Raw genomic sequence first — 57,671 nt, forward strand, 5'->3', positions numbered from 1 at the left:
GAGTTTTTTCAAGTTTATTTTCAGTAAAACTTTTTTATTACAAATTGTATTAGCTATTGTGGTTACAATAGCCCTAATTTTTGGTGCATTACAGTATCTAAATATCACTACAAATCATGGTGAATTTGTAACGGTGCCAGATCTTTCAAAAAAATCGTTACGAGAGGCTAAAGATCTTATTGATGAAGCTGCTTTGCGTATCGAAGTTTTGGATTCTACGGAATATGATCCAAAAATCCCACGTTTTGCCGTAGTTCAGCAAGAACCAAGAGCAGGTTCTGATGTGAAAGAAAATAGAAAAATCTATGTAAAAATAAATCCGTCAGGATATCGCAAAATAACAATCCCTCAAGTAGTTCAAAAAACTAAGCGAAATGCTGAAGCTATTCTAGAAGCGGTTGGGCTCAAAGTAGGAACTGTTGAATATGTAGACGATATAGGAAAAGATATGGTTTTGGGAGTTTTGCATAAAGGCGATACCTTACAATCTGGAGCGCAATTGCAAAAAACCTCAGTTGTTGATTTGATTTGCGGTAACGGAATCAACCCAGATGCTCCACGATACGATCAAGATATAGAAGTAATAAACGATAGCATTCCAACCAATGATGAAGGAGGAGAATAACGACGTAGAAATGAATGATGACGAACTGTATGAACATTACAGTTTTAAAGCCGATAAAGGACAGCAGCCATATAGAATTGATAAATTCTTAATGAATAGAATTGAGAATGCTACTCGAAATAAAATTCAGCAAGCTGCTAAAAATGGAAATATCTATGTGAATGGCGAAGTAGTAAAACAAAACTACAAAGTGAAAGCTTTTGATGAAATCAAAGTACTTTTTGAACATCCGCCACACGAGTATTTGTTAACTCCAGAAAACATTCCACTAGATATTGTTTATGAAGATGAAACGCTACTTGTGGTAAATAAACCAGCCGGAATGGTAGTGCATCCGGGTCATGGAAACTATTCTGGTACTTTGATCAATGCTTTGATTTATCATTTTGATAACTTACCGTTGAACAGTAATGAGCGTCCGGGCTTGGTACATCGTATAGATAAAGATACCAGTGGATTGTTGGTTATTGCAAAAACAGAGAATGCTTTAAATCACCTTTCAAAACAGTTTTTTGATAAAACGTCTGAGCGCGAGTATGTGGCTTTGGTTTGGGGAAATGTGGAGGAAGAAGAAGGAACGGTGGAAGGCCATATAGGAAGACATCCTAAAAACCGTTTGCAAATGGCTGTTTTCCCCGATGGAGATCAAGGAAAAGAAGCCGTAACGCATTACAAAGTTTTAGAACGTTTAGGTTATGTAACTTTAATTTCTTGTAAGTTGGAAACCGGTAGAACGCATCAAATACGTGTGCATATGAAACATATTGGACATACGTTATTTAATGATGAACGCTATGGTGGAGAACGAATCCTGAAAGGAACTACGTTTACTAAATACAAGCAATTTGTAGAAAATAGTTTTAAAGTTTTGCCAAGACAGGCTTTGCATGCAAAAACATTAGGTTTTGAGCATCCTGTTACAGGAGAGTTTCTGCGTTTCAATACCGAAATTCCCGAAGATATGCAGGAATGTATTGATAAGTGGAGAAACTATGCAAAACATGTTTCAGAATAAATTACATTGCTAAAATCAATAGTAGCATAAGTACAATCTAGTTGGCGAAGTTGTTAGAGTAGCGGGATAAACGTATTTTTACTGAAAATAAAATTCAAGATGAAAATAGTAGTTTCTCCTGCGAAATCGCTGGACTATGATAGCAAGTTGCCAACAGATAAATATACCGAACCATGTTTTTTGAAAGAAGCTGAACGCATCAATAAGCTTCTCAAAAAAGAATCACCAAAAAAGTTGTCTGACTTAATGAGTATTTCTGATAAGTTGGCCGATTTAAATTGGCAACGAAATCAAGATTTTGAAACTCCTTTTACTCCAAAAAATGCGCGCCCTGCCATGTACGCTTTTAATGGTGATGTATATACAGGTTTAGATGCTTACTCCATTCCGCAGGAAAAGTTAGATACGCTACAAAATACTTTACGTATTCTTTCTGGTTTGTATGGCGTTTTGAAACCGCTTGATTTAATACAACCCTATCGATTGGAAATGGGAACTAAGTTTCCTGTGGGAAAAAGTAGAGATTTGTACGAATTCTGGAAACAAAAAGTTACTAAAAAGTTGAATGAAGAATTGAACGATGACGAGCTTTTTGTAAACTTGGCGAGTAACGAATATTTTGGAGCCGTAGACAATAAAGCACTAAAAGTTCCAGTAATTACTCCTGTATTTAAAGATTGGAAGAACGATAAATTGAAAATCATAAGCTTCTATGCGAAAAAAGCAAGAGGTTCTATGGTGCGCTATATCATAGATAAGAATGCTACTTCTTTAGATGATTTGAAAGGATTTGATTACGACGGATACAAATTCAGTGAAGAACATTCTAAAAAGAAGAACGAATTGGTTTTTATACGCTAAACTTTTCTAAAATCTATTTTAGAACTTGTATATTTACGCCTGTGTTACAGCTATTTTATTACATAGGAATTGCGTTGCAGGCGTATTGTGTTTATCACGCTTACCGAAATCATAAAGAATATTATTGGTTTTTTATCATTGTATTTATCCCTACTTTAGGTGCTCTAATTTATTTATTTACGCAAGTTGTTGGAGTTAATTCTATGACTTCGACTGTAAATTCTGCTCAGCAAGAAGCTTTTAAAGTCTTGTATCCCAGCAAGCGAATCAATGATTTAGAAAAGCGATTAGAGTTTTCAGATACTTTTGAAAACAGAGTTTCGTTAGCCGATGCGTATCTTCAAAATGGTAGATTGGATGATGCTATTGAAATGTATCTTTCTGCTTTAAAAGGTCATTATGAAAATGATTACTATGCTATATCCAAACTAGTTTCTGCTTATTTTCAAACGGAACAATTTGAACTAGTGATCAGTTATACCGAGAAAATTCAGCATAAAGTAGAATTTAAACATTCCAGAACACAATTCTTGTACGCTGTTGCTTTGGAAAAAACAGGAAATTTAGAAGCTGCCGAAGCCGAATTTCATAAAATAGACGTTCCTTATAAGAATTATGATGAACGCTATTATTTTGCTAATTATTTGGTAGAGAAAGGTGAGAAAAATGCCGCTGAAGAAATTCTGAAAGATATGCTTCAAGAAGGGCAACACATGCAAAGACAAAATCGTAGACGTTACAGTTTTGCATTGCGCCAAGCTAGAGAATTGCTAGATTCTTTAGAGGCGTAGTATGTTTTTGCACAAGCATCCATATCCACCATTCATTCCCAAAGACGCGACTAAATTAATTGTTGGAACGTTACCACCACCAAGATTCTCTACTGGAATGCTAAAATCAGGAGACGTTGATTTTTGCTACGGAAGTATTGACGGACAATTATGGGTAATTCTTAATAGAATTTTTCAGCTTCATCTTGATTTCGAAACTACAGAAAAGGCAATTCAACAAAGAAAAGTATTTTTAGAGAAGCACAAAATAGGCATTTGCGACATGGTAGAAAGTGCCTATAGAGCCAAAATTGATGCGTCGGATATTGGTATGCAGCAAGTAACCTACCGAAATTTGATAGGGTATTTGAGAAAGTTTCCCACTGTAGATACTCTGTTGTTTACAGGAGGAAATAGTAAAAATGGTCCGGAATATTTCTTCAGAAAACATCTAAAGGAATACGGTATTTCATTAAAGCTGATAAGTACGGAAACTCCAAAAATTCACGAGTTTTCTTTAGATGGACGCACAATTCAAACTGTATCTTTAACTGCGCCGTCGGGTTCAGCAAACAGAGCTGTTGGTAGTAATCCACAGTACAAAGCTATGAAGCAAAAGAATCCAAACTATACAACTATCGATTTTCGAGTAGCGCAATACACTCCTTTTTTTATGGATAAAAAGTAAGTTTGTGTATTGAGTTAACATTTTCATTTTAAGAAATATCCTATATTTATCCAGATGAAACCTTCAGTCAAAATAATAGATAGGGGAGATAATATGAAGTGGATCAGTTTTTTTTCAGTTTTTTTAATTTCATTTTTGGCACACGCACAAGTGCCAGATAGTTTGCGTATTTCCGGAATGGTAGCTGATGAAAAATCAGAATTGTTAGAAGGAGTTTATGTGCGCAACATGAGTCAGGGAACATTTACAATCAGTACTCGAAAAGGGAAATTCACTTTAATGGTGCGTGAAGGAGATACACTTCGTTTCAATTTTTTAGGAATGAAAGATCTTGTTTATGCCATTGATAAGGAAGATATGCAACTGCAGCAATTGGCCATTATCATGGAAACCGATGTAGAGCAACTGGATGAGGTAGAAGTAGAGCAACAAACCATCACAGCACTTTCTTTGGGGATTATTCAGAAAGAAGTTAAACCGATGACTAAAAATGAACGTTTGTTGGCTGCAGCGGGCGATTTTAGATGGTACGATGTCATGTTAATTCCATTAGGCGGTATGCCTTTTGATCCACTTTTGAATGCTATTTCTGGAAGAACAAAAATGCTCAAGAAGCGTGTGCAAATGGATAAAGAAAATAAAAATGCCGATGCTTTGTATGAGCGTTTCTATACATTTTCTACAATGACCTTGGGGATCGAAAGTGATGACGTCATGCTTTTTATGTACTACCTAACTACTCAAGGAAAAGATGCCGAAATTTTAAAAGCAGAAGATAGCTTGGCCGAATTTTTTCTTACCGAAGCTTATCAAGAATATAAAGCTAGTTTAAACGAAGAGTAATGAAATTGAAGAATAGAATAATTGGGTTGATTTGTTTTCTTGTAGCAACCTGTATGTATGGGCAGAAAGGTGAAGTGACAATTACGGGTAAAGTAATTGATAGCGTTCAAATTCTTAATGATGTATACGTAGCTAACAAAGCCTCTGGTAAATTGACCATTACAGATCAATATGGTGATTTTTTCATTGCTGCTCAAGAGAAAGACACCTTGTTGTTTTCGCACGTGGGATATCAAGATCTATATTATATAATTACCAAAGAAGATAACGAAACTCGAAATATTACCGTAGTGCTTTCGGAGGCCATTGAAACATTGGATGAAGTAACCGTAGAGCGTAGTAACATTACCTCAGAATCTTTAGGACTTTCAATGGTAGATGAAAAGTATGTAAACATGACCCGCAGTGAAAAAAAATATGCGGCCAATAAAGAGTTTGATAAAGCTGGGGATATGATCATGCCCGGAGGTGGTATTAAAATGTCTTTAGCACCTATTGCAACTGCTTTGTTCGGAAACAAGAAATTAAAAAAGCAAATCGCCATAGAGAAAAACGAAAAAGCTATAAACGATTTTCAAGAACAGTATGCCGACTTTGCAAATGAAACACTACAAATACCCAATGATTATTTTATGTTGTTTGTGTATTATTTAATAGATAATAACAAGCATCAATCTATTCTAAATGCCGAAGGCGGTATGGGACAATTTTTGTTGGCAGACGAGTATCTGGCGTATAAGAAATATGTACAGGAGAAGTAGTCGTTAAAATGCTAATTTATTTCTTCTCATAAGGTAGTTTCGGAAGCGTCATGGAATATTCTTTTTTTTCTCCTTTCACTTTGCGCACTTTCAATCGTGCTTTTGCTCCGTATTTAAGTCCCCAATCTTCATTAAGATCAGTCCAGATTCTTATGAAGGTAATATTTTTATTGTCTTTAAGAGAGTTATAGATGTAATTCCAATCAGAGGTTAGTTCTCCTTTGGCTATATCAGTATTCATAAATATCAATATTTTATATTGATTGGTGTCTAAATCTTGTGAACCATCTAAGCTTATTTTACTGGTAATAGTAGTTAAATCACCAAGTAATTTTTGAATGGATGAATCCATGTTCGTTTGGTCACAAATTACATAACTATCTTCAATAGTTGAATTCTTGATGTTTTCTAATTGCACCATGCTACAATAGGTTTCCCCATTATAGCACATCAATGAATCATTTTTATCATAAATGTAGGTTCTATAGGAAACGGACATTAAAGCAAAGTTTTTAATTTCTGCTTCCGAAAGATCGGGGTTTAATTGAGCATCTATGATATTGTTGCCTTTTGGCAAGTTAGCTATATGTTGATTGATTTCAGCTTGAGAATACACATTTAAGTTGGGTACTCCAAGTATGGTTTTCATAATAGTTCCGCAAGAAGTGGTGGAAAGTAATAGGAATGTAGAAATAATGATTAGCGTTACATACTCTTTTGAGTTTTTCATGTAAAGGTATTTAATGGTAAGTGTTTTCTGTAGTTTTTCAAATGTATAAAAATACTGTAAATAAGATTCCTCTCAGTATATTTTTTTCTTTTACAATTGATTACATATTGCTACTTATCATCAAACTCCACCAATTTTAAAGTAGTTTGGTACACGTTAGTTTGTTCCATCTTGCTTTTGAGCCAAGCATAGAAACACATTACAAAAATATCTTCTTCTTGGTGTGATTGCCATTCGAATGAATTTTCCACAGTATCTAAAAAAGGTTTAGCATGAATCTCCTCCGGATGCTGAATGTAATGTTGTATGAGTTTTAAATAGGTTAATACGCGTTCTTGTCCAATGCTTTGCAAATACTTAGTATAGTTTTTTCGTAGTCGTTTCAAGCTGGTTTCTGCTAAGTCGATGTGTCCAAGATCTATGAACAATAACAATTCCATGACATTCTTTTTAATCACCATTTCTACGCCTACTTTGGTTTCGTACCAACTGTCGGTATGGTGTAATTGTATTAACAGTTGCTGTGCTTTCTTCAATTCACCTTGTTGAAAATAGATCATTACTGCTGTGAGTGTGGCATAGAAATGCACTTCGGTGGGGGATTTCTTTTTGTGTAACAAAGGAGCAAGTAACGCCAAAGCCTCTGCAGGATTCCCTAAAAAGTTACGGTTCAAACTTTCCAAGATGAGGTGTTTTGCAGCAAAAGCGGATTGGTACTTTCCTTTTTGTGCTTGTAGCAATTGTTTCATGTGTTGTAAGTAGTGCAAAGAACTCTCAAACTTCTTGTTTCTAAACAATACGTTGGCCAGCTGATACACTACTTCTATGTGGTAGTACAACATGGACGAGCGTTGTTTTTGCTGTTGCAGTAGGTTGTAATTCTTTAGAATGAAAGCTTCCGAATCGGTGTAATTATTGGTTGCAAAAGCCGAAAAACTGAATAAAGAGATAAACTGATAAAGCGATTTAAAACTCAACATTTCCGGTTGCAGGTTGAGGTTGTTTAGGGTGTTGGAAAACAATTCCTGAAAATTGATGGCCTTGCCTTGGTATTCCCATTTGTTTACGGCGGTTTTCAATTGCGCGTACGCTAAGTTGAGTTTGTCTTCTAGTAACAAGGCGTGGTGTGTAGCTTCGGACAGTTTTTGCAATTCGGGTAACAATTCCGGAGTATACTCGGGCGCGTATTGAATTTTCGTATGCAATATTTCGTTCAAAAAGGTGTACAAAGCGTAGGAGGTAGCCAATTGCTGTGCCTTGTCTAGCAACTGAAATGCCGTTTTGTATTCTTCTCTCAATAAAAAAGTGCGCGCCGATAAAATGTTTTTAATCAATTCCATTTCTATAGAATGATCTGTTTTCAAGTTGTGGTAGGTCATAAAATCAATCACCGAGGTACGTAAACGTTTCTTTAGGGCATGAAACGTATTGGGCGCCACAGCTTTTCCGTACAGTTTTACAATTAAGTCTTCTTGCGGCATGGCTTCTTCCATGTATAATTGAAAGAGCGCTACGTTCTTTACATCGCCTCGTTGGTTCTTGCTAGTTAGATAGTGCAAGCATTGTTGCTGCTCTTCTTTGGTGAGTGATTGAATTAATTGCTGTGTTTTGTCCAATTTGAATCGTCATTTTTATGGAGTATGAAGATACGTATTTATTGTGTTTTTGTAAGTGTATGCTAAATGCAATCATCATTATTTTGAAAAAGTGAGATTTTCTACTTCGGATAAAAAATAGACTTTTGAACCATCAACCTATCAAAATACAATTATGAAAAAACTAGGAATTCAATTAGCCGTTAGCTGTAGTTTGGGCTTCGCAGTTTGCCAGGGAAACACCATTCATAAAGTGTTGCAGCAACAACAAGCACAACTCATCACATTTATCAACGTACATAGATTAGGGTAGGGGGACATTATGAGACTAAAAGTTTTAAATAGTGCTTTTCTCATAATGCTGGGAGTCTCGGCCGTTATTTTCGTGTACCTTATTTTCCTGGGGTACGATGAAATACGAACCTTTAAGGACGTTATCAAGATTATAGCGGCCGTGATATTCCCAATGCCAATTCTGAGCTTTACCCGCTTTTTTGTCATTTCAAACTACATTCCAGAGCATGATGATGCGTACAAAGATGCCAACAAAAAGCCAGCGACCATACGGTTATTCTTGGGTTTCGTGCTTACGGTGGCTTTGTTGCAATTGCTGGAGCTGTTGCTACACAAACCGCTAGAAGAACTGCTCATTTTTGCGCACCTTATCAACTCTACCACCATTAGTTTGTATGTGTTCAACTTTATACTGTATAACAATTTAAAGGCCAACGGCGCGCTTAGCGGTGTGCTTTTAGGGTTGGCCATTCATGTATTCTTCTTATCCAATTAACCTTTAAAATTTAGTATTATGGAATTTCAAACTTCACAAAACAATAGTAAAAAAAGAGAATCTTTATTCACCTTGCAATCTATCATTGTTACCGGATTGCTGGCCTTTACCGCCATTGCATTTTTCTTTTACAACGGACTTCAAATAGAAAAAGGAATCAAGGTAATTTTTGCTCCTTTCTTGTCGGTAGTGCCTTTATTGTTTGTGCTTTCGGTATTAAAAGACCTGAAAAAAGGGTTTAAGAACGATGATTATTCACAACAAGAGATCATCAAATTTGCTGGTTTGGCAGCAGTGGTCAGTGCGGCTTTTGTAGCACTCACGTATGTGTTTGACCAGATCAATGCGCTCGAAATCTTATTGGCATGCGTTATGGCAGTGTTGAGTGTGGTATTCTTTCTAAAAAGTAAAATGAAAGATGTACTGGGTATGTCTATCATCACTGGTATTGCCGAAGGAGTGATTATTTATATGGTGTTTTTGTTTTAAATAGACAGTGATGAAATTATCAAAAATCAACTCCTACTTAGGTAAAGCCTTGTTTTGGGGAATAGTAATTACTCAACCTCTATTTACCATAGCCATGTTTAAACAGGGTGGAATGGCTGAGTTTTTGGCGCTCTTTTCAGCATTACTTTTTTTACCATTTTTCATCAGTTCATTGCCGTTTTCCTTTTGGAAACAAAATGATTCTTTAACTCTTGGGAGTATTGTTTTAAGTGCGGCGCTATTAGTGTTACTTCCTATTATCATGTTAGCATGGTTTGATACTTTTTATATACTATTAATCTGTTATGAAGTTATCATGGCAGTAGCCTTCTGGAAACTTTATGGAAAAAGAGCGTGGCAATTATTCTTTTTGAACAGTTTCGGAATGTTGGTGTTGTTGTGGTTTGTAGTGATGGTATTGTTTAGGGTGATATAGACTTTTATGCCTCAAAAAGAGGATTTTTCGAGCTATGTAGCCTTGTAAAATGATGCTTTAAATCGTCTTTTTTGTAGGAATAGTAGACATGTTTAGCCGTTTCGTAAACTGGTTTGACGATCAAGTAAACTGGTTTGACGGTCAAGTAAACAGGTTTGACGGTCAAGTAAACAGGTTTAACGGTCAAGTAAACAAGGTTTAACGGTCAAGTAAACAGGTTTGACGGTCAAGTAAACAGGTTTGACGGTCAAGTAAACTGGTTTGACGGTCAAGTAAACTGGTTTGACGGTCAAATAAATTAGTTTTGATGGTCAAGTAAACAGGTTTGACGGTCAAGTAAACAGGTTTGAAGGAAAAAGTTATAAGAAATTCCATGACTAAAACCACTTTAAAAGGTGTATGTATAGCTTTTTTTACAAACGTTTTTAGCGGTAAAACCCTTTAAATAACTGGTGTGAAGTAGCTAAAAATAACAAAGCCTGAACAACTATGTTAGCTGTTCAGGCTTTAGATAAGCAACCAAAAACTGTGATTCCTACACATTGTTATTCACTACTTCATGTTTCACAACTTTTGGCTTTACTTTAAATTTGCCTCTTTTGGGTCTTAACTTTCCAAAAGAACCAATACTAATTTTTCCTCGTTTGGTTTTTCTATCTCCTTTACCCATGATCATTAATTTTTTATTTTTTATTTTCTTGATCTTTAATAGTGGCTTCGTCAATATCAAACTTATTTGTATCAATATTTCGGTTACCCGTTGGGTTTGTTGGAGTAGTTTGTTCGGTTTTTCTTCTTAATTTTTTATCTTCAATAATTCCCATAACATGTATTTTTTTAATTCCTTTTCAAGGTACAGTTATAGAATTGGAATTTGTATTAACGTTATGGTAAACCTATGTTAACGAGGGTTAAGCGGTTAGTGAGCCGCATTACTCATATCTACTTTTCCTGCTCCTTTCTTTATCAGCATTACAAAAGGTACACACAATAGAAATAGAATTCCTAGGTAGAGAAATACATCCATATATGCCAGTACAGTAGCTTGTTTGGTCACGGAACCATTTAACAATGCATACGCTTTGTCTAAGGCTTCATTGGGTGCAAAACCTTTACTCATCCACATTTGTTTTAACCCTTGGATGCGCTGTTGTACTTTAAAATCTACCGCTGTAATATTTGGAATAAGATCTACCCTGTGCTGTACTGTGATTCTGGTAATAAAGGTGGTAATAATGGCAATACCAAAAGATCCTCCTAACTGACGCATCATTCCTGTAAAAGCAGCACCATCTCCAATGTCTTTTCCTTGTAAAGTAGAGAGTGATAATGTGGTAATAGGTACAAAGAGTAAACCTAAACCAATTCCCCTTACTACCAATGGCCAAAAGAAATGTTCGCTTCCAGTATCTGGTGTCATTACGGTAAACATCCACAAACTATAGAGGAAGAAGATGGTAAACCCACCAATGACTAAATATTTTTGTGGAACTCCATTTTGAAGTAGCCTACCTATGATTGGCATCATAATACCTGTAGTGATGGAACTAGGGATTAAAAGTAAACCTGCATCGGTTGCTGTCCATCCCAGAATAGACTGGGTATAGATAGGAATGATGAAGGTAGAACCATACAACCCAAAACCAAGTACAAAGGTCATGATAGTACCCATACGCAAGTTGGTATCTTTGAGTACCTTTAAGTTTACTACCGGATGTTCATATACCATTTCGCGCCATATAAAAGCAATCAATCCAAAGAAAGAAACAATACTAAGAATGATGATCAAATGATCTTCGAACCAATCATCTTGTTGCCCGTGTTCCAGGACAAATTGTAACGATCCAATGAAGGCTGCCAGAAAGGCAATACCCCACCAATCTACCTGATTTGCTTTTAGTTTTTCACCATATTTAGGACTTTTCACAAACATGATGGTTAAAATAGTAGCCGCAATACCTACCGGAATATTGATATAGAAAATATCTCTCCAGGAATAGTTGTCTACTAAATAACCTCCAAGTGGCGGACCCAAAGTAGGCCCTACAATTACTCCCATACCGTAAATGGCCTGTGCCATACCACGTTTTTCTATAGGGTAACTTTCTGTAATAATGGTTTGTGCAGTAACCAAAAGAGCACCACCACCCATTCCTTGAATAAAACGGAAGGCTACCAGCTCCCAAATATTGGTAGCATTACCGCACAAGAAAGAAGTAACTGTAAATATGATGATAGATGCAGCAAAGTAATTTCTTCGACCAAATTGCTTAGATAACCATCCCGTCATAGGAATAATGATTACGTTGGCAATGGCATAAGCAGTAATTACCCAGGCTACATCGGTCAGCGTAGCTCCTAAACTACCTCTAATGTCGTTTAGCGCAACGTTTACAATTGTGGTGTCAATGATTTCTAGTAGGGCACAGAGAATTGCTGTGATGGTAATAATAACCCTTCTAAAACCATATTCAACCAAACTGTTCTCGTCTGTAACTGTTGCTTGAGTATCGGCCATATCTTATTTTAAATATACATCTACTACTACGTTCATACCGGCACGTAGTTTTTTCATTTCTTCAGTATCGTTTCCTTTGGTGAATTCTATTTTCACTGGAAGACGTTGAATGGTTTTTACAAAGTTTCCTGTTGCATTATCAGGAGGTAACAAAGAGAATTTAGCTCCGGTTGCAGGAGAAAAAGCTGCAATTTCTGCTTCGAACTCCGTATCAGGATATGCATCTACTTTGATAATTACTTTTTGGCCCTTCTGTAGTTTGTCTAACTGAGTTTCTTTAAAGTTAGCCACTACCCATTTGTCTTGTGTGTTTACCAAGTAGAACAATGCTTGACCCGGTGATACAAATTGACCTGCTTGTAAATCTACATCTGATAGTTGACCATCAATTGGAGCAGTAACTACGGTATAACCAACGTTTAATTTAGCAGCATCCAAAGCGGCAATAGCACTTTGTACGTTAGCTTCTGCAACGCTTACTTTTTTCTCTGCAATTTCCTTTTGAGAAACAGCTACAGATCGTTGACTAGAAGATGCTTTTTGTTGGTTTTGAAGAATTTCTAGTTGCTTCTCAGCTTCTTCTTTCTTAGCCTGAGCTTGCTCAAACTGCTGCGCAGTAATAGAGTGGTTTTCATATAGATTTTGGTAACGTTCAAAATCATTGGTAGCTCTCCATAACTGGATTTTCGCGTTTTCAATGTTTCCTGAAGCAGAACCTACTTGTGCACTAGAGAAACGTACGTTTGCCTGTGAAGATCCTATGCTGGCTTGCGCTACTAATAACTGACTCTCGGCAGCAGCCAAACTTGCTTTTGCTTGTTGTAATTGTACTAGATAATCTTCATCCTGAATTACGAAAAGTGTATCTCCTTTTTTCACAGCTTGATTGTCATCTACATAAACTTTTTCAATATATCCACTTACTCTTGGGATAATTGGGTTCATGTTTGATTCTATTTGAGCATCATCGGTTTCTTCGTGCTCTAAAGAATGTAAAAATGTATACACTCCAAAAATAAGTCCAATGATTACCAATACTGAAAAGATGATAATGAACTTTTTATTTGTCTTTTTCTTTTGTTCCATGGTGTTGAAAATAAATTGTATTCTTTTTAGTTGTTTAAGTTGTTTGTTAACTGTCCTTCTGTATTCAATAATTCGTAGTAGGTTTTGGTAATATCTGCTTTAGCATTTGCCAAATCTATTTTAGATTGAAGTCTTTGAACATCTGCTTCCAACAAATCATTGGTGTCTACCAAACCATTATCATATTTATCTTTTACAATACGATAGTTCTCGTTGGCTTGCTCTTCAGATTTTGTATAGAGTTCTAGTTTTTTCAGTGCTAATTGATAGTTTCTTTTTGCATTTTCAACTGCTACTTTTACTTGATCATTGGCTAACTCAATAGAATATTGCAAGGTCTCTGCTTTGCTTTTAGCAGCTCTAATGTCACTCTTCGCTTTGAAAATATCTGATAGATTGTAAGAAACTCCAAGGCCTACGTTAAAAGCATTGCTAATGGTCAATGCATTTTTCACATTGGCACCTACATATCCACCAGAAAAGAAAAGCGTAGGGTAGTAAGCACTTTGCGCTACTTTAATTTGATTCATAGCTGCTTTTTGTTGTTGTGCCATGGCTTCAAGATCGTAACGAGTAATTTCTGTTGCAGGATTTTCTTCTGCAATACCAAAAGTACTATCGTTAATTTCTACAACAGTTCCAGCAGGAAGTTTCAATAAAGTAACCAATTGATAATTGATCATATATTGATTTTTCTTTGCTTCTTCTAGTGAAATTTGAATGTTAGATTCTTGCAATTCTGCTTTCAAACGATCGTTTCTAGCCAAAAGACCATTTTCTTCCATATTGGTAAAATCGGTAACGCGTTGTTTCGCACTTTTTAGATTCTCTTCAATCAATTCTACCATGCGGTTTGCTTTGTAGAGATTGATGTACCCTGTAATGGTTCTTAATGCAATAGCTTCTTTATCATTTTTAGCATTCAATACTTCAGCTTCATAATTGCTTTCGCCGGCTTTCACCATGTTGTGTAATTTGAAACCAGAGAAAAGCGGCATTTGAACAGTTCCCATTACAAATCCCATTTGATTTACATCTGGAAAAGCAGTGCCAGATTCTGTTCCTGCTTCTTCTTCTGATGTTCCTTGGCTAAATTTCAAGTTGATATTTGGCTCTGTTAAATACAAATACTGTCCGGAGATAGAAGCATCCGGATACTGATTGTTTTTGATAACACTTAACTCGCTGGCAGCAGTAGTTACTTTACTGTCCGCAATTTTTGCTTCGTCACTGTTTTCTAACGCGATGTTTACAGCTTCTTGGAGCGTTAATGGTTTTGTTTGTTGAGCCCTGATAAATTGACAACCAAATATCAAAACCAGTAACCATAAACTTCTAATTTTCATACGTTAATATTGCTTTAATGGTTTGTTGAACGTGCTTGTTTAGTGTAGTGAGAACAAATTCGTCTGCGCTGTTCTCATCTAAATTATACATGAGATGAAAAATTTTTTTGTTGTAATAGAAATAGAAATATGTTCCTAAAATTGTAGGTACAATGAGTGATATTTCTACATTTTTGGTAAAGGCGCCGGCTTTTTGACCACTTTTGATGAATTTTTCCAGAAGAATGTAATTCTCTTTTTTCCGATCAATAAATTTTTGAATGTCAAAGTTTCTGCAGTTGCTTGAATATTCATTATTGATAATTTTATGAACTCGGCGGTTTTTATGAATTCTTTGTACTAGTAAAGAAACCAACCGGTCTACTTTTTCAAACCAATCTAAATCTTCATTATGTACAATTTGATTGATTTCTAGTTTGAAGTCGGCCACTTTATGAGCGAAAAGTGTTTCGAGTAGCTTTTCTTTTGATCCAAAATAGTAGGAAATCATAGCCACATTTATATCTGCCTCTTTTGCAATATGGCGTACAGAAGTAGCATCAAACCCATTTTCGGCGAATAACTTCTCCGCAATGTCTAAAATTTGTAATTGTTTTTCATTTAAATCCATTGTCACATATAATTTGACACGACAAAATTAAACGTTTGTTTAAATTAAACGTTTGTTTAAAATGATAATTATCAATTTTTAACATTACAACGTTTTCTTTTTATGAAATCTCGGTCAGATTATTTAACAATGGAAAGTGCATCATCCAAACTTTTACATTTGGTGATGATAGTTTCTTTAAGGAAAAGTTTTTCAAACATCATATTCATAACACTACTGTCTTTATATGTAACAATGATGTAAGACTTTAAAACATATCGGTTTTGAAAGAAAGTTAACCAGTCCTGAGCTATAATGGAATAATCATAAATTCGATTGGAAATATAATGAGGCATACAACCTGTACCATAAAGTTTTTCGGCAAGTTTGATAACTACGGAAGCTTTTGACCAGTTGAATAATTCTTCTTCATGTATTTGACCAACTACAAAATCATCAAAGAAAAAGAAGTCCCCAAATTCAAGTTGATGAATTTCAAGGACTTCTTCTATAATATGGTGATCTTCTATTCGCAAAGTAGTATGAATGTTATTTTATCTAACGAAGGTAGCAAATTCAGAAGTTTTTTCGGTACCATTTTCCTTTAGAAATTTGATAAAAGCTGATCCAATAATCGCTCCTTTTGCATACTGAGTGGCCGCTTTAAAAGTTTCAGTATTGCTAATTCCAAAACCTACAATTTGTGGAGCGTTGAGGTTTAAATCTGCAATTCTTTTAAAATAGTCGGTTTGTGCACTTCCAAAAGAGTTTTTAGCTCCGGTAACGCCAGCCGAACTAACCATGTAGATAAATCCTTTGGAAATGGAATCAATGTATTTGATACGTTCATCACTGGTTTGTGGCGTTATTAAAAACGTATTGATGAGGTTGTATTGATTAAACAATGCTTCATATTCTTCGTGATATACATCTACAGGAAGATCAGGGATTATGAGTCCGTCAATGCCAATTTCTGCACATTTTTCACAAAATGCTTCCACGCCATATTGCAAAATCGGATTAAAATACCCCATGATAATCAAAGGAATCGAAACCGTTTTACGAATATCTTTTAATTGTTGAAACAAAATTTCGGTAGTCATTCCGTTTTTTAAAGCTTGTGTAGAACTCGCCTGAATGGTTGGTCCGTCTGCCAAAGGATCACTAAACGGTAATCCAATTTCAATCATATCAACTCCTGATTTTTCTAAGTTTTCAATAATGGTAACGGTATCGTTCAAATTAGGGTAACCTGCCGTAAAGTATATGGATAATAGCTTTTTATCTTCTTGTAATTTTTGCTGAATTCTGTTCATCTCTTATAAATTGAAATGTTTAATGTAGGTATCTAAATCTTTATCGCCACGCCCAGAAAGGTTGATGATCACAATATCTTCTGGTTGAAATTGTTTCTCTTTCAACACTGCAAATGCGTGCGAACTTTCAATAGCCGGAATAATGCCTTCTAACTTGGTTAGTTCCATGCCGGCAGTCATTGCTTGGTCATCCGTAATAGCAATAAATTCTGCTCTTCCGGTTTTAAACAAATGTGCGTGTAACGGACCAACTCCTGGATAATCCAATCCAGCAGAGATAGAATACGGTTCTGTGATTTGTCCGTCTTTCGTTTGCATCAACAAGGTTTTGCTTCCGTGAATAATGCCTTCTTTTCCTAAAATAGAGGTCGCAGCACTTTCGCCACTATCTACACCATGTCCGGCAGCTTCTACAGCAATAAGATTTACTTTTTCTTCATCCAAGAAATGATAGAAAGCTCCTGCAGCATTGCTTCCGCCACCTACGCAAGCAATTACATGATTCGGGAATTCAGTTCCTTCGTGTGTTAATAATTGCTTTTTAATTTCTTCGGAAACCACACTTTGAAAACGTGCTACCATATCAGGATACGGATGCGGCCCAACTACCGAACCAATAATGTAATGTGTGTCTACCGGATTGTTAATCCAATCACGAATAGCTTCGTTAGTAGCATCTTTCAGGGTTTTACTACCAGAAGTAGCAGCTACAACTTCTGCTCCCAACATTTTCATTCGAGCAACGTTTGGTGCTTGTCTGGCAATGTCAATTTCGCCCATATACACCACACATTGAATTCCCATTAACGCACAAACCGTAGCAGTAGCTACACCGTGTTGTCCGGCTCCAGTTTCTGCAATGATGCGAGTTTTACCCAAACGTTTTGCCATGAGAATTTGCCCAATGGTGTTGTTGACTTTGTGCGCTCCGGTATGATTTAAATCTTCTCTTTTGAGATAGATTTTAGTATTGTGTTTTTTAGATAAACGCGACGCAAAATATAGTGGAGAAGGGCGACCCACGTAATCTTTTAATAACTGATTGAATTCTTTTTGAAAATCTGGTTCTGCCATGATTTTCAAATAATTTTGACGTAGTTCTTCTACATTTGGGTATAACATTTCTGGAATGTAAGCTCCTCCAAACTCGCCGTAATATCCTTTTTCGTTAACGTGATAACTCATAATATCGTTCTGTTTAGTTGATGGTTGCCAATTGCAACTGCTCAATAAATAACTTTAACTCTTCTATATTTTTTAATCCAGGTTGTGTTTCAAATTTGCTGTTCACATCTATCGCAGCACATTTTTTGGCTTCTGGAATTTTTAAAAATTCTTGTAATTGCGGAATCGTTTCCAAACCAATGCCGCCACTTAAAAAATACGGTTTTTTAGCATTGTAATTTTGCAACACTTTCCAATCAAAAGTATACCCATTTCCGCCAGGTAATTTTCCTTTGGTATCAAACAGAAAATAATCTACAAAAGCTTCGTAAGGTTGTAATTGCTCAAAGTTAAAATTGTCTTTGATAGGAAATACTTTGATAATTTCTACTGAAGGGTTTTCAGTTTTCAACTTCTTGCAAAAATCAACTGATTCTTCTCCGTGCAATTGAATGGCTTTAAGACCAAATTCAACTATGTTTTCCTGAATTTCTTCCAAAGTAGCATTGACAAAAACCCCTGTTTTTTTAATGTTTGCTGAAATATCACCCATTTCACCATGAAAACAACGACTCGATTTTTCATAGAAAATAAACCCTAAGTAATCGGGTTGTAAAGCAGCGACTGCTTCCATATTTCCTTGATATTTCATGCCGCAAACTTTTAGCCTCACCCTAACCCTCTCCAAAGGAAAGGGGATTTTTTTATCTATGTTTGTTTTTTGATTCTTCATGTTTTATGTCATACAACTAGCAATCTTCTTTTAGAGAAGGTTTTGAATGAATTCGGTGGCGCTTGCTCCCGGATTATCGGTTTTCATAAAGTTTTCTCCAATTAAAAAACCTTTGTAACCAAATGGTTGTAACTCTTTTATTGCCGAAACATTGCTGATGCCACTTTCAGAAACCTTTACAAAATCATCTGGAATTTGAGTCGATAAACTTTTGCTGATGTCTAAACTTACCTCAAAGGTTTTTAAGTTTCGGTTGTTTACGCCTAACATATCTAAACTCGGCATGATCGATTTTTCTAATTCCTCTTGATTGTGAACTTCTAAAAGTACTTCCAGCCCTAAACTTTTAGCAAACTCAGAAAATTGCTTGATTTCTACTTGTGTCAGCACCGCTGCGATGAGTAGAATTACATCTGCTCCGTAAGCTTTAGCTTCTAACAATTGGTATTCATCTACAATGAACTCTTTGCGTAATAACGGTAAGTTTGAAGAAGCTCTGGCTAACAACAAATCGTCTAAGGAACCACCAAAATATTTACCATCGGTGAGCACAGACATTCCGCAAACTCCAGCCGTTTCATAGCCTTGCGCAACATCCTGAACATTCAATGCATGATTGATAATTTGTTTAGATGGCGATCTGCGTTTGTGTTCGGCAATAATGCCGCTGTTGCTGTTTTTTAAAGCTGTTGCTAATGAAAATGTTTCTCTACCAAAAAGTACAGAATTTTCTAATTGAGATGTTGGAATCAGCGATTTTCTCAAAGCGACTTCTTTGCGTTTATCGGCAACTATTTTATCTAAAATATTCATACTTAATTCTGACTTAATGTTTGCAATGTTTCGAAAGTTTTGAGTGCTTTTCCAGAAAGTAAGGTTTCTTTTGCCAGGTCAAAGCCTTCTTTTGAAGTGAAACCTTTTACAGTTGCAATGGCGGTTCCGGCATTGGCACATACCACATTGGTTTGTGCTTCGGTTCCTTTTCCGTTTAAAACATTCATAAAGATTTTCGCGGTTCCTTCAATAGTATCATCACCTTTGATGGCTGCTTGCGAATGTGCTTTTACACCAAAATCTTCCGCAGTTAGCATACGTTCTGCATTGTTGGTAATGGCTTTTGTTGTTCCGGTTAACGAAATTTCGTCATACCCATCTAACGCATGTAAAATGGTATAATTTTTATCTGTTTTTTGGTATAAATAACTGTACAAACGCGCCAATTCTAAACTAAAAACGCCTACCATTTGATGTTTTGGAAATGCCGGATTAATCATTGGTCCCAACATATTGAAAAATGTTTTAACACCCAATTCTTTACGGATTGGCCCAACGTTTTTCATTGCAGGGTGAAACAATTGTGCGTGCAAAAAACAAATGTTGGCTTCGTCTATGCTTCGCTTTAAAAAGTCGGCATCGCTGGTGAACTTAATCCCTAAATGTTCCATTACGTTGCTGGATCCACATTTAGATGAAACTCCGTAATTACCATGCTTTGCAACAGGAACTCCAGCTGCAGCAGTTACAAAAGAAGACAAAGTAGAAATGTTGAAGGTGTCTTTTCCGTCACCACCCGTTCCGCAAAGGTCAATAGTTTCTACACCATTTAAATCTACCGGAATACACAATTCTAACAAGGCATCGCGGAAACCTTCTAATTCATCGGTGGTAACGCTTCGCATCATATACACGGTTAAAAAAGCCGCAATTTGGCTGGTATTATATGCTCCGTTTGAAATATGAACCAACACATTTCTGGCTTCTTCTTTAGAAATGGTTTCGTGGTTAATTAATCGGTTTAATATCTCTTTCATTTTATTTTAGTTCAATATTAAAAGTTATCTGTTTACAATGATTCAATGATTAACTTTTAAGCCAATTCTCTAATATTTTCTTTCCGTCTGGCGTCAAAACAGATTCTGGGTGGTATTGCACACCGCAAACATCATACGCTAAATGTCGCATAGACATAATTTGTCCGTTTTCATCTACCGAAGTCACGCTTAGAACTTCCGGCAAATCTTCGTCTGCAACTACCCAGGAATGGTAACGGCCAACTTCAATTTCTTTCGGTAAATCTTTGAACAAAACATCATCTTTGGTAATGGTTACTTTGGTGGCCACACCGTGATACACTTTGTCTAAGTTGGTTAATTTACCTCCGAAAACTTCACCTATGGCTTGCAATCCTAGACATACTCCAAAAATGGATTTGGAAGGAGCATAGGTTTTTATAATATCTTTCAACAAACCAGCTTCATCTGGAATTCCAGGACCTGGAGACAATACAATTTTGTCAAATGGTTCAATTTCTTCTAAAGTAAGTTGATCGTTTCTTTTTACAACGACATCACAATCCAGATCTTCCAGATAATGAACCAAATTGTAGGTGAAACTGTCGTAATTATCTATCACTAATATTTTCATTATTTGATCTCTTTTGCTATTGCTACAGCTTTGGTTAAAGCTCCTAATTTGTTGTATACTTCTTGTAATTCGTTTTCTTCTTTTGATGCTGAAACAATTCCTGCTCCTGCTTGGTAATGCAATTCATGGTTTTTGCTTAAGAAAGTTCTAATCATAATGGCGTGATTGAAATTTCCGTGGAAATCCATAAAACCGATTGCTCCACCATAAAAATCACGATTGTTCTTCTCGTATTTTTCGATGAGTTGCATCGCCATGTGTTTTGGAGCACCACTTAACGTACCCGCAGGGAAGGTATCGGCAACTACTTGCATGGTTGGAATTTCTGGCTTTTTTTGCCCGGTAACTTTAGAAACCAAGTGAATTACATGTGAAAAATATTGTACTTCGCGGTAGGTGTCTACCGTTACGTTGGTTCCGTTTCGGCTTAAATCGTTTCTAGCTAAGTCTACCAACATTACGTGCTCGGCATTTTCTTTGTCATCTGCCGAAAGTTGTTTGGCCAATTCGGCATCTTTTTCATCGTTTCCGGTACGTTTAAAAGTTCCGGCAATAGGATGAATTTCTGCTTGATTGTCTTTTACAATAATTTGCGCTTCTGGCGAGCTTCCGAAGATTTTAAAATCTCCGTAATCAAAATAAAATAAATAAGGAGAAGGATTGATGCTTCGTAACGCACGATATACATTGAATTCGTCTCCTTTAAATTTTTGAGAAAAACGTCTGCTTAACACGAGCTGAAAAATATCACCTCGATGTGCGTGTTTTTTAGCTTCGCGAACATGAGCTTTGTACTCTTCATCGGTTAGAACCGAAGTAGGTTCGCCTTCCGGAGAAAAATTATAAGTAGCATAATTTCTACTTTGGATTAAGGTTTCTATGGAAGGAATATTGCTTTCGCTTTCAAAACAATGTGCAAAAACATAAGCATCGTTTTTGAAATGGTTGATGGCTATGATGTTTTGGTACACGGCATAATACACATCGGGAATATTGAGAGAAGTATCTTTTTTACTGATTTCTACATCTTCAAAATACTTTACCGAATCGTATGCCAAATACCCAAATAATCCATTATTGATGAACTTAAAATCGTTGTCTTCCGTTTTGAATTGTTTTCCAAAAGCATCAATTTCTTGAGGAATATTTACTGACTTATCAATTTGAATTTCTTCCGAAGTTCCATCAGGATAGGTTTTAGTCAATATTTCATTTTCAACTTTGATGGAAGCAATCGGGTTGAAACAAACGTAAGAGAAACTATTGTTGTTGGCGTGGTAATCACTACTTTCTAGCAAAATGCTATTGGGGTACTGATCTCTTATTTTAAGATAGATGCTTACCGGCGTAATAATATCGGCGAGCAAATGTTTGTAATGTGTTTGTAGTTGAAATGTTTTCATATCTTTTTCTTCAAATTTTTCCATAAAAAAAGGCTTGTCGTGATTGACAAGCCTTTTGTGTATTTAGATTAAACTATACTATAAGGTGTACTGCTCACGACGTTTGACGTAAGTTGTTCCACCACCAAGTATTGTTTAAAATTCTGTTCATATTCTATTTTGTTATTTCAAAAGTAGAAATCTTATTTGAGATACACAATATAAACGTTTCATAAAAAGTTAAATCCCGAAAAATTATTCGAGATTTAACACTTCTAATATATTTGGTTTGAGGGAAATATTTTTTTTAGAATTGAAGATCAACAACTAGGTCAAACTCATCATAGATAGTTTTATCACCTAAACCGTCGAAAAAGCTTCCAGAACCGTAACGAACGTCATATTTAGAACGGTCGATTTTTAACGTAGCAGTAGCTTTGCTTCCGTAAACAGACATGTCAAAAGTGATAGGCTCTGTAGTAGATTTGATAGTTAAATCACCAGTTACTTTGTAGCTGTTTTTACCTGTAGCTTTAACTTTAGTAATTTTTAAAGTTGCGTTAGGATATTTTTCAACTCCAAAGAAATCTTCAGATTTTAAGTGACCATCAAGTTTACCTTTGTACTCACCTTCTAGATCTGTAGAACCAATAGTAGTCATGTCTACTGTAAACTGTCCACCAGTTAATTTGTCACCGTCAAATTTCAAAGTTCCGCTTTTCAAGTCAACAGTTCCTTCGTGTGAACCAGTTACTTTATAACCTTTCCAAGTTACTGTGCTTTCTTCTGCTTTTACAGTTTTTGTTTGCGCGAATGCAGTTACTGAAACTACTAACGCCATTGCTAATGTTGCTAATCTTTTTTTCATTGTTTTTAAATTTTAGTTTTAAATATAATTATAGTGTAGTGAATAATTTCTCTGTTGATTTTCTAACCTTCACATATTCTTGCGTTTGGTCTTCTGTGCTTCTATAGCCGATTGTTGCAATTACAGCAGCGTGTAATCCTTTTTCTTCTAAACCTAGGATTTTATCAAAACCTGTAGCATCAAAGCCTTCCATAGGACAAGCATCAATTTTCATATTTGCAGCAGCTGATAGTAAATTTCCTAAAGCAATGTAACATTGTTTTTCAGCCCAAATAGCTTTTTCCTCTTTGGCTCTGCTTACAATAGCCCCGTTGATCATGTTACTAAAACCTTCCAATTGTTCAGTAGGAATTCCTCTGGTTTCCCCTACATTTTCCATGTATTCAGTCACGTCTTCTGCGGTAACATCTGCTTTTGCAGCAAAAACAACTACGTGAGAAGCTTCTGTTAATTGTGGTTGATTGTAAGCGGCTGTTCTTAATTCTTCTTTGATTTCTGGACTTTCAATAACAAAAATCTCGTAAGGTTGCATTCCGTAAGAAGAAGCAGAAAGTCTTACAGCTTCTTTTAAAGTATCAAGATCTTTTTTGCTAATCTTTTTAGATTCATCGAATCTTTTGGTGGCGTAGCGCCAGTTTAAATTATCAACGTAAGTACTCATGTTTAGTTTCTTATTTTTTCTAATAATTCGTTTAATTCTTCTAATTCTTTTTCGTTCAATTTATCTGTGAAAGAATCTTCGTGTGCTAACACAAGAGGATCTAAAATTTCTAAAAGTGCTAAACCTTTTTCAGTGATAAGCACTTCCATTTTTCTTCTGTTTTCTTCGCAGACTTGTCTTGTGGCTAATTCTTTTGAGATTAGTTTATCCACCAAGCGGGTAGTGTTGCTAGTTTTTGCAATCATACGTTCTTGTAACACGCACATGTTTGCAGGTTTTCCTTTTTGACCTCGTAAAATTCTTAAAACATTAAATTGTTCTGTAGAAATATCGTGTTCTTTTAAAATGGAATGAAGTGTTTCCGCAATTTTGGTTTGCGTAAGTAAAATGTTGAATATTACTTTTTTTGATAAAGTAATGTTTTGCGTTTTTACTATTTCTTCAATCTTCATTTGTTTTTACAATATTTGTATGTACAAATGTATGTTATTTGTATATACAAGTGCTTAATGAAATGTTAATTTTTTAAAGTTTATTTTAATTTGGTGATAAAGACTTTTAAAGTTATGATAAAGCTGTTTTAAGAGTGTTTGAAGAAAGTTAGCTTTATGTAAAACTTTTATATGAATACATTTTTACAAGATTGGAGCCAGGCAGCTTATACCAGTGTAGGTTTTTTTTGGATGGCAATTTGGGCTTTTGTTTTAGGTTACCTTATAAGTAGTATGATACAAGTTTTTGTAACAGAAAAGAAAATGCAAAAGGCCATGGGAGCACAAGAGGGTAAAGGTGTGCTGCTGGGAAGTATTTTTGGATTAATTAGTAGCTCTTGCAGTTTTGCAGCTTTGGCAACAACAAAATCTTTGTTTAAAAAAGGTGCAAGTTTTATAGCTTCTATCGCATTCCTGTTGGCGTCTACAAACTTAGTTATAGAATTAGGGATTATAATTTCTATATTTCTTGGTTGGCAATTTGTTGTGGGCGAATACATAGGAGGAGTTCTATTGATTTTGATATCATGGTTGTTGATTAAAATTTTCAATCCTAAAAAGTTAATAGAGAAGGCCAGAAAAAATTTAGGAAATGATGATGAAGATATGGATGATGATGGTTCTAAATCTTTTGTTCAAAAAATAAAATCTGAAGAAAACTGGGCCAAAGTTTCAAAGCAATATGGAATGGAGTGGAAAATGGTTTGGAAAGATGTTACTGTAGGTTTTACTATTGCAGGTATTGTTGCTGCTTTTGTTCCAGATTCGTTTTTTCAAACGCTCTTTATAAATTCAGGAAGTGGAAATACAGACTTTAGCTTTCTGGAGATATTAGAGCATATTATTGTTGGGCCGGTTGTGGCCTTTATTACGTTTATTGGTTCTATGGGGAATATTCCCTTGGCAGCTCTTTTATTTGGAAAAGGAGTGAGTTTTGCTGGAGTTATGGCATTTATTTTTAGCGATTTGGTCGTGTTTCCTGTGTTGAGGATCAATGCAAAATATTATGGCTGGAAGATGGCGCTCTTTATTCTTCTTTTATTATTCGTTTCTTTAATAGGTGCATCATTACTTTTACATTATGGATTTGATCTTTTTGGTGCTTTGCCAGATCCTTCTCAAGTACATATTCAAGATCAGAAATATTTTAAAATCAATTACACCTTTTTCCTTAATATTGGTTTTCTATTGATTTCAGGATATCTAATTTATTTGGGCTTCTTCAAAAAGAAAGATATGATGTATATGAAAGAAATGGCTCCCAAAAGTAAATTACTAGAGAAGATTTTAAAATATGCAGCCTTGGCTTGCTATGTTTGGTTAGCTGGTGGACTTATTATTAAATTCTTTCTATAATCTATATGAATACGCTAAAAATAAAATTGCACTCGCTTACCAGTTTTGTTATTTTTGAAAAAAAATTAAACTATGAATTTACCACAAGACGATTGGGCTACACAATATGAAAAGGATGATAATTCTTTTTTATTAGATGTAAGAACTGCTGAAGAATTTGACGAAGTGCATATTCCTGGAGCTACGAATATTGATATTATGAAAGGACAAGGATTTATCTACAGTGTAGAAGAATTAGATAAATCTAAAAACTATTACGTGTATTGCCGTTCTGGTGCTCGCAGTGCAAAAGCTTGTCAAATAATGAGTGAGCTTGGATTTGAAAACGCCTATAATCTTTTGGGTGGAATTATGGAATGGGAAGGTGAAACAGAATAGATTTTCTAAAAAATATATAGTATAAAAATCCTGCATTTGCAGGATTTTTTTTATTTTCAGAAAATGAAAGAAGATTTTTTACATTTTCTGTGGCGTTTTAAAAAGTTGTCATTGAACAACTTAAAAACTTCTCTTGGTGAAAGTGTAGAGATTCAAAAATTTGGAAGTTACAATACTTTGGCTGGGCCAGATTTCTTCAACGCAAGTTTGGTTATTGCAGGTCAACATTGGGTAGGCAATGTAGAAATGCATTTAAAATCTTCAGATTGGTTTGCGCATGGACATGAAAAAGACCCGAATTACAACAATGTGATTTTGCATGTGGTTTGGGAAGATGATGTAGAAATTTTTAATGCAAATAATCAACCTGTACCAACTCTTTTATTGAAGGATTATGTTTCTCATGATTTGCTGAATTCTTATCAAAAGTTCATTTACCATTCCTATAGTTTTATTAATTGTGAAAATGAAATTACTTCAGTAGACGATTTTATTTTGAGCAATTGGAAAGAACGTCTTTTTATTGAACGATTAGAGCAAAAATCGATTTTAATTAAAGAGCTATTGTCGAAGTCAAAGAACAATTGGGAGGCAGTTCTTTTTCAATTATTGATGAAGAATTTTGGTGGAAATATCAATGGCGAATCCTTTTTAAGTATTGCTCAAAGTTTTGAGTTTGCAACATTTCAAAAATCAACTCAAAGTTTAAAGCAATTAGAGAGTTTGCTATTTGGCCAAGCATTATTGCTCACTTCAGAAATTCCTTCTTCTTACGAGAAGAGTCTTCAAGATGAATATAAATTCCTGAAATCTAAATTTCAGCTATCAAATTTAGGAGTTTTGAGTCCGCAGTTTTTCAAATTGCGACCACCAAATTTTCCAACAATCCGTTTGTCTCAATTGGCTAATTTGTATGCAAGTCATTCACAAATATTTTCATTATTAATGACTACTACAAACAGATCAGATTTACAGCATGTTTTAAAGGTAAGCACTTCGGAATTTTGGAATACACATTATACCTTTTCAAAAGAATCAAAAAGAGTAAAGAAGACAGTTTCAGATGCGTTTATAAATTTGATCATCATCAATACGATTATTCCACTTCAGTTTTGTTATCAGCAATCTAAAGGGAAATTGGATACTGAAATTTTATTGAAGTTAGCAGAAGAAATTCCTTCCGAAAAAAATACCGTTATCAATAATTTTTCAAAGTTGAAAATCGCTTCAAATTCTGCTAAAGATTCACAATCCTTACTTCAATTGTACAAGCAATATTGCAGTAAAACACGCTGTTTACATTGCGCTGTGGGAACAAAATTGATGAAACCCTAAAAAGCTTGTGGTAAAGTGAGCGTAATTAGTATATTTACGGTATGAAATGGTTTCAGAAAACAAAATATTTTTTTGAGAAACACGGGTTCGAGGTTTCTTCTCGACTTGCAGATCGACTTGGAATGAAAGCAAAAAATGTACGTTTGTTTTTCATTTATGTTACGTTTGCCACTTTTGGTGTTTGGTTTGCCGTTTACCTTACGTTGGCTTTTTTGTTGCGTTTAAAAGACCTAATCTATACCAAAAGAACATCGGTATTCGATCTATAATTTATGTTTAAACTTTTTAGACCTCGCCTTTTTATAGCTATTATTTTACTTCTGGCAGTTTTTGCTAGTGGAATTGTTGGCTACAAAATTATTGCGGGTTACAGTTGGGTAGAAGCGGCGTATATGACCGTGATTACCATATCTACTGTTGGTTTTAGCGAAATAAGACCTACAGATGAGCCTACCAAAATATTTACCATCATACTTATTCTTTCAGGACTTTTTATTTTGGGTTTCGCAGTGTCTGTGGTTACCGAATATTTATTGGCAAGAAGTACTTTTCATAACGTTAAATACAGAAGAATGAAAAAGAAAATAGATACGCTTAAAGGTCATATCATTATTTGTGGTTATGGACGAAATGGAAAGCAAGCTGCTGAAAAACTTAAAGCTTACAAAAAGCCTTTTGTGATTATTGAAAAGGATGAAGAAGTAGCTAATTCTTTTGATGAAGAAACCTTATATATTTTAGGAAATGCAAATGAAGATGAAACGCTTTCCAAAGCAGGAATTGAACAAGCAGATTGTTTAATAACAGCTTTGCCAGAGGATGCCGACAATCTATTCATTGTACTTTCGGCAAGACAGTTAAATAAGAATTTAAAAATAATCAGTAGAGCTTCCGATGAAACGTCTTTAAAGAAACTGAAACTAGCCGGAGCTGATAAAACTGTAATGCCCGATAAAATTGGAGGAGACCACATGGCCTCCATGGTAGTTTTACCAGATTTGGTAGATTTTATGGATACGCTGGCGTTTGAAGGGCAATCAAAAATTAACTTAGAAGAAATTTCTATTGATGATATTTCGAAAGGTCAACAAATCAAATCCATTCTAGATTTAGATATTCGTAAAAGAACGGGGTGTAATGTAATAGGTTACAAAAAGCCGAATGGCGAATACATTATAAATCCTGAAAGTACTTTATTACTGGAACCCAATTCTAAAATTATAGTGTTGGGAAGGCCAGAACAGATTCATAAATTGAATGAACTTTTCCGTTTAGTGTAAAAGGTAAAAACGGCAGAATTAAGAATTTAAATTTGATTTTGAGTTAAATTTTTATGAAATTGCCGCGACTTTTTAGCTAAATTTTAACAACAAACTAATTTGATAAATATCTTTTATGAGGAATAAACTTCTTTCAATTTTAATGGCGATTTTTCCGATTTTCACATTCGCTCAAGAAAGCCAAAGTATAGGAGAGAAAATTAACGATGCATTTGCTGAGTATACAGCGCCTATTGTTAATACCATTTTCTATCCTATAACCATTTCTGGAAAGGAAATGCCTATAGTAATTATCATTCTTTTATTAGGAGCACTTTTCTTTACCATCTACTTTAAAGGAGTAAACTTCCGTTATATGACAGTATGTCTTAAGACAGCTTTCGGAAAATACGATCACCTTGATGCGCACGTTCCTGCTGATGAGGATATAGAGGTGAAAAATGGCGAGATTCAAGGAGCAGTAAAACTTGAAGGAGAAGTGCCTGGAGAGGTAACGCACTTTCAAGCATTAACAGCGTCCCTTTCTGCAACTGTAGGGTTAGGTAATATTGCCGGTGTAGCTGTAGCAATTGCACTTGGAGGTCCTGGAGCAACTATTTGGATGATTCTTGCAGGTATTCTTGGAATGGCATCAAAATTTGTAGAATGTACCCTTGGTGTAAAATATAGAGAGATTGATAGTGAAGGAAAAATTCACGGTGGACCAATGTATTACCTAACAACCGGTTTCAAGGAAATGGGAATGAAAGGTTTTGGTAAAGTGTTGGCCATATTTTTTGCTATCATGTGTATCGGTGGATCTTTTGGGGGTGGAAACATGTTCCAGTCAAACCAAGCCGCTTCACAGATGATTGATCTTTTTGGGTTTGAAAATCCAAACGCTGGACTTTTCTTAGGATTAGGAATGGCAATCATCGTAGGTCTTGTAATTATTGGTGGTATTAGCCGTATTGGTAAAGTAACTGAGAAAATTGTTCCAATTATGGCTTTGATTTATATTGGAGCAGGTTTAATCATTATTCTTATCAATTATGATATGGTTCCTTTTGCTTTTGGGCAAATTTGGGACGGAGCTATGAATCCAGATGCCGCTTTTGGTGGAATCATTGGAGTATTGATTGTAGGTTTTCAAAGAGCTGCTTTCTCTAACGAAGCTGGTGTAGGTTCTGCATCTATTGCACATGCCGCAGTAAAAACAAGATACCCTGCTAGTGAAGGTTTAACTGCTTTGTTGGGGCCATTCGTAGATACGGTAATTATTTGTACCATGTCTGCAATTGTAATTGTAATTACCAATGCGAAACACAATATTTTTGAGTACGGTCAAGTAGATGGTTCCAATGTAAAATTGAACGCTACTGGAGAATTACTTGGAGGTGTAGATCTTACTTCTATAGCTTTTGATTCTGCAATACCACACTTCTCAATTGTATTGGCAATCGCAGTAGTTTTATTTGCAATTTCAACTATGATCTCTTGGTCATATTATGGAATTCAAGCTTGGAAATATCTTTTTGGTAAGAGTAAAGCTTCCGATATTAGTTATAAAATTTTATTTTTAGTATTCTTAGTAATCGGATCTTCTGCAAGTTTAGATGCCGTTGTAGGATTTTCAGATGCAATGATCTTCGCTATGGTATTTCCAAATATCATTGGTTTAGTAGCACTTTCACCTAAGGTTAAGAAAGAAATGATCAAATACTTCAATGCTATTAAGATCGATAAGATGGATGCTGAAATTAATGAAGACGATGCTGTTGTGAAGCAAGTGAAATAATAGACAGTTTACATATGAAAAATATAAAATCCCATTTCAGTTTTGATAGAAAAGACCGAAATGGGATTTTTGTTTTATTGTGTGTCATTGTGATTATTCAGGTTTCCTATTTTTTCTATAAACAAAATATTTCGTCTAATAGTGAGACTTCTATTTATGATGAGGAATTAAGCATGGAATGGCAGGCTGCTATAGATAGTGCGAACACAGAGAGCAAAAAACCGAAACCCTATATTCCAAAACCTTATAACCCTAATTTTATTTCGGACTATAAAGGATCTCGATTGGGAATGTCTGTAGAAGAGATAGACCGTTTACATGAATTTCGAAAAAAAGATCAGTACGTAAATTCAGCTATCGAATTTCAGAATGTAACCAAAATATCAGATTCGTTATTGCATGCAATGACTCCCTATTTTAAATTTCCAGAGTGGACGCAACAAAAGAAAAACTACAATAATACATATACCAACTTTTCTAAAAAGGAAGAAGAGAAGATAGAAATAAAAGATATCAATACGGCCACTAAGGAAGATTTAATGGCAATTAAAGGAATTGGTGAAGCCTATTCTACTAGGATTTTAAAAAGGAAAAATGAAATCAATGGGTTTCTCGTGAATGATCAATTGTATGAAGTTTGGGGAATGGATTCTTTGGTTATAGAAAAAATATTAGAACGGTTTCAGGTTTTAAATCCACCGATTGTAGAAAAGCAGAATCTTAATACCATTTCACTAAAACAACTCCAAAAGAATCCCTACGTAAATTATTACGATGGAGTTGCCATATTAAAATATCGAAGTAAAGTAGGGAATATAACTTCGTTTCAAGAGTTGGAACAGCTTACCAATGTAAAACCTCTTACAATAAAAAGACTTCCTTTATATTTTTATTTAGAAAATGAATAGAAATAAGAATGGCAAAAAACTGTAGATTTGCTATTCTTCATTAAACAAATCAATAACGATTATGGAATTAGATGCTACTTTAGAAATGAATTTTGAATTTTCTGAAACACAACAAATGGTAGCTTCTGCAGCTAAGGATTTTGCAGAACAATACATTAAACCATTTGTTATGGAATGGGACGAAGCTCAAGTTTTTCCGGTAGATGTTTTTAAAAAGGCTGGAGAATTTGGTTTTATGGGAATTCTTGTTCCTGAAGTTTATGGTGGTTCTGGTTTAGGTTATCATGAATACATTGCTATTATTGAAGAAATTTCTAAAGTGGATCCATCCATTGGATTATCTGTAGCGGCACATAATTCGCTTTGTACAAATCATATTTTAAGTTTTGGTACAGAAGAACAAAAACAAAAGTGGATTCCAAAACTAGCTGCTGGAGAATGGATTGGAGCTTGGGGATTAACCGAGCACAATACGGGGTCAGATGCAGGAGGAATGAATACTACTGCTATAAAGGATGGTGACGAATGGGTGATTAACGGTGCGAAAAACTTCATTACCCATGCTGTGAGTGGTGATATTGCAGTAGTGATTGTGAGAACTGGAGAAAAAGGAGATAGTCATGGAATGACGGCCTTTGCAATAGAAAAAGGTACGCCAGGTTTTACAAGTGGCAAAAAGGAAAATAAATTAGGAATGCGAGCCAGTGAAACGGCCGAATTAATTTTTCAAGATTGTAGAATTCCAGATGCAAATAGATTGGGAGAAGTAGGAGAAGGATTTATTCAGTCTATGAAGATTTTAGATGGTGGAAGAATCTCTATCGGTGCACTTTCTTTAGGTATTGCAAAAGGTGCGTATGAAGCTGCTGCAAAATATGCCAAAGAACGCGTTCAATTTGGGAAACCGATTAGTGCTTTTCAGGGAATTTCTTTTAAACTAGTTGATATGGCTACAGAAATAGAAGCTTCGGAATTATTCTTGCATAAAGCGGCTTATTTGAAAAATGCTGGTAAACCCGTTACCAAGATAAGTGCTATGGCAAAAATGTATGCTTCTGAAGCGTGCGTGAAAATTGCTAATGAAGCAATTCAAATTCACGGAGGCTATGGTTATACAAAAGATTTTCCTGTGGAAAAATTTTATAGAGATGCAAAACTTTGTACTATTGGAGAAGGTACTACAGAAATACAAAAGGTTGTAATCGCAAGAAAGCTACTCAAATAGGAGTAGCTTTAAAAAGTTATCAACACTACAACGTTTAAGTTGAGTGTGATTTAGTTTAATTCTTTTTATACGGTTTAATATTGTTAAGTTTATAAAAATTAAACCGTAAAATTATGAATAAATCAATTATCGCTAAAATTGGCTTAATCGCACTAACTTTTGCTGCATGTCAGGAAGAATCCTTGACAGTAGAAGAAACTAACAATTCCGAACTCACGCTGGAAGTGAATTCAGATCTTAATGTCTCTGGTATGGGATCTGGAGTTATGATGCAAGCATTCTATTGGGATGTTCCTGCCGGTGGTATTTGGTGGGATACCTTAAGTACAAAAATCAATGACTGGTCAAATGCAGGAATCGATGCTATTTGGTTGCCACCAGTGAGTAAAGCTCAAAATGGACCTTTTTCAATGGGGTATGATCCTTTTGATTATTTCGATTTTGGAAGTTATAATCAAATGGGTAGTGTCGAAACTCGTTTCGGTTCAACTACAGAACTTCAAAACTTAATTTCTACAGCTCATAACGCAAACGTTTGAGTGATTGCGGATATTGTAATTAATCATAATAGTGGAGGACAATATGAGTACAATCCTTTTGTAAGTGACAGTACTTGGACTGATTTTCAGCCTGCATCTGGAAATTTTGTGCGCTCTTATTATGATTACCATCCAAATGATTACCATAACAATGATTATGGAGGATTTGGTGGTTTTCCAGATTTGTGTCACCATAAATCATATGTTCAAGATTGGTTATGGAACAATAGCAATTCTGTTGCAAAATATTATAAAGATGTAATGGGGTTTGATGGTTGGAGATTTGATTATGTGAAAGGATTTGAGCCGTGGGTAGTAAATTCATGGTTAAACTCTGTTGGAGGTTTCGCAGTAGGAGAGTATTGGGATAGTAATGTATCAACACTTGATTGGTGGACAACTGAGTCCAACGCAAGTGCATTTGATTTTGCTTGTTACTATGCAATGAGAGATGCCTTCAATGGGAGCGATCTAACAAAGTTGAATAATGATATGTTATGGAAAGTAAGTGGAACCAAGGCTGTAACTTTTGTGGCTAATCATGATACCGATGAAATTTATACTGATAAATTACTGGCGTATGCTTATATTTTAACTCATGAAGGATATCCAACTATGTTCTATAGAGATTATGAAGAATGGCTAGATAAATCAAAACTGAACAATTTAATTTGGATTCATAATAACTTGGCTTCGGGAAGTACAGAAATTTTGCATGTAGATAACGATGAATATATAGCCAAAAGAAATGGATATAATTCAAATGGACTTGTGGTTTACATCAATAATAGTGATTCTTGGTTAGAACGATGGATTCCTACAAACTGGAGTAATACTACTATAAAAGATTACACTGGAAACTCTAGTTGGGAACCTACCACACAATCTGGATCTTGGGTTAAAATACAAGCACCACCACACGGTTACACGGTGTGGTCTGTAAAATAATTAAAAAAAAGTTTGTCATATAAATAAAAGATGTAAATTTGCGGCCATCAAATGAAAGGAGGTGGTAAAGACATGTTAATAATTCCAATTAAAGAAGGAGAGAATATCGATAGAGCGCTTAAGCGTTACAAAAGAAAATTCGACAGAACTGGAACAATGCGTCAGTTAAGAGGTCGTCAGCAGTTTACAAAACCTTCTGTAGAAAAAAGATCGCAAATTCAAAAAGCACAATATGTTCAGCATTTGAGAGATCAAGACGCTGTATAATTGTAGCAAAATAATAGTAAAATCCCGCATTAGCGGGATTTTTTTGTTTACATTGTATTCAACTTATCGTAGGTATGGATTCTTTTGAGGCATTTATTCAATACTTAACTGCAGAGAAAAATTATTCTCCACACACTGTATTGGCATATAAAAAGGATTTAGAATCATTTCAGAGATTCTTAATTGAAAAATTTAATGATGATAATTTAGAAGCTGTACATTATTCTCAAATTAGAAGTTGGATTGTAGAATTGGTGACTCAAGGAATTAGTAACCGCAGTATTAATAGAAAAATTTCTTCATTAAGAGCTTATTATAAGTTTCTCTTAAAAATCAAAAGAATTAAGTCTACACCTTTAGCTAAACACTCAGCGCTAAAAGTTGCTCAAAAAACTGAGATACCATTTTCTCAAAAAGAAATAGATCAAGTACTTTCTATACTTCAGGAGGATTCTTCGTTCGTAGGAGTGCGAAACAAATTGATGGTGGAACTGTTTTATGCTACCGGTATAAGGCGAGCAGAATTGATTAATTTGAAACTTTCAGATATCAACTTTGAACAACAAACAATCAAAGTATTAGGTAAACGAAATAAAGAGCGAATAGTTCCTTTGCTTTCATTTGTATTGAAGACATTGCAGATATATGTTATTAAATATAACGATATCGTAAAAAAAGAAGATGAAAATTATTTATTTCTTTCTGAAGGCGGAAATAAAATTTCAGAATCGCTTGTTTATCGAGTAATAAATAATTACTTTAGTATAGCATCATCGAAGGAAAAAAAGAGTCCGCACGTATTAAGACACACGTTTGCAACTCATCTTTTGAATAATGGTGCCGATTTGAATTCTGTGAAAGAGCTGCTAGGGCACGCAAGTTTGGCTTCAACTCAAAATTATACACATACAAGTATAGCTGAGTTAAAAAAGAACTATGCTAAAGCCCATCCAAGGAACAAGGATTAGCCTTTTTGCAGAATTTTTTAATATAATGTTGAACTATTAAATGTAGAGATTATGAAAGTAAACATGCAATCTGTAAATTTTAATGTAGATGGAAAATTAGTTGATTTCATCCAGAAAAAATTAGACAAACTAGAACACTTTTATGACAAGGTTATTTGTGCCGATGTGTATTTGAAAGTACAGAATACTAGTCAAAAGGAAAATAAAATTATAGAAGTGAAGGTTGCTGTTCCTGGTGATGAGTTTATGGTTAAGAAGCAATGCAAAACATTTGAAGAAGGGATTGATGCTGCTGCTAGCTCTTTGGAAAGAGTGCTTGTAAAGCGAAAAGAAAAAGTGAGAGTACAAGCTTAAAAATAAAATTTTTCAAAAAATGTTTTGTTTAAAAAAATAAATATATACATTTGCAGTCCGTTAGAAATAGCGGACTTTTTTTATGTAATAGTGCCGATGTAGCTCAGCTGGCTAGAGCAGCTGATTTGTAATCAGCAGGTCGTGGGTTCGAGTCCCTCCATCGGCTCTAAAAGTTCTGAAGAAAATATTGATTTATTGGGGAGATACTCAAGCGGCCAACGAGGGCAGACTGTAAATCTGCTGGTTTTACCTTCGCAGGTTCGAATCCTGCTCTCCCCACAATTTTTGCGGGAGTAGCTCAGTTGGTAGAGCGTCAGCCTTCCAAGCTGAATGTCGCGAGTTCGAACCTCGTCTCCCGCTCAAAGAAATTACGCTATGCGTATATTGGCCGACGTAGCTCAGGGGTAGAGCGCTTCCTTGGTAAGGAAGAGGTCACGGGTTCAATTCCCGTCGTTGGCTCATGTTTAGCAAAATTTTGAACACTAATATATAACTAAGATTAAAATTATTAAATCATGGCAAAGGAAACTTTTGATCGTTCCAAACCGCACTTAAATATTGGTACTATTGGACACGTAGATCACGGTAAAACTACCTTGACTGCTGCTATTACTACTGTATTAGCAAATGCTGGTCTTTCTGAATTACGTTCATTCGATTCTATCGATAACGCTCCAGAAGAAAAAGAAAGAGGTATTACTATTAATACTTCTCACGTTGAGTATCAAACTGCTAACCGTCACTATGCGCACGTTGACTGTCCTGGTCACGCCGATTACGTTAAAAACATGGTAACTGGTGCTGCTCAGATGGATGGTGCGATCTTAGTAGTTGCTGCAACAGATGGTCCTATGCCACAAACTCGTGAGCACATTTTATTAGGTCGTCAGGTTGGTGTTCCAAGAATTGTTGTATTCTTGAACAAATGTGATATGGTTGATGATGAGGAGTTATTAGAGCTTGTTGATATGGAGGTAAGAGAATTACTTTCTTTCTATGAGTATGATGGTGATAATGGTCCTGTAATCCAAGGTTCTGCTTTAGGTGCATTGAATGGTGAGCAAAAGTGGGTTGATTCTGTTATGGAATTAATGGAGGCTGTTGATAACTGGATTGAATTACCACAACGTGATGTTGATAAGCCATTCTTAATGCCAGTAGAAGATGTATTTACAATTACTGGTCGTGGTACTGTAGCAACAGGACGTATCGAGACAGGGGTTGCTAATACTGGAGATCCTGTAGAAATTATCGGTATGGGAGCTGAAAAATTAACTTCTACTATTACAGGGGTCGAGATGTTCCGTAAAATTTTGGATAGAGGTGAAGCTGGTGATAACGTAGGTCTTTTATTGAGAGGTATCGAGAAATCTGATATCAAAAGAGGTATGGTTATCTGTAAGCCAGGTTCTGTAAAACCACACTCTAAATTCAAAGCTGAGGTTTATATCCTTAAGAAAGAAGAAGGTGGACGTCACACTCCATTCCATAACAACTACCGTCCACAGTTCTATTTAAGAACAACAGACGTTACAGGTACTATTTCTCTTCCTGATGGAGTTGAGATGGTTATGCCAGGTGATAACTTAACTATTACTGTTGAGTTGTTAAGCCCAGTAGCTTGTTCTGTAGGTTTACGTTTCGCTATCCGTGAAGGTGGTAGAACAGTAGGTGCTGGTCAGGTAACTGAAATTTTAGACTAATTAAGTTTAATATATAAAATCAAAGGTGCTTCTTTGAAGCGCCTTGATTTTTGAAAAACGGGTGTAGTTCAATGGCAGAATAGCGGTCTCCAAAACCGTTGATGGGGGTTCGAATCCCTCCACCCGTGCAAATTAAAGATAATAAAATGGCTGGTTTTGTAACTTATATAAAAGAATCATTCGAAGAGTTAAAGCATAATGTTACATGGCCTACATGGGCTGAGGGGCAAAAACTTATGGTGGTTGTTGCTGCCTTTTCTGTTGTTTTTGCTTTGGCTGTTTTTGGAGTAGATAAGATATTAGAGAATTTGATGTCTCTATATTTTGGACTATTTAATTAATCTTATTAAAACCTAGTAACTATGGCAGATGCATTAGCAAAACAATGGTATGTAGTAAGGGCTGTAAGTGGTCAGGAAAATAAGGTTAAATCTTATATTGAAAATGAAATTTCACGTTTAGGTTATGCTGATTATGTAGAGGATGTTTTGGTTCCTACAGAAAAAGTAGTGCAAATTCGTAATGGGAAAAAAATAAACAAGGAAAGAGTTTATTTTCCAGGATACATTATGGTGAAGGCTAATCTTGGTGGTGAAGTGGTACATATTATAAAATCAATAACTGGTGTTATCGGGTTTTTAGGAGAAGTTAAGGGAGGGGATCCTGTTCCTTTAAGAAAATCTGAAGTTAACAGAATGTTAGGTAAGGTAGATGAATTGACTGTGAAAACAGATAATGTTGTTATTCCTTACACTGTTGGAGAAACTATCAAGGTTATTGATGGTCCATTTAATGGTTTTAACGGAACTGTTGAAAAGGTTAATGAAGAGAAACGTAAACTTGAGGTGATGGTTAAGATTTTCGGTAGAAAAACACCATTAGAGTTAAGTTACATGCAAGTAGAGAAAATTTAAATTATATATGAAAAGAGTGGTGCTTCCAATTTAGAAATCACTCTTTTTTTAAATTGTAAACAATGGCAAAAGAAGTTAGTAAAGTAGTTAAACTACAAGTTAAGGGAGGTGCTGCGAATCCGTCGCCACCGGTTGGACCTGCTTTGGGAGCTGCCGGAGTTAACATCATGGAGTTCTGTAAGCAGTTCAATGCTCGTACACAGGACAAACCAGGGAAAACCCTTCCAGTTGTTATCACCGTGTATAAAGACAAGTCATTTGACTTTGTTATTAAAACTCCACCAGCAGCAGTTCAGCTAATGGAAGCGGCTAAGATTAAAAAAGGATCCGGAGAGCCAAACCGTAAAAAGGTAGCTGATGTAACTTGGGAACAAGTGAAAGTTATCGCAGAGGACAAAATGCAAGATCTTAATGCATTTACTATCGAATCAGCAATGAGTATGGTAGCAGGTACAGCAAGATCTATGGGATTAACTGTATCGGGTGATAAGCCTTTTTAAATCTTAAAAGACTGGAAAAATGGCAAAATTGACAAAAAAGCATAAAGAGGCATTAGCTAAAATTGAGACGAATAAATTATATTCTCTTCAAGAGGCTTCCTCTTTAGTAAAAGAAGTAAGCTACGTAAAGTTTGATGCATCTGTAGATGTAGCTGTACGTTTAGGAGTAGATCCACGTAAAGCAAATCAAATGGTAAGAGGTGTTGTTACATTACCTCATGGTACTGGTAAAGATGTTAAGGTTTTAGCATTAGTTACTCCAGACAAAGAAGCAGAAGCTAAAGAAGCTGGTGCAGATTACGTAGGCTTGGATGAGTATCTTCAGAAGATTAAAGAAGGTTGGACAGATGTAGATGTTATTGTAACTATGCCATCTGTTATGGGGAAATTAGGTCCTTTAGGTAGAATCTTAGGTCCTAGAGGTTTAATGCCAAACCCTAAAACTGGTACTGTAACAATGGATGTTGCTAAAGCTGTTGCTGAAGTAAAAGCTGGTAAAATTGACTTTAGAGTTGATAAGACTGGAATTGTTCACGCTGCTATCGGTAAATCTTCATTTACTCCAGAGCAAATTTTCGGAAATGCTCAGGAATTGATTCAAACATTAATTAAAATGAAACCAACTGCAGCTAAGGGTACATATATCAAGTCTATCTTTGTGTCTAGCACAATGAGTCCTGGTATTCCTGTAGATCCTAAAGCAGTTTAATTGGTAGTTAAAAATTTAGTAGATCATGACTAGAGAAGAAAAATTAACGGTAATCGAAGATTTGACTGCGCAGTTGGCCGAAAACAATACTATTTATTTAGCAGATATATCTGGATTAGATGCAGATACAACTTCTAAATTACGTAGAGCATGTTTTAAAGCTAATATTCAATTAGCAGTTGTGAAAAATACATTGCTGGCAAAAGCAATGGAAGCTTCAGATAAAGAATTTGGTGAATTACCAGAAGTTTTAAAAGGTAATACTTCATTGATGTTTTCTGAGGTAGGTAATGCACCTGCAAAATTGATCAAGGATTTTCGTAAAAAATCTGAAAAACCAATCCTTAAAGGAGCTTTTGTAGAAGAAGCTGTTTATGTTGGAGATGAAAACCTTGATGCTTTATCTAACATCAAATCTAAAGACGAGGTTATTGGAGATATTATTACATTACTTCAATCGCCTGCTAAGAATGTTATTTCTGGACTTAAGTCTGGAGGTGGTAAATTGGCTGGTATCCTTAAGACTTTGTCTGAAAAATAATAGAACGCACTTTAACAATTATATTTAAAAAATTTAAACGATAGAAAAATGGCAGATTTAAAAGATTTCGCAGAACAATTAGTTAACTTAACAGTTAAAGAAGTAAACGAGTTAGCTAACATTTTAAAAGAAGAATATGGTATCGAGCCTGCTGCTGCTGCTGTAGCTGTAGCTGGTGGAGCTGCTGCTGGTGGTGCAGAAGCTGCTGAAGAAAAAACTGAATTCGACGTAGTATTGAAAGCTGCTGGAGGATCTAAGTTAGCAGTTGTAAAACTAGTTAAAGAATTAACTGGTGCTGGTTTGAAAGATGCTAAAGATATGGTAGATAATGTTCCTTCTACATTAAAAGAAGGTGTTTCTAAAGATGAGGCTGAAGGTCTTAGAAAATCTTTAGAAGAAGCTGGAGCTGAAGTAGAGCTTAAGTAAGTTACATAACGGCTGCCAAAGCTGTAAAATTTTGGTTTAGGTCTTGGGATTTTTATCTTTAAGACCTAAACCCTTTTACGTATATAAATATATACGTTCTTTTATATTTTCATTTTAATCAAAATTTTGTCCATTGATGTTAACAAATCAGACTGAAAGATTAAGTTTTGCCTCAGCTAAGAATACTCCAGATTATCCGGATTTCTTGGACATTCAAATTAAGTCTTTTCAAGATTTTTTCCAATTAGAAACCAAATCTGATGAGCGAGGTAACGAAGGTCTTTATAACACCTTCATGGAAAATTTTCCAATCACTGATACCAGAAACCAGTTTGTACTTGAGTTTTTAGATTATTTTGTAGACCCACCTAGATATTCTATTCAAGAATGTATCGAAAGAGGTTTAACTTACAGCGTGCCATTAAAAGCACGTCTTAAGTTATATTGTACAGATCCTGAACATGAGGATTTTGAAACAATAGTACAAGATGTGTATTTAGGAGTGATTCCTTATATGACTCCAAGTGGTACTTTTGTTATCAATGGTGCAGAGCGTGTTGTAGTTTCTCAATTACACCGTTCACCAGGAGTTTTCTTTGGACAATCTTTCCACGCTAATGGTACCAAGTTATATTCTGCCAGAGTAATTCCTTTTAAAGGATCTTGGATAGAATTTGCTACAGATATCAATAGCGTTATGTATGCTTATATTGATAGAAAGAAAAAATTGCCTGTTACTACTTTATTTAGAGCAATAGGATTTGAAAGAGATAAAGATATTTTAGAAATTTTTGACCTTGCAGAAGAGGTGAAAGTTTCTAAAAGTGGACTTAAAAGAGTTCTTGGTCGTAGATTGGCCGCCCGTGTTTTGAATACATGGCATGAGGATTTTGTGGATGAAGACACCGGGGAAGTTGTTTCTATCGAAAGAAACGAGATCGTTCTAGATCGTGATACTATTTTAGAAAAAGAACATATAGATGAGATTGTTGATGCAGATGTAAAAACTATTTTACTTCATAAAGAAGAAAGTCAGTCTGCTGAATACGCTATCATTCATAATACTTTACAAAAAGACCCTACGAACTCAGAAAAAGAAGCAGTAGAACATATTTATCGTCAATTACGTAATGCAGAACCGCCAGATGAGGAAACTGCTCGTGGTATTATTGATAAATTATTCTTCTCAGATCAAAGATATAATCTTGGAGAAGTTGGTCGTTATAGAATGAACAAAAAATTAGGTCTTGATATTGAAATGGATAAGCAAGTGCTTACCAAACTAGATATCATTACCATCGTTAAATATTTAATCGAGTTGATCAACTCAAAAGCAGAGATTGATGATATTGATCACTTATCTAACCGTCGTGTACGTACAGTAGGTGAGCAATTATCTTCTCAGTTTGGTGTTGGTTTGGCTCGTATGGCTCGTACCATTCGTGAGCGTATGAACGTTCGTGATAACGAAGTCTTTACACCAATTGATTTGATTAATGCGAAGACGCTTTCTTCTGTTATCAATTCATTCTTTGGAACAAACCAGTTATCTCAGTTCATGGATCAAACCAATCCATTAGCAGAGATTACACACAAACGTCGTTTATCTGCATTAGGGCCTGGAGGTCTTTCTCGTGAAAGAGCAGGTTTCGAGGTACGTGATGTTCACTATACACATTATGGTCGTTTATGTCCTATTGAAACTCCTGAAGGACCAAACATTGGTTTGATTTCTTCTCTAGGTGTATTTGCGAAAGTAAACAGTATGGGATTCATTGAAACTCCATATCGTAAAGTAACAGAAGGTAAAGTAGATCTTAGTGAAATTCTTTATTTAAGCGCTGAAGAAGAAGAAGATAAGTTAATCGCGCAAGCGAATATTGAGATGGATGAATCAGGGAAAGTTACTGCTGAAAAAGTAATTGCCCGTGAGGAAGGTGACTTCCCTGTTGTAGAACCAACTCAATTAGATTATACAGATGTTGCTCCCAACCAAATAGCATCGATTTCTGCATCTTTAATTCCATTCTTGGAACATGATGATGCGAACCGTGCGTTGATGGGATCTAACATGATGCGTCAGGCAGTTCCTTTATTACGTCCACAAGCTCCTATTGTTGGTACTGGTTTGGAAAGACAAGTAGCTTCAGATTCTAGAGTATTGATTAATGCTGAAGGAGACGGTGAAGTAGAATATGTAGATGCACAAAAAGTAACTATCAAATATGATAGAACGGAAGAGCAAAGAATGGTAAGTTTTGATTCAGATTCTAAAACTTATGATTTGATTAAATTCCGTAAAACTAACCAAGGTACTTCTATCAACTTAAAGCCTATCGTTAGAAAAGGTGATAGAGTTGTAAAAGGTCAAGTACTTTGTCAAGGATATGCAACCGAAGGTGGTGAGTTAGCTCTTGGTAGAAATATGCAAGTAGCGTTCATGCCTTGGAAAGGATATAACTTTGAGGATGCTATTGTAATCTCTGAAAAAGTAGTACGTGAAGATATCTTTACGTCTATACACGTTGATGAGTATTCATTAGAAGTTAGAGATACCAAGTTAGGTGCAGAAGAACTTACAAATGATATTCCTAACGTTTCTGAAGAAGCTACTAAAGATTTGGATGAATACGGAATGATTCGTGTAGGTGCAGAAGTAAAACCTGGTGATATCTTAATTGGTAAGATTACTCCAAAAGGAGAATCAGATCCAACTCCTGAAGAAAAATTACTTCGTGCAATTTTTGGTGATAAAGCTGGTGATGTAAAAGATGCTTCTTTAAAAGCTTCTCCATCATTGAATGGTGTAGTTATCGATAAGAAATTATTTGCAAGAGCATTAAAAGATAAGCGTAAAAGAGCTAAAGATAAAGAGGATATTACCAAATTAGAATTAGAATATAGCGCTAAGTTCGAAGAATTAAAAGATCGTCTTGTAGATAAACTATTTGCTTTGGTAAATGGTAAAACATCTCAAGGTGTTATGAATGATCTTGGAGAGGAAGTATTACCAAAAGGTAAAAAATATACTCTTAAGATGCTGAATAGTGTGGATGATTTTGCACACTTAGTAGGAGGTAGTTGGACGACAGATGAAGCAACAAATGCTTTAGTGGCTGACTTAATTCATAATTACAAGATTAAATTAAATGACCTTCAAGGTAGTTTAAGAAGAGATAAGTTTACCATTACTGTTGGAGATGAACTTCCGGCTGGTATTATGAAACTTGCAAAAGTTTACATTGCTAAAAAGCGTAAGCTTAAAGTAGGTGATAAAATGGCAGGTCGTCACGGTAACAAAGGTATTGTAGCTAGAATTGTACGTGAAGAAGATATGCCGTTCTTGGAAGATGGAACACCAGTTGATATTGTATTGAATCCACTTGGGGTACCTTCTCGTATGAACATTGGTCAGATTTATGAAACTGTACTTGGATGGGCAGGTCTTAAATTAGGTAGAAAATTTGCTACTCCAATTTTCGATGGTGCTTCTCTAGATCAAATTAATGAATTAACAGATGAAGCTGGTATTCCAAGATTTGGTCACACGTATCTATACGATGGTGGTACAGGTCAGCGATTTGATCAGCCTGCAACAGTTGGTGTTATCTATATGTTGAAATTAGGTCACATGGTAGATGATAAGATGCACGCACGTTCTATTGGTCCATACTCGTTGATTACGCAACAACCTCTTGGAGGTAAAGCACAATTTGGTGGTCAGCGTTTTGGAGAAATGGAAGTTTGGGCATTAGAAGCTTACGGTGCTTCTAGTACACTTAGAGAAATTCTTACAGTAAAATCAGATGATGTTATTGGTAGAGCTAAAACGTACGAAGCTATTGTTAAAGGTGAACCTATGCCAGAACCTGGCTTACCAGAATCTTTCAATGTATTAATGCATGAATTGAAAGGTCTAGGATTAGACATTAGATTAGAAGACTAAAAAATTATTTGAACATCGAGTTTCATAGCTCGGTGTTCATTTTCATACACTTAATTCATTATCACCATATATTATGGCAAGAGCAAAAGATAAGAATACAGTAAAGAGATTTGATAAAATCTCAATAGGTTTAGCATCTCCAGAATCTATTTTGGCAGAATCTAGAGGAGAGGTGCTTAAGCCGGAAACAATTAACTATCGTACTCACAAACCAGAGCGCGATGGTCTTTTTTGCGAGCGTATTTTTGGTCCTGTAAAAGATTACGAATGTGCTTGTGGTAAATACAAAAGAATCCGTTACAAAGGAATTGTTTGTGATAGATGTGGAGTTGAAGTAACGGAGAAAAAAGTTCGTAGAGATAGAGTTGGGCACATTAACCTTGTGGTTCCTGTAGCACACATCTGGTATTTCCGTTCTTTACCAAATAAAATTGGATACCTTCTTGGATTGCCTTCTAAGAAATTAGATATGATTATCTATTATGAGCGTTACGTGGTTATTCAACCAGGTATTGCTAAAGGTCCTGAAGGAGAAGAATTAAATAGACTTGACTTCTTAACAGAAGAAGAATATTTAAATATTTTAGATACACTTCCACAAGAAAACTTGTATTTGGAAGACTCAGATCCTAATAAATTCATCGCTAAGATGGGAGCTGAATGTATCGAAGAATTATTAAGAAGAATAGATCTTAATGAATTGTCTTATCAATTAAGACATAAAGCTAATAACGAAACCTCTAAACAACGTAAAACAGAAGCATTAAAGCGTCTTCAAGTTGTGGAAGCATTCAGAGATTCTCAAAAAAATAGAGAGAATAATCCTGAGTGGATGGTAATGCGTGTTGTTCCGGTTATTCCACCAGAATTACGTCCGTTAGTGCCATTAGATGGTGGTCGTTTTGCAACATCAGATTTAAATGATTTATACCGTCGTGTAATCATCAGAAACAACCGTTTAAAGCGTTTGATGGAAATCAAAGCTCCGGAAGTGATCTTACGTAATGAAAAACGTATGCTTCAGGAATCAGTTGATTCATTATTTGATAATACACGTAAGTCATCAGCAGTTAAAACTGAATCTAACAGACCATTGAAATCACTTTCAGATTCATTGAAAGGTAAGCAAGGTCGTTTCCGTCAAAACTTACTTGGTAAGCGTGTAGATTATTCAGCACGTTCTGTGATTGTTGTTGGACCGGAAATGAAATTGTTTGAGTGTGGTCTTCCAAAAAATATGGCAGCTGAGCTTTACAAACCTTTTGTAGTAAGAAAGCTTATTGAAAGAGGTATTGTAAAAACAGTAAAGTCTGCCAAAAAGATTATAGATAAAAAAGAACCAGTTGTTTGGGATATTTTAGAAAATGTAATTAAAGGTCACCCGGTATTATTAAACCGTGCCCCTACCTTACACCGTTTAGGTATCCAAGCATTCCAGCCAAAACTTATCGAAGGTAAAGCTATTCGTTTACACCCATTAGTGTGTACGGCGTTTAACGCGGATTTCGATGGTGACCAGATGGCGGTTCACTTACCATTAGGGCCAGAAGCTATTTTGGAAGCGCAATTATTAATGTTGGCTTCTCATAATATCTTAAACCCGGCGAATGGTTCTCCAATTACGGTACCTTCTCAGGATATGGTTTTGGGTCTTTACTATATGACAAAGGCCAGAAAATCTACACCTGATAATGAAGTTAAAGGAGAAGGTTTAACTTTTTATTCTGCAGATGAAGTAAACATCGCTTTCAATGATAAGCGTGTGAGCTTAAATGCAATTGTAAAAGTTAGAGCTAAAGATTATAACGAAAACGGAGAATTAGTTTACCAAATCATTGAAACAACTGCTGGTAGAGTATTGTTTAACCAAACAGTTCCAGAAAAAGCAGGGTATATCAATGAGGTTTTAACTAAAAAATCGCTTCGTGATATTATCGGACGAATTTTAAAAGTTACTAGTGTTCCTGAAACCGCTGATTTCCTTGATAAGATTAAGGATATGGGATATAAATTCGCTTTTGAAGGTGGATTGTCATTCTCATTAGGGGATATTATTATTCCACCAGAAAAGCATGGAATGATCGCCGAAGCAAATGAGCAGGTAGATGGAATTATGATGAACTATAACATGGGTCTTATTACCAATAACGAACGTTATAATCAGGTAATTGACGTATGGACATCAACAAACGCAATGCTTACCGAATTAGCTATGAAGCGTATTCGTGAAGACAACCAAGGGTTTAACTCGGTATTCATGATGCTTGATTCTGGAGCTCGTGGATCTAAAGAGCAGATCCGTCAGTTGACAGGTATGCGTGGTTTGATGGCAAAACCTAAAAAATCGAATTCAGGTGGTGGAGAAATTATTGAAAATCCAATTCTTTCTAACTTTAAAGAAGGTCTTTCAATTCTTGAATACTTTATCTCTACGCACGGTGCTCGTAAAGGTCTTGCGGATACAGCATTAAAAACTGCCGATGCAGGTTATTTAACTCGTCGTTTGGTAGACGTTTCTCAAGATGTTATTGTAAACACAGAGGATTGTGGAACATTAAGAGGTCTAGAAGTAGAAGCACTTAAGAAAAATGACGAAGTTGTAGAATCTTTAGGAGCTAGAATTTTAGGTCGTGTTTCTTTACATGATGTTTACAACCCACTTACTGAAGAATTAATCATTGCAGCTGGTGAAGAGATAGATGAAGATCACGTTGTTAAGGTTAATAACTCTCCAATCGAGTCAGTTGAAGTTCGTTCTCCATTGACTTGTGAAGCAGAGCAAGGTATTTGTGCTAAATGTTACGGTAGAAACCTTTCAACCAACAAAATGGTTCAAAAAGGTGAAGCTGTAGGTGTAGTAGCTGCTCAATCAATTGGTGAGCCTGGTACACAGTTAACACTTCGTACCTTCCACGTGGGTGGTACTGCAGGTAACATTTCTGAAGAGAATAAGTTATTTGCTAAATTTGATGGTGTTGCAGAAATTGATGATCTTAAAACTGTTCAAGGTGAAGATTCAGAAGGAAACAAAGTAGATATTGTTATTTCTCGTACTTCTGAATTGAAATTGGTTGATCAGAAAACTGGTATCACTTTAAGTACAAGTAATATCCCTTACGGATCTACAATCTTTGTCGATAATGGGGCTAAACTTAAAAAAGGTGATGTAGTTTGTCAATGGGATCCATATAATGGTGTAATTGTATCAGAATTTGCTGGTAAAATTGCATACGACGGAATTCAGCAAGGTGTTACATACCAAGTAGAAATTGATGAACAAACAGGTTTCCAGGAAAAAGTAATTTCAGAATCAAGAAATAAGAAAATCATTCCTACTTTATTGATTCAAGATGCTAAAGGAAATACTTTACGTTCATACAACTTACCGGTAGGTGCTCACTTAATGGTTGACGATGGTGATAAAATTAAGGAAGGTAAAGTGCTTGTGAAAATTCCTCGTAAGTCTGCAAAAGCAGGGGATATTACAGGAGGTCTTCCTCGTGTAACCGAATTATTCGAAGCACGTAATCCATCAAACCCGGCGGTAGTTTCAGAAATTGATGGTGTTATTTCTTTTGGAAAAATCAAAAGAGGTAACCGTGAAATTATTGTAGAGTCTAAACTTGGGGAAATCAAGAAATATTTGGTGAAATTATCTAACCAAATCTTAGTTCAGGAAAATGACTTTGTGAAAGCTGGTATGCCACTTTCAGATGGATCTATTACTCCAGATGATATCTTGAAGATTAAAGGACCTGCAGCAGTACAACAATATCTAGTAAATGAAGTTCAGGAAGTTTACCGTTTACAAGGGGTAAAAATTAATGACAAACACTTTGAGGTTGTTGTACGTCAAATGATGCGTAAAGTAAGAATTGAAGATTCTGGAGATACATTATTCCTAGAAAATCAATTGGTACATAAAATAGACTTTATCAAAGAAAACGATGCGTTGTTCGGTAAAAAAGTTGTTGAAGATGCTGGTGAATCCGACACATTGAAAGAAGGTCAAATTGTAACCGTACGTGAATTGAGAGATGAAAATTCTATCTTGAAACGTGCAGATAAAAATCTTGTAGTAGCAAGAGATGTAGTTCCTGCAACTGCTACTCCAATACTTCAAGGTATTACAAGAGCTTCATTACAGACTAAATCATTCATCTCTGCAGCTTCCTTCCAGGAAACTACAAAAGTATTGAATGAGGCCGCTGTAAATGGTAAAGTAGATTCTTTAGAAGGATTGAAAGAGAATGTAATTGTAGGTCATAAGATTCCTGCTGGTACTGGTATGAGAGATTACGATAATATTATTGTAGGATCTAAAGAAGAGTACGACGAGATCATGGCTGGCAAACAAGAAATTAACTTCTAATATAATTTTAGAATGAGCGATCAAAACGACAAAAAAGGGCAATTGAATATTGAGTTAGATGAAAAAGTTGCAGAAGGAACCTATTCCAATCTGGCAATTATAAATCACTCGGTTTCAGATTTTATAGTTGACTTTATCAGCGTTATGCCTGGCGCACCAAAAGCTAAAGTCAAGAGCAGAATCATTTTAACGCCACAGCATGCCAAGCGCTTGTTAAAGGCATTAGGTGATAATGTACACCGTTTTGAAAAAGCTCATGGTGAAATTAAAGATTATGATCAACCGCCAATCCCAATGAATTTTGGGCCAACCGGCGAAGCATAACATAAAATAGTAAAAGCCCTGAACTTTGGTTCGGGGCTTTTCTTTTTCAATAGTTTTATAAAATGGATATACAGTTCATTTTTTATAATTTTGTAGCATAAAGTAAAATCATGAAAAGAGTAGTTGTAGGACTTTCGGGTGGAGTAGATTCTAGTGTAACAGCATATTTACTCAAGGAGCAAGGGTATGAAGTGATCGGTTTATTTATGAAAAACTGGCATGACGATTCTGTAACTATTTCAGATGAATGTCCTTGGTTGGAAGATAGTAACGATGCTATGATCGTTGCAGATAAATTAGGAATCCCTTTTCAAACGGTAGATTTAAGTGAAGAATACAAAGAGCGTATTGTAGATTATATGTTCAATGAATATGAACGAGGAAGAACTCCAAATCCAGATGTTCTATGTAATCGCGAAATTAAGTTTGATGTTTTTATGAAAATAGCATTAGGTCTTGGTGCGGATTATGTAGCTACAGGGCATTATTGTAGAAAAGGAACTATAGAGAAAGATGGGGAAGAGGTATACCAATTGCTTGCTGGAATTGATGGAAATAAGGACCAATCATATTTTTTGTGTCAATTGAGTCAAGAACAACTATCAAAAACATTGTTTCCTATTGGTGAACTTACCAAACCAGAAGTGCGAAAAATTGCTACAGAAGCAGATTTGATCACAGCAGATAAAAAGGATTCCCAAGGATTATGTTTCATAGGTAAAGTTCGCTTGCCAGATTTTCTTCAACAAAAATTAAAACCTAAAGAAGGAGTAATTGTTGAAGTTTCCAAAGAGCAAAATTTTTATGAGCGCAATATTCCAGTATTTCAATCAAAAGAAGAAGAACTAAAGTTCTATAGTGAAAAACCAGTGTATCATCTTTCAGACGGTAAAGTTGTTGGTAAACATCAAGGAGCACATTATTTTACCAAAGGTCAAAGAAAGGGATTGCATGTAGGGGGAACTGTTGAACCATTATTCGTAATAGATACTGATGTTGAAGAAAATGTAATTTATACTGGTCAGGGTAAGGCGCACCCAGGATTGTTTAGAAGAACATTGTTCGTGACTGATGATGAATTGCATTGGATTCGAGAAGATTTAGCTCTAGATGTAGATGAAACCATGCAAATAAAAGCAAGGATTAGATATCGTCAACCACTACAAAATGCTACTATTTATAAAGTGGTTGGAGGTGCTTATGTAGATTTTGAAACACCACAATCCGCTATTACGGAAGGTCAATTTGTTGCTTGGTATATAAAAGATGAATTAGTAGGTTCTGGAGTTATTTCATAAATTGCAGTAAAATGCAGTTTATGAAATACTTCTGCTTAGTCATATTATTATTTGTATCCAATATAGCATTATCTCAACAAGAAGAGCATGCTTGGGTGTATTTTACAGATAAACCAAATGCTACCACAGCATTACAAACACCCTTAAGTATCTTAACACAAGATGCTATCGATAGAAAAAATCTACATAATACAGCTATCGATGAGCGCGATGTTCCTGTTGATGAAACCTACATTACCACCATCAAAAACCAAACAGGCATTGTTGTAAAAGCAAAATCAAAATGGATGAATTGTGTTCATGTAATTGGAACACAAACCAACGTTGATGCGTTGTTAAACCTAGCCATAGTTGACAGTATACACTACGCTGATAACACATTAAATACATCTTCTCGATTTTTTCAATCAGAAAAATCTGAAAATAAGTTTCAAGTGAATGTAGATTTTGATTACGGGAATGCCGAAAATCAAGTTGATATGTTGAATGTAGACGAGTTACATGAAGCAGATTACTCAGGAGAAGGGATGATTATTGCCGTGTTAGATGCAGGTTTTCCAAATGTAAATACTATGGGAGGTCTACAGCGTTTACGAGATAATAATAATCTTTTAGGCGGCTATGATTTTGTTTTAAGAAGCTCAGATTTTAATAATACGTCTTTAAATAGTCACGGTACATTAGTATTGTCTGATATGGCTGGTTATATAGAAGATGATTTTGTTGGTACCGGTCCAGATGCCGGATATTATCTATTTAGGACAGAAGATGCTTCCTCTGAAACTCCGGTAGAAGAAAGTTATTGGGTTGAGGCTGCAGAAAGAGCCGATAGTCTTGGTGTAGATATTATAAATAGCTCACTAGGATATACTACGTTCGATGAATCTCGGTATGATTATACGATGAATGATATGGATGGGAATACTGCATTCATTACAAAAGGTGCAAATATTGCAGTTGAGAAAGGAATTTTGGTAGTTAATTCAGCAGGAAATTCAGGAAATAGTAATTCATTTTATAAAATTGGAGCTCCGGCTGATGGTGATGCATTCGCAATTGGAGCTGTAGATGCCGATGAAAATTATGCTTCTTTCAGTTCTATTGGTCCTTCAGCAGATGGTCGTGTAAAACCCGATGTGGTAGCGCAAGGTCAGTTGAGCGCTGTTATTACTTCTGGAAATAATATAACGTATGCTAGTGGAACATCTTTTTCTTCACCAATTATGGCAGGAGCTATAGCTAGTTTTTGGCAAGCAGATCCCTCTAAAACTAACTTGGAAATTATGCAATTAGTGCGTGAATCTGCATCTATTTATGATAATCCAACGAATCAATTAGGGTACGGAATTCCAAATTTTGATGATGCTCTAGAGGAGTTATTAAGTACTTCAAGTTTTTCAGAAGCAACTTTACAGTTTTATCCAAATCCTGTTTCTGATAAGATTTATTTCAAAAATTTTATAGGAAATGAAAAAATATCAATTTATAACTCCATGGGACAGGTGTTGATTCATGAAGAAAATATTTCTGCAAGTGGTATGGATATTTCCAATTTTGATAGAGGTATTTATATTGTTGAAGTTTCTAAGAATGACGAATTGATCAATTTTAAAATTTTAAAGCAGTAATGAACAATAGAATTACATCGCTTTTCAATATTGAGTTTCCAATTATTCAAGGTGGAATGGTTTGGGCTAGTGGTTACAAGCTTGCATCTGCGGTAAGTAATGCTGGAGGTTTAGGTCTTATTGGAGCTGGTTCTATGTATCCTGATGTTTTATGTGAACATATCCAAAAATGCAAAAAGGCTACAGATAAACCATTTGGAGTAAACGTGCCTATGTTGTATCCAGATTTGGATGAAATCATGAATATTATCATAGAAGAAGAAGTGAAAATTGTTTTCACTTCAGCCGGAAATCCAAAAACTTGGACACCAAAATTGAAGGAAAACGGCATTACTGTTGTGCATGTAGTTAGCAGCTTAAAATTTGCTAAAAAGGCAGAAGATGCTGGTGTAGATGCTATTGTTGCCGAAGGTTTTGAAGCCGGCGGACACAATGGTAGAGATGAAACCACAACACTTACTTTAATTCCTTTAGTAAGTAAATCCATAAATATTCCGGTAATTGCTGCGGGTGGAATTGCTACTGGAGAAGCTATGCTGGCAGCTATGGTTTTGGGAGCAGACGGAGTTCAAGTTGGGAGTAGATTTGTTGCGAGTAATGAGGCTTCTTCGCATATCAATTTTAAAAATGAAGTAGTTTCAGCAATAGAAGGAGATACCCAATTAACATTAAAAGAACTTGCTCCAGTTCGTTTGTTGAAGAATAAATTCTATGAAGAAGTTCTTTTGGCTTACGGAAATGGTTCAGATATAGAACAACTCAAAACTTTGCTAGGAAGGGGCAGAGCTAAGTTAGGAATGTTTGAAGGTGACCTTGACAATGGAGAATTAGAAATTGGTCAAGTCTCAGCATTAATTAATGATATACAGCCGGCTGCAGAAATTGTAAAAAATATGATGCAAGAGTTCAACGAAGCAAAAAAACGTGTAGCTTCGCTATAAATTAGAATCATGAATAACGTTAAGATTATCGAGTGTCCTCGGGATGCCATGCAAGGCATTAAAACTTTTATTCCTACCGATAAAAAAGTTCAGTACATTCAGGCGTTATTAAGAGTTGGTTTTGATACCATAGATGTGGGGAGTTTTGTTTCCCCAAAGGTAATTCCACAAATGGCTGATACTGCTCAAGTGATTTCTTCACTCAATCTCTCAGCTTCACAAAGTAAATTACTTACTATAGTGGCTAACGTTCGTGGCGCTGAACAGGCATGCGAAATAGATGAAATTACGTATCTAGGTTTTCCTTTTTCAATTTCTGAAAACTTTCAGATGAGAAATACACATAAAACCATTCAGCAATCATTGAAGGTTTTAGAGGAAATTATATCATTGGCTGAAAATCACCATAAACAAGTAGTGACCTATTTGTCTATGGGATTTGGAAATCCATATGGAGATCCTTGGAATGTGGATGTAGTGGCAGAATGGACCGAACGACTTTCTTTGATGGGTGTCAAAATTCTTTCACTTTCAGATACCATTGGTAGTTCAACTCCGGATGTTATAAAATATCTATTTTCAAATTTGATTCCGATGTATCCCGATATTGAATTTGGTGCACATCTGCATACAACAAAACATGCTTGGTTTGAAAAGGTAGATGCAGCTTACAGTTCTGGATGTAGAAGATTTGATGGGGCTATTCAAGGATTTGGCGGTTGTCCGATGGCTAAAGACGAATTAACAGGAAATATGCCTACTGAGAAAATGCTGTCTTATTTTACGTCTAAAAAAGCAAATACCGGTTTAAGTCCCATGAGTTTTGAAAGTGCTTTTAACGAAGCATCGAAAGTTTTTATTGGAGAATTTTAAACTCAATAAAAAATCATTCAAAATAAAAATTCTAAGTTGATGCATTTTGTGATAAATGCTTTATATTTGCATGCAATTTATTAGAAATTGCATCATGATATCACACACAACTAAATTCGTAGGAGAAGGATTGACTTATGACGATGTTCTTCTTGTTCCAAATTACTCGGAAGTATTACCACGCGAAGTAAGTATTCAAACAAAATTTACTAGAAATATCACACTAAATGTTCCTGTAGTTTCTGCTGCAATGGATACAGTGACCGAATCTGCTATGGCTATTGCTATGGCTAGAGAAGGTGGTATTGGTGTGCTTCACAAAAATATGACTGCAGAGCAGCAAGCAATGCATGTTCGTAAAGTTAAAAGAGCAGAAAGTGGAATGATCATAGACCCTGTGACATTGCCATTGGATGCTAAGGTTAAAGATGCCAAAGCTAATATGAAAGAACATAGCATTGGTGGTATTCCTGTAGTTGACGAGAACGGAACGTTGAAAGGAATTGTAACCAATCGTGATCTTCGCTTTGAAAAGCATGATGAACGTGCTATAGTAGAGGTAATGACTCAAGAAAACTTGGTTACTGCTGCTGTAGGTACTTCTTTGGCTGATGCAGAAGAAATTCTTCAAGAAAACAAAATTGAAAAACTTCCTATTGTAGATGGCGATTATAAGTTAGTAGGTCTTATTACCTTTAGAGATATTACAAAGCTTACCAAAAAGCCAATAGCAAATAAGGACGAATATGGTAGATTAAGAGTTGCTGCTGCAATTGGTGTTACAGGTGATGCTGTAGACCGTGCAGAACAACTAGTTGCTGCCGGTGTAGATGCAATTATTATAGATACCGCTCATGGTCATACCAAAGGAGTGGTAAATGTATTGAAAGAAGTTAAAGCTAAATTTCCAGAATTGGATGTAGTGGTAGGGAATATTGCAACTCCAGAAGCTGCAAAATATCTTGCTGACAATGGAGCTGATGCAGTTAAAGTAGGTATAGGACCAGGTTCTATATGTACTACTCGTATTGTTGCTGGTGTTGGTTTTCCACAGTTATCAGCAGTAATGGAAGTTGCTGCGGCTTTGAAAGGTACTGGTGTTCCAGTGATTGCTGATGGTGGTATTCGTTATACAGGGGATATTCCGAAAGCGATTGCAGCAGGTGCAGACTGTGTTATGTTAGGTTCTATGTTGGCAGGTACCAAGGAATCTCCTGGAGAAACTATTATCTACGAAGGTAGAAAGTTTAAATCGTATCGTGGAATGGGTAGTGTTGAAGCTATGAAGAAAGGTAGTAAAGACCGTTATTTCCAAGATGTAGAAGATGATATTAAGAAGCTAGTTCCTGAAGGAATTGTAGGTCGTGTACCATACAAAGGTGATCTTTTCGAGAGTATGCACCAATTTATTGGAGGTTTGAGAGCTGGTATGGGTTATTGTGGAGCTGGAAATATTGAGGCTTTAAAAGAAAATGGACGATTTGTAAAAATCACATCTAGTGGTATTATGGAAAGTCACCCACATAATGTTACAATTACCAAAGAAGCTCCTAATTATTCAAGATAGAGTAAAGCTTAAAGATATTAAAAACAAAAAATCCGATTCAAATGAATCGGATTTTTTTATATAAGCGAAATAAAATATTATTAAACGTTTATTATTTTACTTTTTCTACAATTGCTTTGAAAGCAGCTGGGTGGTTCATAGCTAAATCAGCTAAAACCTTACGGTTTAGCTCAATGTTGCTAGCTTTTACTTTCCCCATGAATTGAGAATAAGACAAACCGTGTTGTCTTGCACCTGCGTTAATACGTGCAATCCATAAAGCACGAAACGTTCTCTTTTTGTTTTTACGGTCTCTGTACGAATATTGCATCGCTTTTTCAACCGCGTTTTTAGCAACAGTCCAAACGTTTTTACGTCTACCAAAGTAACCTTTGGCCTGTTTCATCACTTTTTTTCTACGAGCTCTACGAGCTACTGCGTTTACTGATCTTGGCATAATTTTTAATTTTTTGTAGTAGGCGTCAGTAATTGTACTGCACTTTGATTGAGCCTCACTCCAGGGTTAAACAATTTTAAATTGAACCGGAAAGAACAATTCTTATTTTAAACGTAATTGTTCTTTAATGCTGTTAACATCATTATCGTGAACAAGTCCACTGTGAGTTAAAGCAAGCTTACGCTTCTTAGACTTCTTAGTTAAGATGTGACTTTTGAAAGCGTGCTTTCTTTTGATTTTTCCAGAGCCTGTAAGCTTAAAACGCTTCTTAGCACTAGATTTTGTTTTCATTTTAGGCATTTTCTTCTCCTATTTAAATTCTATTTCGCTTAAATCTTAATACTGAAAAATTCAGTTTTTATTTTGCTGCCTTTTTAGGAGCGATAAACATAGTCATACGTTTACCCTCTAATTTTGGCATTTGTTCTACTTTTCCTAACTCTTCTAATTCTTGAGCTAAACGAAGAAGTAAAATTTGTCCTTGATCTTTATATACAATTGATCGACCTTTAAAAAATACGTATGCTTTTAATTTAGCTCCGTCTTTTAAAAATTTCTCAGCATGCTTTTTCTTAAACTCGTAATCATGGTCATCTGTTTGAGGACCAAAACGAATTTCTTTTACCACCACCTTCGAAGCTTTTGCTTTTAAAGCCTTTTCTCTTTTTTTCTGCTCGTAAAGAAATTTACGGTAATCCATAATCTTACAAACAGGTGGCTTGGCATTTGGAGATATCTCTACCAAATCCAATTCCATTTCTTGAGCTTTGGCAAATGCTTGTCTTGTAGGGTATACACCCATTTCTACATTATCTCCAACTAATCGTACCTCAGGCACACGAATTTTTTCATTGATTCTGTGCTGATCTTTTTCCTCTCTTTTGTAAGGACCTCTGTTGTTTCTTCTAATAGCTATGGCTAAAAAATTTTAATTAAACTTTATTTAAACGGTTTTAATATACTATTTATTTCTGTCTTTATCAAGTCTGAAAAGGCTTCAATAGACATGGTGCCTAAATCTTCTCCTCCGTGCTTTCTTACAGAAACAGTGTTTTCACTTTGCTCATTTTCCCCAACGATTAGCATATATGGAATTTTCTGAGTTTCTGCCTCACGAATTTTTTTCCCCATTGTCTCACTGCGGTTATCTACAAGGGCGCGAATTTCGTGATTTTCTAATAAATTCAAAACATTTTTAGCATAATTTTCATATTTCTCACTGAGAGACAGAATAGTACACTGCTCTGGCATTAACCATAAAGGGAAATTTCCTCCTGTGTGCTCAAGTAGAATAGCTACAAAGCGTTCCATGCTTCCAAATGGTGCTCTGTGAATCATGACTGGTCTATGTAATTTATCGTCACTACCTTTATAAGATAGTTCAAACCTTTCAGGTAAATTGTAGTCAACCTGAATTGTTCCCAATTGCCAGCTTCTTCCCAGGGCGTCTTTTACCATAAAGTCTAACTTAGGACCATAGAAAGCTGCTTCTCCAGTTTCAATTACGTAATTAAGTCCTTTTTCTTTAGCTGCATTAATGATAGCATTTTCAGCTTTATCCCAGTTCTCGTCACTACCTATATATTTTTCAGGATTTTCTGGATCTCTTAATGAAACTTGTGCGGTAAAGTTTTCGAATCCTAATGATCCAAATACATAAAGTACTAAATCAATAACATTTCTAAACTCTTCATCTAATTGTTCTGGGGAACAGAAAATGTGAGCATCATCCTGAGTAAATCCTCTAACACGCGTTAATCCATGTAATTCTCCACTTTGCTCATATCTATAAACGGTACCAAATTCTGCAAAACGTTTTGGAAGTTCTTTGTAACTCCAAGGGCGTGAATTGTAAATTTCACAGTGGTGTGGACAGTTCATTGGTTTAAGAAGGAATTCTTCCCCTTCTGCTGGAGTGTTGATAGGCTGAAAGCTATCTGCTCCATATTTTGCATAGTGGCCAGAAGTCACATAAAG

At 35.5% G+C, this 57,671-nt stretch carries 59 protein-coding genes, 5 tRNA genes and 2 pseudogenes (2 of these 66 cut by a window edge); 43 read left to right on the forward strand and 23 right to left on the reverse strand.

Annotated features, from left to right (window positions below):
• The 7 genes from BM383_RS13145 to BM383_RS13175 all read left to right on the forward strand — a co-directional run.
• Nucleotides 1-625, forward strand: partial view of a PASTA domain-containing protein gene (locus BM383_RS13145; protein ID WP_093025608.1) — the 3' portion only. The gene continues 2 nt to the left of window position 1, outside the view; 625 of the gene's 627 nt are visible here — the last part of the coding sequence; the start codon is cut by the window's left edge — 1 of its three bases falls inside, at nt 1; its stop codon occupies nt 623-625.
• Nucleotides 609-1,640 (forward strand): RluA family pseudouridine synthase, encoded by a 1,032-nt coding sequence (locus BM383_RS13150; RefSeq protein ID WP_093025665.1) that lies wholly within the window; start codon nt 609-611, stop codon nt 1,638-1,640. Before BM383_RS13145 ends, BM383_RS13150 begins: the two co-directional genes overlap by 17 nt.
• A gap of 99 nt (nt 1,641-1,739) precedes the next feature.
• Complete coding sequence (gene yaaA / locus BM383_RS13155) at nt 1,740-2,501, forward strand: peroxide stress protein YaaA (RefSeq protein ID WP_093025609.1); 762 nt, start codon at nt 1,740-1,742, stop codon at nt 2,499-2,501.
• Between the two features lie 41 nt (nt 2,502-2,542).
• The gene (locus tag BM383_RS13160; protein WP_093025610.1) at nt 2,543-3,292 is read left to right on the forward strand and encodes a hypothetical protein; all 750 of its coding nucleotides are present in this window, start codon (nt 2,543-2,545) and stop codon (nt 3,290-3,292) included.
• A gap of 1 nt (nt 3,293) precedes the next feature.
• On the forward strand, nt 3,294-3,959 hold the full coding sequence (locus tag BM383_RS13165; RefSeq protein WP_093025611.1) for a uracil-DNA glycosylase family protein: 666 nt from the start codon (nt 3,294-3,296) through the stop codon (nt 3,957-3,959).
• Nucleotides 3,960-4,094: 135 nt separating this feature from the next.
• On the forward strand, nt 4,095-4,802 hold the full coding sequence (locus BM383_RS13170; protein WP_218157941.1) for a carboxypeptidase-like regulatory domain-containing protein: 708 nt from the start codon (nt 4,095-4,097) through the stop codon (nt 4,800-4,802).
• The gene (locus BM383_RS13175) at nt 4,802-5,563 is read left to right on the forward strand and encodes a carboxypeptidase-like regulatory domain-containing protein (RefSeq protein WP_093025613.1); all 762 of its coding nucleotides are present in this window, start codon (nt 4,802-4,804) and stop codon (nt 5,561-5,563) included. Before BM383_RS13170 ends, BM383_RS13175 begins: the two co-directional genes overlap by 1 nt.
• A gap of 16 nt (nt 5,564-5,579) precedes the next feature.
• Here the strand turns inward: BM383_RS13175 and BM383_RS13180 are convergent, their stop codons facing one another.
• Both BM383_RS13180 and BM383_RS13185 read right to left on the reverse strand, forming a co-directional pair.
• A complete protein-coding gene (locus tag BM383_RS13180; RefSeq protein WP_093025614.1) occupies nt 5,580-6,293 on the reverse strand; it encodes a hypothetical protein in 714 nt (237 codons plus the stop codon).
• A 110-nt stretch (nt 6,294-6,403) separates the two neighbouring features.
• On the reverse strand, nt 6,404-7,909 hold the full coding sequence (locus BM383_RS13185; RefSeq protein ID WP_093025615.1) for a hypothetical protein: 1,506 nt from the start codon (nt 7,907-7,909) through the stop codon (nt 6,404-6,406).
• A gap of 154 nt (nt 7,910-8,063) precedes the next feature.
• On the opposite strand from BM383_RS13185, the gene BM383_RS18850 reads away from it, so the two are divergent.
• From BM383_RS18850 to BM383_RS13200, 4 genes are read left to right on the forward strand one after another with little or no spacing between them, the layout of a single operon-like run.
• Nucleotides 8,064-8,201 carry a hypothetical protein gene (locus BM383_RS18850; RefSeq protein ID WP_177229125.1) on the forward strand — a complete coding sequence of 46 codons (138 nt, stop codon included), beginning with the start codon at nt 8,064-8,066 and terminating at the stop codon, nt 8,199-8,201.
• A 45-nt stretch (nt 8,202-8,246) separates the two neighbouring features.
• On the forward strand, nt 8,247-8,678 hold the full coding sequence (locus tag BM383_RS13190) for a hypothetical protein (RefSeq protein WP_177229126.1): 432 nt from the start codon (nt 8,247-8,249) through the stop codon (nt 8,676-8,678).
• 18 nt (nt 8,679-8,696) lie between these two features.
• Nucleotides 8,697-9,167, forward strand: coding sequence for a hypothetical protein (locus BM383_RS13195; RefSeq protein WP_093025617.1), 471 nt, complete (start codon nt 8,697-8,699; stop codon nt 9,165-9,167).
• A 10-nt stretch (nt 9,168-9,177) separates the two neighbouring features.
• Nucleotides 9,178-9,603, forward strand: coding sequence for a hypothetical protein (locus tag BM383_RS13200; protein ID WP_093025618.1), 426 nt, complete (start codon nt 9,178-9,180; stop codon nt 9,601-9,603).
• 535 nt (nt 9,604-10,138) lie between these two features.
• Here BM383_RS13200 and BM383_RS13205 read toward each other — a convergent pair.
• The 17 genes from BM383_RS13205 to BM383_RS13280 all read right to left on the reverse strand — a co-directional run bounded on the left by BM383_RS13205 (nt 10,139) and on the right by BM383_RS13280 (nt 24,142).
• Complete coding sequence (locus BM383_RS13205; protein ID WP_093025666.1) at nt 10,139-10,273, reverse strand: 30S ribosomal protein THX; 135 nt, start codon at nt 10,271-10,273, stop codon at nt 10,139-10,141.
• Between the two features lie 13 nt (nt 10,274-10,286).
• Nucleotides 10,287-10,427, reverse strand: coding sequence for a hypothetical protein (locus BM383_RS18855; protein WP_177229127.1), 141 nt, complete (start codon nt 10,425-10,427; stop codon nt 10,287-10,289).
• A 95-nt stretch (nt 10,428-10,522) separates the two neighbouring features.
• A complete protein-coding gene (locus BM383_RS13210; RefSeq protein WP_093025619.1) occupies nt 10,523-12,121 on the reverse strand; it encodes a DHA2 family efflux MFS transporter permease subunit in 1,599 nt (532 codons plus the stop codon).
• A 3-nt stretch (nt 12,122-12,124) separates the two neighbouring features.
• Complete coding sequence (locus BM383_RS13215; RefSeq protein WP_093025620.1) at nt 12,125-13,207, reverse strand: HlyD family secretion protein; 1,083 nt, start codon at nt 13,205-13,207, stop codon at nt 12,125-12,127.
• Nucleotides 13,208-13,233: 26 nt separating this feature from the next.
• A complete protein-coding gene (locus BM383_RS13220; protein ID WP_093025621.1) occupies nt 13,234-14,553 on the reverse strand; it encodes a TolC family protein in 1,320 nt (439 codons plus the stop codon).
• Entirely contained in the window at nt 14,543-15,163 is a 621-nt protein-coding gene (locus tag BM383_RS13225) for a TetR/AcrR family transcriptional regulator (protein ID WP_093025622.1), read from the reverse strand. The genes BM383_RS13220 and BM383_RS13225 overlap by 11 nt, the downstream gene beginning before the upstream one ends.
• A 119-nt stretch (nt 15,164-15,282) precedes the next feature.
• Nucleotides 15,283-15,678: a hypothetical protein gene (locus tag BM383_RS13230; protein ID WP_093025623.1), complete on the reverse strand. Its 396-nt coding sequence runs from the start codon at nt 15,676-15,678 to the stop codon at nt 15,283-15,285.
• A gap of 18 nt (nt 15,679-15,696) precedes the next feature.
• A complete protein-coding gene (gene trpA, locus BM383_RS13235; RefSeq protein ID WP_093025624.1) occupies nt 15,697-16,458 on the reverse strand; it encodes a tryptophan synthase subunit alpha in 762 nt (253 codons plus the stop codon).
• A gap of 3 nt (nt 16,459-16,461) precedes the next feature.
• Nucleotides 16,462-17,643 (reverse strand): tryptophan synthase subunit beta, encoded by a 1,182-nt coding sequence (gene trpB, locus BM383_RS13240; protein ID WP_093025625.1) that lies wholly within the window; start codon nt 17,641-17,643, stop codon nt 16,462-16,464.
• Nucleotides 17,644-17,656: 13 nt separating this feature from the next.
• Nucleotides 17,657-18,274, reverse strand: coding sequence for a phosphoribosylanthranilate isomerase (locus BM383_RS13245; RefSeq protein ID WP_093025626.1), 618 nt, complete (start codon nt 18,272-18,274; stop codon nt 17,657-17,659).
• Between the two features lie 111 nt (nt 18,275-18,385).
• Nucleotides 18,386-19,168 carry an indole-3-glycerol phosphate synthase TrpC gene (gene trpC, locus BM383_RS13250; protein WP_093025627.1) on the reverse strand — a complete coding sequence of 261 codons (783 nt, stop codon included), beginning with the start codon at nt 19,166-19,168 and terminating at the stop codon, nt 18,386-18,388.
• A 2-nt stretch (nt 19,169-19,170) separates the two neighbouring features.
• Nucleotides 19,171-20,166 carry an anthranilate phosphoribosyltransferase gene (gene trpD / locus BM383_RS13255; RefSeq protein WP_093025628.1) on the reverse strand — a complete coding sequence of 332 codons (996 nt, stop codon included), beginning with the start codon at nt 20,164-20,166 and terminating at the stop codon, nt 19,171-19,173.
• A gap of 49 nt (nt 20,167-20,215) precedes the next feature.
• Entirely contained in the window at nt 20,216-20,782 is a 567-nt protein-coding gene (locus BM383_RS13260; protein ID WP_093025629.1) for an anthranilate synthase component II, read from the reverse strand.
• Entirely contained in the window at nt 20,779-22,182 is a 1,404-nt protein-coding gene (locus BM383_RS13265; protein ID WP_093025667.1) for an anthranilate synthase component I family protein, read from the reverse strand. The genes BM383_RS13260 and BM383_RS13265 overlap by 4 nt, the downstream gene beginning before the upstream one ends.
• Nucleotides 22,183-22,468: 286 nt before the next feature.
• The gene (locus BM383_RS13270) at nt 22,469-23,029 is read right to left on the reverse strand and encodes a YceI family protein (RefSeq protein WP_093025630.1); all 561 of its coding nucleotides are present in this window, start codon (nt 23,027-23,029) and stop codon (nt 22,469-22,471) included.
• A gap of 28 nt (nt 23,030-23,057) precedes the next feature.
• Nucleotides 23,058-23,690: an NAD(P)H-dependent oxidoreductase gene (locus BM383_RS13275; RefSeq protein ID WP_093025631.1), complete on the reverse strand. Its 633-nt coding sequence runs from the start codon at nt 23,688-23,690 to the stop codon at nt 23,058-23,060.
• A gap of 2 nt (nt 23,691-23,692) precedes the next feature.
• Nucleotides 23,693-24,142, reverse strand: coding sequence for a MarR family winged helix-turn-helix transcriptional regulator (locus tag BM383_RS13280; RefSeq protein WP_093025632.1), 450 nt, complete (start codon nt 24,140-24,142; stop codon nt 23,693-23,695).
• A 171-nt stretch (nt 24,143-24,313) separates the two neighbouring features.
• Here BM383_RS13280 and BM383_RS13285 point away from each other — a divergent pair, with 171 nt between their 5' ends.
• The 32 genes and pseudogenes from BM383_RS13285 to guaB all read left to right on the forward strand — a co-directional run bounded on the left by BM383_RS13285 (nt 24,314) and on the right by guaB (nt 55,258).
• The gene (locus BM383_RS13285; RefSeq protein ID WP_093025633.1) at nt 24,314-25,537 is read left to right on the forward strand and encodes a permease; all 1,224 of its coding nucleotides are present in this window, start codon (nt 24,314-24,316) and stop codon (nt 25,535-25,537) included.
• A gap of 72 nt (nt 25,538-25,609) precedes the next feature.
• Nucleotides 25,610-25,915, forward strand: a complete 306-nt coding sequence (locus BM383_RS13290) for a rhodanese-like domain-containing protein (RefSeq protein WP_093025634.1) — start codon at nt 25,610-25,612, stop codon at nt 25,913-25,915.
• 63 nt (nt 25,916-25,978) lie between these two features.
• Nucleotides 25,979-27,250, forward strand: a complete 1,272-nt coding sequence (locus BM383_RS13295) for a DUF2851 family protein (protein WP_093025635.1) — start codon at nt 25,979-25,981, stop codon at nt 27,248-27,250.
• Between the two features lie 41 nt (nt 27,251-27,291).
• Entirely contained in the window at nt 27,292-27,519 is a 228-nt protein-coding gene (locus BM383_RS13300; RefSeq protein ID WP_093025636.1) for a PspC family transcriptional regulator, read from the forward strand.
• A 3-nt stretch (nt 27,520-27,522) separates the two neighbouring features.
• Nucleotides 27,523-28,530: a potassium channel family protein gene (locus BM383_RS13305; RefSeq protein ID WP_093025637.1), complete on the forward strand. Its 1,008-nt coding sequence runs from the start codon at nt 27,523-27,525 to the stop codon at nt 28,528-28,530.
• Between the two features lie 115 nt (nt 28,531-28,645).
• Nucleotides 28,646-30,307, forward strand: a complete 1,662-nt coding sequence (locus tag BM383_RS13310; RefSeq protein WP_093025638.1) for an alanine/glycine:cation symporter family protein — start codon at nt 28,646-28,648, stop codon at nt 30,305-30,307.
• 14 nt (nt 30,308-30,321) lie between these two features.
• Entirely contained in the window at nt 30,322-31,215 is an 894-nt protein-coding gene (locus tag BM383_RS13315; protein WP_093025639.1) for a helix-hairpin-helix domain-containing protein, read from the forward strand.
• An 85-nt stretch (nt 31,216-31,300) separates the two neighbouring features.
• On the forward strand, nt 31,301-32,440 hold the full coding sequence (locus BM383_RS13320; RefSeq protein WP_093025668.1) for an acyl-CoA dehydrogenase family protein: 1,140 nt from the start codon (nt 31,301-31,303) through the stop codon (nt 32,438-32,440).
• Between the two features lie 113 nt (nt 32,441-32,553).
• Nucleotides 32,554-33,927, forward strand: a pseudogene (locus BM383_RS13325) (alpha-amylase).
• A 72-nt stretch (nt 33,928-33,999) separates the two neighbouring features.
• Nucleotides 34,000-34,194, forward strand: coding sequence for a 30S ribosomal protein S21 (gene rpsU / locus BM383_RS13330; protein WP_093025669.1), 195 nt, complete (start codon nt 34,000-34,002; stop codon nt 34,192-34,194).
• Nucleotides 34,195-34,268: 74 nt separating this feature from the next.
• Nucleotides 34,269-35,162 (forward strand): tyrosine-type recombinase/integrase, encoded by an 894-nt coding sequence (locus tag BM383_RS13335; RefSeq protein ID WP_093025640.1) that lies wholly within the window; start codon nt 34,269-34,271, stop codon nt 35,160-35,162.
• A 51-nt stretch (nt 35,163-35,213) separates the two neighbouring features.
• On the forward strand, nt 35,214-35,516 hold the full coding sequence (gene hpf, locus BM383_RS13340; protein ID WP_093025641.1) for a ribosome hibernation-promoting factor, HPF/YfiA family: 303 nt from the start codon (nt 35,214-35,216) through the stop codon (nt 35,514-35,516).
• A gap of 92 nt (nt 35,517-35,608) precedes the next feature.
• A tRNA-Thr gene (locus BM383_RS13345) sits at nt 35,609-35,682 on the forward strand.
• A gap of 31 nt (nt 35,683-35,713) precedes the next feature.
• Nucleotides 35,714-35,795 (forward strand) — tRNA-Tyr (locus tag BM383_RS13350).
• An 8-nt stretch (nt 35,796-35,803) separates the two neighbouring features.
• A tRNA-Gly gene (locus tag BM383_RS13355) sits at nt 35,804-35,876 on the forward strand.
• A 27-nt stretch (nt 35,877-35,903) separates the two neighbouring features.
• Nucleotides 35,904-35,975 (forward strand) — tRNA-Thr (locus tag BM383_RS13360).
• A 56-nt stretch (nt 35,976-36,031) separates the two neighbouring features.
• Nucleotides 36,032-37,219, forward strand: a complete 1,188-nt coding sequence (gene tuf, locus BM383_RS13365) for an elongation factor Tu (RefSeq protein ID WP_093025642.1) — start codon at nt 36,032-36,034, stop codon at nt 37,217-37,219.
• Nucleotides 37,220-37,276: 57 nt separating this feature from the next.
• Nucleotides 37,277-37,347: transfer RNA gene (locus tag BM383_RS13370), tRNA-Trp, on the forward strand.
• Nucleotides 37,345-37,560, forward strand: a complete 216-nt coding sequence (gene secE / locus BM383_RS13375) for a preprotein translocase subunit SecE (protein ID WP_394331593.1) — start codon at nt 37,345-37,347, stop codon at nt 37,558-37,560. The genes BM383_RS13370 and secE overlap by 3 nt, the downstream gene beginning before the upstream one ends.
• Before the next feature lie 21 nt (nt 37,561-37,581).
• A complete protein-coding gene (nusG, locus tag BM383_RS13380) occupies nt 37,582-38,133 on the forward strand; it encodes a transcription termination/antitermination protein NusG (protein WP_093025643.1) in 552 nt (183 codons plus the stop codon).
• Between the two features lie 62 nt (nt 38,134-38,195).
• Nucleotides 38,196-38,633 carry a 50S ribosomal protein L11 gene (rplK, locus tag BM383_RS13385; protein WP_093025644.1) on the forward strand — a complete coding sequence of 146 codons (438 nt, stop codon included), beginning with the start codon at nt 38,196-38,198 and terminating at the stop codon, nt 38,631-38,633.
• 19 nt (nt 38,634-38,652) lie between these two features.
• Nucleotides 38,653-39,342, forward strand: a complete 690-nt coding sequence (gene rplA / locus BM383_RS13390) for a 50S ribosomal protein L1 (RefSeq protein ID WP_093025645.1) — start codon at nt 38,653-38,655, stop codon at nt 39,340-39,342.
• A 25-nt stretch (nt 39,343-39,367) separates the two neighbouring features.
• Nucleotides 39,368-39,883, forward strand: coding sequence for a 50S ribosomal protein L10 (gene rplJ / locus BM383_RS13395; protein ID WP_093025646.1), 516 nt, complete (start codon nt 39,368-39,370; stop codon nt 39,881-39,883).
• A gap of 39 nt (nt 39,884-39,922) precedes the next feature.
• Nucleotides 39,923-40,309: pseudogene (gene rplL, locus BM383_RS13400) on the forward strand (50S ribosomal protein L7/L12); the annotation flags it as partial.
• A gap of 136 nt (nt 40,310-40,445) precedes the next feature.
• Nucleotides 40,446-44,255, forward strand: a complete 3,810-nt coding sequence (gene rpoB / locus BM383_RS13405; protein WP_093025648.1) for a DNA-directed RNA polymerase subunit beta — start codon at nt 40,446-40,448, stop codon at nt 44,253-44,255.
• A gap of 73 nt (nt 44,256-44,328) precedes the next feature.
• Nucleotides 44,329-48,627, forward strand: coding sequence for a DNA-directed RNA polymerase subunit beta' (gene rpoC, locus BM383_RS13410; protein WP_093025649.1), 4,299 nt, complete (start codon nt 44,329-44,331; stop codon nt 48,625-48,627).
• A 12-nt stretch (nt 48,628-48,639) separates the two neighbouring features.
• The gene (locus BM383_RS13415) at nt 48,640-48,951 is read left to right on the forward strand and encodes a DUF3467 domain-containing protein (RefSeq protein WP_093025650.1); all 312 of its coding nucleotides are present in this window, start codon (nt 48,640-48,642) and stop codon (nt 48,949-48,951) included.
• A 110-nt stretch (nt 48,952-49,061) separates the two neighbouring features.
• Nucleotides 49,062-50,249 carry a tRNA 2-thiouridine(34) synthase MnmA gene (gene mnmA / locus BM383_RS13420; RefSeq protein ID WP_093025651.1) on the forward strand — a complete coding sequence of 396 codons (1,188 nt, stop codon included), beginning with the start codon at nt 49,062-49,064 and terminating at the stop codon, nt 50,247-50,249.
• 20 nt (nt 50,250-50,269) lie between these two features.
• Nucleotides 50,270-51,877 (forward strand): S8 family serine peptidase, encoded by a 1,608-nt coding sequence (locus BM383_RS13425; RefSeq protein ID WP_093025671.1) that lies wholly within the window; start codon nt 50,270-50,272, stop codon nt 51,875-51,877.
• Nucleotides 51,877-52,818, forward strand: a complete 942-nt coding sequence (locus tag BM383_RS13430) for an NAD(P)H-dependent flavin oxidoreductase (RefSeq protein ID WP_093025652.1) — start codon at nt 51,877-51,879, stop codon at nt 52,816-52,818. Before BM383_RS13425 ends, BM383_RS13430 begins: the two co-directional genes overlap by 1 nt.
• A 9-nt stretch (nt 52,819-52,827) precedes the next feature.
• A complete protein-coding gene (locus tag BM383_RS13435; protein ID WP_093025653.1) occupies nt 52,828-53,691 on the forward strand; it encodes a hydroxymethylglutaryl-CoA lyase in 864 nt (287 codons plus the stop codon).
• A 94-nt stretch (nt 53,692-53,785) separates the two neighbouring features.
• A complete protein-coding gene (guaB, locus tag BM383_RS13440) occupies nt 53,786-55,258 on the forward strand; it encodes an IMP dehydrogenase (protein WP_093025654.1) in 1,473 nt (490 codons plus the stop codon).
• 91 nt (nt 55,259-55,349) lie between these two features.
• Here guaB and rplT read toward each other — a convergent pair whose 3' ends face one another.
• The 4 genes from rplT to thrS all read right to left on the reverse strand — a co-directional run.
• Nucleotides 55,350-55,694 (reverse strand): 50S ribosomal protein L20, encoded by a 345-nt coding sequence (gene rplT / locus BM383_RS13445; protein ID WP_093025655.1) that lies wholly within the window; start codon nt 55,692-55,694, stop codon nt 55,350-55,352.
• 102 nt (nt 55,695-55,796) lie between these two features.
• Nucleotides 55,797-55,994: a 50S ribosomal protein L35 gene (gene rpmI / locus BM383_RS13450; RefSeq protein WP_093025656.1), complete on the reverse strand. Its 198-nt coding sequence runs from the start codon at nt 55,992-55,994 to the stop codon at nt 55,797-55,799.
• Nucleotides 55,995-56,052: 58 nt separating this feature from the next.
• On the reverse strand, nt 56,053-56,604 hold the full coding sequence (gene infC / locus BM383_RS13455) for a translation initiation factor IF-3 (protein ID WP_262501728.1): 552 nt from the start codon (nt 56,602-56,604) through the stop codon (nt 56,053-56,055).
• A 29-nt stretch (nt 56,605-56,633) separates the two neighbouring features.
• Nucleotides 56,634-57,671: the 3' portion of a threonine--tRNA ligase gene (thrS, locus tag BM383_RS13460; protein WP_093025658.1), read on the reverse strand. 906 nt of this gene lie beyond the right edge of the window; only the last 1,038 of its 1,944 coding nucleotides appear in the window; its start codon lies off the right edge, out of view; the stop codon is at nt 56,634-56,636.

The organism is Pustulibacterium marinum, assembly GCF_900116665.1.
Taxonomy (GTDB): domain Bacteria; phylum Bacteroidota; class Bacteroidia; order Flavobacteriales; family Flavobacteriaceae; genus Pustulibacterium; species Pustulibacterium marinum.

What these genes read in the sequence shown, in the direction of transcription:
- BM383_RS13180 (WP_093025614.1), bottom strand. Translation starts at nt 6,293, where the DNA reads ATGAAAAACTCAAAAGAGTATGTAACGCTAATCATTATTTCTACATTC.
- BM383_RS13285 (WP_093025633.1), top strand. Translation starts at nt 24,314, where the DNA reads ATGAATACATTTTTACAAGATTGGAGCCAGGCAGCTTATACCAGTGTA.
- BM383_RS13220 (WP_093025621.1), bottom strand. Translation starts at nt 14,553, where the DNA reads ATGAAAATTAGAAGTTTATGGTTACTGGTTTTGATATTTGGTTGTCAA.
- rplT (WP_093025655.1), bottom strand. Translation starts at nt 55,694, where the DNA reads ATGCCAAGATCAGTAAACGCAGTAGCTCGTAGAGCTCGTAGAAAAAAA.
- rplK (WP_093025644.1), top strand. Translation starts at nt 38,196, where the DNA reads ATGGCAAAAGAAGTTAGTAAAGTAGTTAAACTACAAGTTAAGGGAGGT.
- BM383_RS13150 (WP_093025665.1), top strand. Translation starts at nt 609, where the DNA reads ATGAAGGAGGAGAATAACGACGTAGAAATGAATGATGACGAACTGTAT.
- BM383_RS13175 (WP_093025613.1), top strand. Translation starts at nt 4,802, where the DNA reads ATGAAATTGAAGAATAGAATAATTGGGTTGATTTGTTTTCTTGTAGCA.
- BM383_RS13430 (WP_093025652.1), top strand. Translation starts at nt 51,877, where the DNA reads ATGAACAATAGAATTACATCGCTTTTCAATATTGAGTTTCCAATTATT.
- BM383_RS13200 (WP_093025618.1), top strand. Translation starts at nt 9,178, where the DNA reads ATGAAATTATCAAAAATCAACTCCTACTTAGGTAAAGCCTTGTTTTGG.
- nusG (WP_093025643.1), top strand. Translation starts at nt 37,582, where the DNA reads ATGGCAGATGCATTAGCAAAACAATGGTATGTAGTAAGGGCTGTAAGT.
- hpf (WP_093025641.1), top strand. Translation starts at nt 35,214, where the DNA reads ATGAAAGTAAACATGCAATCTGTAAATTTTAATGTAGATGGAAAATTA.
- BM383_RS13165 (WP_093025611.1), top strand. Translation starts at nt 3,294, where the DNA reads ATGTTTTTGCACAAGCATCCATATCCACCATTCATTCCCAAAGACGCG.
- BM383_RS13315 (WP_093025639.1), top strand. Translation starts at nt 30,322, where the DNA reads ATGAAAAATATAAAATCCCATTTCAGTTTTGATAGAAAAGACCGAAAT.
- yaaA (WP_093025609.1), top strand. Translation starts at nt 1,740, where the DNA reads ATGAAAATAGTAGTTTCTCCTGCGAAATCGCTGGACTATGATAGCAAG.
- BM383_RS13415 (WP_093025650.1), top strand. Translation starts at nt 48,640, where the DNA reads ATGAGCGATCAAAACGACAAAAAAGGGCAATTGAATATTGAGTTAGAT.
- BM383_RS13190 (WP_177229126.1), top strand. Translation starts at nt 8,247, where the DNA reads ATGCTGGGAGTCTCGGCCGTTATTTTCGTGTACCTTATTTTCCTGGGG.
- trpB (WP_093025625.1), bottom strand. Translation starts at nt 17,643, where the DNA reads ATGAGTTATCACGTTAACGAAAAAGGATATTACGGCGAGTTTGGAGGA.
- BM383_RS13295 (WP_093025635.1), top strand. Translation starts at nt 25,979, where the DNA reads ATGAAAGAAGATTTTTTACATTTTCTGTGGCGTTTTAAAAAGTTGTCA.
- BM383_RS13210 (WP_093025619.1), bottom strand. Translation starts at nt 12,121, where the DNA reads ATGGCCGATACTCAAGCAACAGTTACAGACGAGAACAGTTTGGTTGAA.
- trpD (WP_093025628.1), bottom strand. Translation starts at nt 20,166, where the DNA reads ATGAAAGAGATATTAAACCGATTAATTAACCACGAAACCATTTCTAAA.
- BM383_RS13305 (WP_093025637.1), top strand. Translation starts at nt 27,523, where the DNA reads ATGTTTAAACTTTTTAGACCTCGCCTTTTTATAGCTATTATTTTACTT.
- rplA (WP_093025645.1), top strand. Translation starts at nt 38,653, where the DNA reads ATGGCAAAATTGACAAAAAAGCATAAAGAGGCATTAGCTAAAATTGAG.
- BM383_RS13275 (WP_093025631.1), bottom strand. Translation starts at nt 23,690, where the DNA reads ATGAGTACTTACGTTGATAATTTAAACTGGCGCTACGCCACCAAAAGA.
- BM383_RS13425 (WP_093025671.1), top strand. Translation starts at nt 50,270, where the DNA reads ATGAAATACTTCTGCTTAGTCATATTATTATTTGTATCCAATATAGCA.
- BM383_RS13195 (WP_093025617.1), top strand. Translation starts at nt 8,697, where the DNA reads ATGGAATTTCAAACTTCACAAAACAATAGTAAAAAAAGAGAATCTTTA.
- BM383_RS13335 (WP_093025640.1), top strand. Translation starts at nt 34,269, where the DNA reads ATGGATTCTTTTGAGGCATTTATTCAATACTTAACTGCAGAGAAAAAT.
- BM383_RS13270 (WP_093025630.1), bottom strand. Translation starts at nt 23,029, where the DNA reads ATGAAAAAAAGATTAGCAACATTAGCAATGGCGTTAGTAGTTTCAGTA.
- BM383_RS13435 (WP_093025653.1), top strand. Translation starts at nt 52,828, where the DNA reads ATGAATAACGTTAAGATTATCGAGTGTCCTCGGGATGCCATGCAAGGC.
- BM383_RS18850 (WP_177229125.1), top strand. Translation starts at nt 8,064, where the DNA reads ATGAAAAAACTAGGAATTCAATTAGCCGTTAGCTGTAGTTTGGGCTTC.
- BM383_RS13215 (WP_093025620.1), bottom strand. Translation starts at nt 13,207, where the DNA reads ATGGAACAAAAGAAAAAGACAAATAAAAAGTTCATTATCATCTTTTCA.
- tuf (WP_093025642.1), top strand. Translation starts at nt 36,032, where the DNA reads ATGGCAAAGGAAACTTTTGATCGTTCCAAACCGCACTTAAATATTGGT.
- rplJ (WP_093025646.1), top strand. Translation starts at nt 39,368, where the DNA reads ATGACTAGAGAAGAAAAATTAACGGTAATCGAAGATTTGACTGCGCAG.
- guaB (WP_093025654.1), top strand. Translation starts at nt 53,786, where the DNA reads ATGATATCACACACAACTAAATTCGTAGGAGAAGGATTGACTTATGAC.
- BM383_RS13205 (WP_093025666.1), bottom strand. Translation starts at nt 10,273, where the DNA reads ATGGGTAAAGGAGATAGAAAAACCAAACGAGGAAAAATTAGTATTGGT.
- BM383_RS18855 (WP_177229127.1), bottom strand. Translation starts at nt 10,427, where the DNA reads ATGGGAATTATTGAAGATAAAAAATTAAGAAGAAAAACCGAACAAACT.
- trpA (WP_093025624.1), bottom strand. Translation starts at nt 16,458, where the DNA reads ATGAACAGAATTCAGCAAAAATTACAAGAAGATAAAAAGCTATTATCC.
- BM383_RS13245 (WP_093025626.1), bottom strand. Translation starts at nt 18,274, where the DNA reads ATGAAATATCAAGGAAATATGGAAGCAGTCGCTGCTTTACAACCCGAT.
- trpC (WP_093025627.1), bottom strand. Translation starts at nt 19,168, where the DNA reads ATGAATATTTTAGATAAAATAGTTGCCGATAAACGCAAAGAAGTCGCT.
- BM383_RS13310 (WP_093025638.1), top strand. Translation starts at nt 28,646, where the DNA reads ATGAGGAATAAACTTCTTTCAATTTTAATGGCGATTTTTCCGATTTTC.
- BM383_RS13290 (WP_093025634.1), top strand. Translation starts at nt 25,610, where the DNA reads ATGAATTTACCACAAGACGATTGGGCTACACAATATGAAAAGGATGAT.
- rpoB (WP_093025648.1), top strand. Translation starts at nt 40,446, where the DNA reads ATGTTAACAAATCAGACTGAAAGATTAAGTTTTGCCTCAGCTAAGAAT.
- BM383_RS13225 (WP_093025622.1), bottom strand. Translation starts at nt 15,163, where the DNA reads ATGGATTTAAATGAAAAACAATTACAAATTTTAGACATTGCGGAGAAG.
- BM383_RS13265 (WP_093025667.1), bottom strand. Translation starts at nt 22,182, where the DNA reads ATGAAAACATTTCAACTACAAACACATTACAAACATTTGCTCGCCGAT.
- BM383_RS13300 (WP_093025636.1), top strand. Translation starts at nt 27,292, where the DNA reads ATGAAATGGTTTCAGAAAACAAAATATTTTTTTGAGAAACACGGGTTC.
- BM383_RS13280 (WP_093025632.1), bottom strand. Translation starts at nt 24,142, where the DNA reads ATGAAGATTGAAGAAATAGTAAAAACGCAAAACATTACTTTATCAAAA.
- rpoC (WP_093025649.1), top strand. Translation starts at nt 44,329, where the DNA reads ATGGCAAGAGCAAAAGATAAGAATACAGTAAAGAGATTTGATAAAATC.
- BM383_RS13320 (WP_093025668.1), top strand. Translation starts at nt 31,301, where the DNA reads ATGAATTTTGAATTTTCTGAAACACAACAAATGGTAGCTTCTGCAGCT.
- rpsU (WP_093025669.1), top strand. Translation starts at nt 34,000, where the DNA reads ATGTTAATAATTCCAATTAAAGAAGGAGAGAATATCGATAGAGCGCTT.
- mnmA (WP_093025651.1), top strand. Translation starts at nt 49,062, where the DNA reads ATGAAAAGAGTAGTTGTAGGACTTTCGGGTGGAGTAGATTCTAGTGTA.
- rpmI (WP_093025656.1), bottom strand. Translation starts at nt 55,994, where the DNA reads ATGCCTAAAATGAAAACAAAATCTAGTGCTAAGAAGCGTTTTAAGCTT.